The organism is Agromyces indicus, assembly GCF_031432295.1.
Classification (GTDB): domain Bacteria; phylum Actinomycetota; class Actinomycetes; order Actinomycetales; family Microbacteriaceae; genus Agromyces; species Agromyces indicus.
In genome coordinates this window covers 1127744-1183079 of sequence record NZ_JAVKGS010000001.1, presented here as the reverse complement: position 1 = coordinate 1183079, position 55336 = coordinate 1127744, and the positions used below count along the sequence as shown (strand labels likewise).

Below are 55336 nucleotides of genomic sequence, written 5' to 3'. Positions count from 1 at the left end.
CCATCCTCCGCTGACGAAATGAGCGCCGTGCCCGAAGGGTGCGGCGCTCGTTTCGTCGATGGACGCTGCGATTCGAGGAGGAGGGAGGGCGGAGCCCGACCGACGGGGTCCCCCATCCTCCGCTGACGAAATGAGCGCCGTGCCCGAAGGGTGCGGCGCTCGTTTCGCCTTCACGAGGCCGTGCGAAACGGCTCCCGGGACCCGATCGGAGGGCGCTCTCCGAGACCGGTCCCCCTTAATGCCGATAGCGGCGCATGAGGGAACGTCGGATCATTGAGGACGATGACAACGGCACCGGTGAGCACGACGCGTGGGGACGCGGGGGACTCGTCCGCCGGTGCCGCCACGGCCGCGGACCGGGGCCTCGGGGTGCTCATCCTGAGACCCCGGCCCACGCTCGCCCGCAGCATCGGACTGCCCGTCCTCGCCATGGCCGTGCCGCTGTTCGTGACGGTCGTGTGGGTGCTGGGTCCGCTCGGCCCCGCCGCCCTCGCCGCCGCGATCGCCGGCGTGCTCGTGTTCGCCGGGCTGGCCGCGCTCACGTGGCACCGGTACCGGCGCACGCGCATCCAGGTGAGCCGGATCGGACTGGTCGAGTGCGGCTTCTTCGGCCGACTCCAGCGCGTCGCACGCGACGAGGTCGCCGGCGTGCTGCGGCTCGACACCTACCGCGGCGACACGCTCGAGACCGTGCACCAGCTCTTCGTGGTCGATCGCCGGGGACGGTGCCTGGTCCGCATGCGCGGCACGTTCTGGGACGACGACGCCATGGACGCCGTCGCCCCCGCGCTGGGCGTGGAGCAGGCGCTGCGCAACGAACCCGTCACCCTCGCCGAGCTGCGGGCCTCCGACCCGGGCCTCCTGTACTGGTTCGAGGGGCTCGGGCTGCACCGCCCCTGACTCACGGAGCCGGCGGCGTCTCCTCGGTGACCGCGCCCTCGCGCTTCAGCTCCTCGGTCGGGGCGGGCGTCGTCGTCTCGGGCACCGCGTCGGCCGGCGGCGACTCGAGCTGCTTGGCGTTCGGGGCGAGCGCACGATCGAACACGTTCTTCAGCAGCTGCGACATCCGCGAATCGGAACCGAGCCCGAGCACGAACGTGAGCGAGCCGGCGCTGAACACGAACCCGCCGTTCGGCCGCTCCATGAACACCATGTGCGACTTGCGCGAGTGCTGGCCCTCGGCGATGGTCTCCGCCGCGGTCGCGTCGCCGCCCAGCCCGAGGCGGGCGTCGACCTCCCACCCGCTCGCCGGTCCGTTGAGGCCGCTCGTGCCGAACGTGTCGCCGACCTTGAGGCCGGTGCCCGCCCAGAGCGGGTGATCGCGGGTGACCTTGAACGGCGCGTAGCTGCCCCAGAGGTTGCCGTCGTAGGCGACGCCGAAGATCTGCGACTCCGGGAGGCCGATGCGGCGGTACTCGTCGCGCGCGCCGTCGGCCCGGCGGAACGTGACGGTCTTCGCCGCGGAGTCGTACGTGACCCGCTCGTAGATGCCGTTGCCGCCGAGGTACAGCAGCCGACCGCCCGTTCCGAGCCAGGCGATGAGGTTGGACCGCATCGTCTCGGTCCAGTACTCGGGGTGCGTGGTCAGGACGAGCGCCTGGTAGCCGTTCAGCCAATCGGCGGACTCGTGCAGGTCCTGGTCCTCGTACATGTCGTACGAGATGCCGCGCTGCGTCATCCACCGCAGCAGCGTGACGTCGCTGTACCACAGGTGGTCCCGGATCCCCGGCGGGGTGAAGGGGACCTTCGCGTGCGGCGTGAGCATGGACATCGTCCGCCGACTCGACCCGTTTCCGACGGTGTACTGGTTGTGGCCGCCCCAGTGGTTGTAGGACCGATAGGTCAGCGTGGGCAGCAGGACCGCGATCGGTGCCGTCGGCTGCGTCGGGCGCACCGTGAACGGGATGTCGCGCGTGAGCCCCTCTGCGGCCTGCAGTCGCACGGAGTAGAGCCCCGACGGCCAGTCCGCCGGCACGTCGAAGGTGAGCGAGACGGGCCAGTCGCAGCCGGCGGTGCGGTAGTTCGAGGGCAGGATGCGGATGCCGCCGTCCAGCGTCACCGGCTGCCGGACGGTCTCCGGAGAGGCGCCCGCCGGAGCGACCCGGACGACCGAGGCCTGATACGTGGCGAAGCTCGTCGACACGGCCACCGAGGCCGTGCCGCCCTGCCGGACGTCGAGCGTGGTCGCGTAGCCCTGCAGCGCCGCCGTGGCCTCGACCGTGAAGCCGCTGCCGATCTGCTTGCCGCTGCCGGCGTACCAGGCGCCGCCCTGCGTTCCGGCGTTGGTCCACGTCGTGAGCCGGTACGCGAGCAGCTTGTCGTCGAGGTTCGGCACCTCGTCCTTGTCGAGCTGGACGCGGTAGAGCGCACCGGATCCCGCGCAGATCGCGGTCTTCTGCGTCGTCTCGGCCCAGCCGTTGCCGATCGCCTTGCCGCTGCCCGTGGCCCACTTGGTGCCGTCGTAGCGGTACCACTTGAGCGTTCCCGCCATCGCGTAGATCACGCCGCCGGAGTCGCCGACGAGGTCGCTCATCGCCTGCCATCCGTTGCCCACCTTGCCGCGACTCGTCCAGGCGCCGCTGCCGGTCGTGCCGTCGGTGCGGTTGTAGCGGAAGTAGTGCAGGTCGCCGTTGCCCGCGACGCCCCAGATGACGCCGTCGTAGCCGCCGAAGAGCCGGGAGAACGAGCTGAACCCGTAGCCGATGCGCGACCCGCTGTTCGCCGCCCACGACCCGGCGCCGGTGTTCCAGTCGCTGACCACGTACCGGTACCAGATCAGGTCGCCGTTGGGTCGAAGCCCGAAGAGGGTGCCGTTCGAGCCGGCGAGGACCGTCACGAAGCTCGACCAGCCCGTGCCGATCTGGCGCGCGATGCCCGAGTTCGCCCACGACGAGCTGACCGTCGCCCAGCCGGCGTGCCGGTACCAGAGCAGCCGGCCGTCGGCCTGGATCGCGTAGATGACGCCGTTGCCGCCGCCGATCAGGCGGATGAACTTCTGTCGGGGATCGATGCCGTCGATGGCCGCAGCCGATGATGCCCCGATTCCGAGGGTCGTACCGCCGATCATGGGGGCGGCGACGCCGATGGCCGCGCCGGCCTGCAGTACGGTGCGCCGGGAGAGGGCGGGTCCGCCGTCGACCTCGGGTGCGGTCGCGGTCTCGTTCGGGTTCATGAGGCCTCCTCGTCGTTCGGGTACGACGTGAGGGCCACTCTGCCACCGGCGCCTCTGCGGCGAGAGCCCCGGTTCGGGGGACGTTTCCGCCGTCTCGCCGGGCGTTCTCGCTCAGCGCGCGGCGATGCCGAGCAGCGGTGCGTCGGGTCGGCTCGATGGCAGCTCGTGGAAGCCCAGTCGCTCGTAGAACGCCCGGGCGCCCGCGTTGGCCGGGTCCAGCCCGAGGTGCAGCGCGGGGACGCTCCGCTCGGCGAGCGCGGCACGGAACGTGTCGATCAGGCGTCGTCCGAGCCCCAGGCCCTGCAGGTGCGGCAGCAGGTCGATGTGCAGGTGGGCGGGGTACCGCGCGAGTTCGGCGATCCGCATCCGTTCGGGGTCGCCGCCGTCGGCGATGAGCTGCGCCTCGCCGTACTCGGGTCGGTGCGCGGTGGGCGGCCCGGGCGATGGATGCCGCTCCCGGAAGCCCGGCGCCCACGCTCGCGCGTACCAGTCGATGAAGGCGGCGGTGTCGGCGACGCCGAGCACGTACCCGCCGACCCGCCCCGCGTCGTCGACCGCGACGAAGGCGAGGTCGGGGGCGAAGGCGACGTACGGCAGCGCGTAGACCTCGGGCATGAGCGCGTCGTCGGAGTAGACGCCGGTCGCGTCGCCGCCGGCCACCGCCGTCCTGAGGCAGATCTCGGCGACGGCATCCCGGTCGTCGGGGCGGTATGGACGGATGCCGGGCACGAGCGGTCCGCTCACCGCCGCTTGGCCATGCCGAAGATGCCGGTGAGCACCTGCGTGATGACCTTCTGCGTCGACTTCGACCCGAGCACCTGCTCGAGCGTGGAGCGCTGCGGCGAGCGCGATCGCGACGTGCCGGAGGTCTTCTTGAGCAGCCGGTCGTACTCGGCCTGCGCCCTCTTCTGCGCCTTCTCCTCCTCGGCGCGGATCTTGGCCTGCATCTTCTCGTACTCGGCGGCGGCTTCGGCCTGCGCCTCGGCCGCCTCCTCGGCGTCGGCGGCGGCCGCGGCATCCGCCATGCGCTTGGTGAGGAGCTCGTGCGCCGACTCGCGGTCGATCGCGGTGCCGTACCGGGCCATGAGCGGGGATGCCGCGACGGCGCGCTCGACCGCGTCGTGCGGACTCGGCGACATCGAGGCCTGCGGTGCCCGGAGGCGGGTCCAGGCCACCGGGCTCGGCGCGCCCTTCTCGTTCATGACGGTGACGATCGCCTCGCCGGTGCCGAGGATGGTCAGCGTCTCCTCGAGGTCGTACCCGGACTTGGGATACGTCGACACGGTCGCTCGGAGCGCCTTGGCGTCGTCGGGCGTGAAGGCGCGCAGCTGGTGCTGCACGCGCGAGCCGAGCTGGGCGAGCACGTCGGCGGGCACGTCCTTGGGGGTCTGGGTCACGAAGAAGACGCCCACGCCCTTGGAGCGGATGAGCCGGACGGTCTGGACGACCTGGGCGAGGAACTCCTTCGACGCGTCGCGGAACAGCAGGTGCGCCTCGTCGAAGAAGAACACGAGCTTGGGCTTATCGAGGTCGCCGACCTCGGGCAGGGCCTGGAAGAGGTCGGCGAGCAGCCACATGAGGAACGTCGAGTAGAGGGCAGGCTTGTCGGCGACGCCCGGCACCTCGAGCATGCTGATGACGCCGCGTCCGTCGGGTGCCGTGCGGAGGAACTCGGCCGTGTCGATCTCGGGCTCGCCGAAGAACACGTCGGCGCCCTGGTCGGCGAACGCGATGAGCTCGCGCAGGATCACGCCCACCGTCGCCTTCGACAGGCCGCCGAGTCCCTCGAGCTCGGCCTTGCCGTCGTCGCTCACGAGGTAGGCGAGCACGGCGCGCAGGTCGTCGAGGTCGAGGAGCGCGAGTCCGTTCTTGTTGGCGTAGTGGAAGACCAGTCCGAGGCTGGACTCCTGGGTGGCGTTCAGGCCGAGCACCTTGCTCAGCAGGAGCGGTCCGAATCCCGAGATGGTGGCGCGGATCGGCACGCCCGTGCCGACGCCGCCGAGCGAGAAGAACTCGGTCGGGAAGCCGGCGGCGGTCCAGTCCTGCCCGATGCCGGCGGTGCGCTTCAGCAGCTTCTCGTTGCCCTCGCCGGGAGTCGCGACGCCGGAGAGGTCGCCCTTGATGTCGGCGGCGAAGACGGCGACGCCGTTCGCGGAGAGCTGCTCGGCGAGCACCTGCAGGGTGCGGGTCTTGCCGGTTCCGGTCGCACCGGCGACGAGCCCGTGACGGTTCGTCATCGCCAGCGGGATGCGCACCGGCACGTCGGGCCGGGCTTCCCCGTTGACGAGCGCGCCCATCTCGAGTGCGGGACCCTCGAAGGCGTAGCCGGAGCGGATGGCCTCGACGGCGGCGTCGTCGAGCGGGCCGGCCCCGGAGGCGGCCGGGTCTCCGGGTGCGTCCGGCGCCGGCGCCGGTGCCTGCTGCGCTTCGAGGGCGGCCTTCGCGAGCGCGGCCGCCTCCTCCGCCCTGCGTATGGCCTCGGCAGCCTGTCGCTGCAGTTCCTCGGCCGCGCGGGCCGCTTCTTCCGCTGCCTGCTGCGCCTGCTGGACCGCGTCATCCGCCATGTCCGGATCCTAGCCCGACCGGGTGAAACGCGACCGGAACGCGAATGTTACGTGCATTACATCTAGCGCGGATGTAATGCAGGTTGTAACGTGACGGGCACTCAATGACGAGAGGAGTGCGAATGCGCACACCACGGGCCGCGGCGACCATCGCCGTCGCGAGCACCATCCTGATCTCCCTCCTGGGCGCCGGCGCCCCCGCGCACGCGGCGGGAAGCTCCGGCAACCTCATCCTCATCGGCGGCGCGCTGAACGAGAACGCGCAGATCCTCCAGCGGATCGTCGCCGATGCCGACCCCGACGGCAGCGGCCCCGCACGGGCGCGGATCGCGATCGTCACCGCCGCCTCCGCCCCCGCCGCGAACGCCACCGAGGCGGCCGACCCGAACGCCAGCAACGCCGCCGCGAACGGGCTCTACTACGCCGACCTCTTCCAGCGGTTCGGCGCCGACACGTACCGCGTGCCGATCGACGTCGCCACGAACTACAGCGGCGACCCCTACGTGCCGTCGAACGCGTTCAGCACCGCCGTCGCCGACCAGGTCCGCGCCTCCACGGGCGTGTTCCTCTCCGGCGGCGACCAGTCCCGCTACGTCGCCACGCTCATGCAGTGCGCGCCCGCGAGCGGGAACGCCTACACCAGCTGCACCGATACGCCGGTCCTCGGCGCCATCCGGTCGGTGCTGAACGGCGGCGGCGTGATCGCCGGCTCGAGCGCCGGACTCACCATCCAGAACGGCGCCGCCATGGTCACCGGCGGCGAGTCGTACGAGGCATGGCGGTACGGCGCGTACGCCGGCACGGGCGTCGGCTCGAAGGACCTCACCTACTCCCCCTTCGGCGGCTTCGGGTTCTTCACCGAGGGACTGCTCGACAGCCACTTCGGCACGTGGGGCCGCCAGGCGCGCATGATCGCGCTCGCCGACCACGTGGGCCGAGACCTCGTCGTCGGCGTCGACGAGACCACCGCGCTCGTCTACGACCGGGCCACGCGCCAGGGCACGGTGATCGGCGCGAACGGCGTCTCGGTGCTCGACCTCTACGGCGCCGACATCGTGGGCACTCGCGCCGAGGGCGTGCGCTGGCACTACCTCGTCAACGGCGACCGCATCGACTTCGGGACCCTCGCCGTCACCGCCGGCGCGACGAAGCGCACGGGTGCCGGCACGGGCTCTGGGCCGGCCGTGAAGCGCGACATCTGGGACTCGCCGTCCGGTTCCGGGGGCACCTCGTCGATGGTGAACCAGGCCAAGGCGCTCGTGAAGAGCTCGGCGTCGGTCGCGGAGGGCACGACCTGGGAGCGCCGGCCCACCTACCGCACCTACCTCGACCGCGTGAGCGGCACCCGCTGGTGGTCGACCGGCGGGTTCGAGGGACTGGAGGTGTCCTTCCTCCCCGAGTAGGCCGCACCGAACCCCGCAGACCCGCATCCCGATCGAGAGGAACCCATGACCCCCCGCACCACCGCCGCCGCGACCATCGCGGCCACCGTCGCCGTCGCCTGCCTCGTCGGCGCGAGCCCCGCCGCCGCCGCGCCGAAGCACGGCACGGCACCGGCACCGGCACCGGCCGGCAGCCTCGTGCTCATCGGCGGCAACCTCAAGGAGAACGCGACGATCCTCCAGCGCATCGTCGACCTCGCCGACCCCGACGGCGACGGGCCCGCGAAGGCGCGCATCGCGATCGTCACCGCCGCGTCATCCGCCGCGAAGACCGCCGAGGCGGCCGCCGACGACACGCTCAACAACGCGTCGGCGAACGGCCTGTACTACTCGGCGCTGTTCGAGCGGTTCGGCGCCGAGACGTACGCCGTGCCGATCGACACGGCCGTGAACTTCGCGGGCGACGCCTACAAGCCCTCGAACGCGAACGACCCGAAGGTCGCCCGCGAGGTCGCGAAGGCGACCGGGGTGTTCTTCGGCGGTGGCGACCAGATGCGCTACGTCCGCACCCTGTTCGACTGCAAGAACGCCGCGAGCGAGGCGTTCACGTCGTGCACCGACACCAAGGTCATGAGCGCCGTCCGCGGCGTGCTCGACCGGGGCGGCGTGGTCTCCGGCGTGAGCGCGGGCACCACGATCCAGCAGGGCGCCGACATGGTCACCGGCGGCGAGCCGTACCAGGCGTGGCGCGACGGCACCACGCCGGGCTACCTCGACGACGCGTCGGCGCTCGCGCACCTGCCCTACGGCGGGTTCGGGTTCTTCCCCGAGGGCCAGCTCGACAGCCACTTCGGTACGTGGGGCCGCCAGGCGCGCATGATCAAGCTCGCCGACCAGACGGGCCACGACCTCGTCGTCGGCGTCGACGAGACCACCGCGCTCGTCTACGACCGCGCCACGCGACAGGGCGAGGTCATCGGCCGCAACGGCGTGTCGCTGCTCGACACCTCCGAGACGGTCATCGAGGGCGCGGTCGGCACCGGCACGCGGTGGTCGTACCTCGTCGCCGGCGACCGGGTCGATTTCGGCACGGGGGCGATCACGCCGGCCTCCGAGCGGCGCACGGGGGCGGGCACGGATGCCGCGCCGGCGCCGGTCGCGGACGTGTGGGACTCGATCGACAACCCCGACGCGGGCGTGTACTCGCTCGTCGGGCTCGGCGTGGCGCTGGTCGCCTCCGTCGCCGACCGTGCCGAGGGCACCACCTTCGAGACCGACCCGCAGTACCGGACGGTGCTCGAGCGCACCGCCGGCACCTCGTGGTGGGACGGCGGCTTCGAGGGCCTGGCGATCACCATCTCCCCCGCCGACTGAGCGGAGGACGCGCGGACCTCGCGCAACGCGACGGCCGGGCCCCGATCGGGCCCGGCCGTCGTCGTTTCCGCCCGGAGGCGCGCCCGACGTCAGGCGAGGATGGTGAGCGGATGTTCGATCCGCGCCTGGAACGCCGCGAGCCAGCGCGCGGCGACGGCGCCGTCGAGCACGCGATGGTCGGCGGAGAGGGTCACGCTCATGACCGTGCCGACCTCGAGGACGCCGTCGACCACGACGGGGGCCCGCCGGGCGGCGCCGACCGCGAGGATCCCGGCGTGCGGCGGGTTGATGATCGCCGTGAACTCGCGCGTGCCGTACATGCCGAGGTTCGACACCGAGAAGCTGCCGCCCTCGATCTCGTGTTGGCGCAGGCCTCCGCTGCGGGCCCGCTCGGCGAGGTCCGCGATGCGCCGGCCGAGCTCCGAGACGCTGAGTCCCTCGACGCCGCGGACGACCGGTGTCACGAGCCCGTCGTCGAGGGCGACCGCGATCGCGATGTCGGCCGCCCGGTGCTGCAGCACGCCGTCGTCGCTCCATGTGCGGTTCGCCTCGGGCACGTCGGCGAGCGCGCCCGCGACGGCCTTCACGACGAGGTCGTTGACCGAGACCTTCACGGTGCCGGCCGCGTTGAGCTCGCGACGCAGCTCGAGCAGCCGGTCGACGCGGCACTCCGCGGTGAGGTAGAAGTGCGGCACCTGCGTCTTCGACTCCACGAGCCGTCGCGCGATGGTGCGCCGCATCCGGGTGTGCGGGATCAGGTCGGCGTCGGCGCCGGGCGTCGTCGCCGCGGCGGGCGGTGCCGGCGGCGTCGAGGCAGCGGATGCCGCGGGAGCCGCCTCCTGCGCGGGCGCCGCCTGCTGCGCGTACGTCGCCTCGGCTTTCGGAGCCGCTGGCTCGGCCGGCGCCGCGCCCTTCGCCGCGATGAGCGGCTCGACGTCGCGCCGGACGATGCGCCCCTCGGGTCCCGACCCGGTCACGCCGACGAGGTCGATGCCGTGCTCGCGGACCAGGCGCCGCACGAGCGGGCTCATGAACCGACGACCCGCGTCGGGCGCCGACCCGGTCTCGCCGCCGCCGTCGGGCGATGCGACGTCCTCCTGCGAGGCGGTCGACTCGTCGAACGCCGGCTCGGCGTCGGCGACCGGTGCCGCGGACTCGGGGTCGGCGGGTGCGTCGCCGGCGGTCGCGGCCGGTGCGGGCGCGGCATCCGTCGACGTCGTCGCCTCGCCGGGCTCGCCCACGACCGCGATCGGCGCGCCCACGTCGACCAGGTCGCCCTCGGCGACGAGCAGCTCGAGCACCGTCCCCGACACCTCGGCCGCGTACTCGACGACCGCCTTGTCCGTCTCGATCTCGGCGAGCGGCTGCCCGACGGCGACCTCGTCGCCGACGGCCACCGACCACGACTGGATCGCGGCCTCGGTCGTGTTCGCGAGCACCTCGGGCATGCGGACCGTAGTGGCCATCACGCACCTCCCGCGTTCGCGCGGACCGTCTCGAGGGCCGCGACGACCTCCTCGGTGCGGGCGATCGCCGCGCGCTCGAGCACACGCGAGATCGAGGGCGACGTCTCGGAGCCGGTCACCCGCTGCACGGGCTGGTCGAGCCAGTCGAACAGCCGCCGCTGGATCTCGTCGGCGAGCCAGCCGCCGTACGACGTGCCGCGCGCACCCTGCTCGACGATGAGCACGGCGTTCGTCTTCTTCACGCTCGCCTCGATGGTCGCCCAGTCGATCGACGCGCGGTCGAGCCAGCGCAGGTCGATGAGCTCGGCGTCGACGCCGGTCTGCTCGATCGCCTCGAGGCTGTGCCGCACCATCGAGAGGTAGCTGATGACGGTGACCTCGCTGCCCTCGCGACGGATGGCGGCGGTGCCGGGCGGGATCACGTAGTCCAGGTCGCCGGCGATGACCGTGTCCTTCTCGTTGTAGAGGTCGACGTGCTCGATGACGAGCACCGGATCCTGCAGGGCGAGCGCCGCGTTCATGAGCCCGACGTAGTCCTCGGCGGTGGACGGGGCGACGATTCGCCATCCGGGGCTGGTGGCGAAGATGCCCGCCGGGTCCATGAGGTGCTGGGAACCGTAGCCGGAGCCCATCGCGACCTTGGTGCGCAGGACGAGCGGCACCGGGTTGTCGCCGCCGAACATGTGCCGGGCCTTGCCGACCTGGTTGAAGACCTGGTCGGCGGCCACCCACATGAAGTCCGGGTACATGAACTCCACGACCGGGCGGAAGCGCCCGTCGAGCGCGAGCCCGCCGCCGAGACCGGCGAACGCGTTCTCGCTGATGGGGGTGCCGAGCACCCGGTCGGGGTAGGCCGTCGACAGCCCCTTCGTGGCGCCGTTCGTGCCGCCCTTCAGTCGGTGCACGTCCTCGCCGAGCACGATGATGCGCTCGTCCTCGCCCATGCGCCGCTCCATGACCCCGGCGACCGCGTCGACGAACTTCATGCCCTCGCGCTCCCGGTCGTCATCCGTGGGCTCGAGCACGCGCAGCGACTCCAGCTCGCTGCCGTCGCCGCGCACGCCGACGTCGACGAATGCGGGATCGGGCCAGAGCTCGGGGCGGATGCGTCGCCGCCCCTGGTGCTCGGGGTCGGCCTCGAGCAGCTCGCCCGTCGCGGCGTCCATCGCGGCGACCGCCTGCGCTCGGACCGACTCGACCTGCTCGCGGCTGAGCCGCCCGAGTTGCACCAGTTCGGATGCCACGCGCTCGAGCGGGTCGCGTGCGCGCCACTCCTCCTCCTCCTGCTTCGTGCGGTAGCCGAACGCGCTGCCGGGGTACGGGCCGTTCTGGTGGAAGTAGCGGTAGACCTCGGCCTCGACGATGACCGGTCCGCCGCCGGAGCGCATGACCTCGGCGGCCTCCTGCATGGCGAGGTGCACGGCGAGCGGGTCCATGCCGTCGACCCGCCACGACGGGATGCCGAAGCCCTGGCCACGAACGGAGAGCCGCGTGTCGGCGACGGCCTCCTCGATGCGCGTCGAGACGGCGTAGAGGTTGTTCTCGATGAAGAAGCAGACGGGCAGCTTCCACGCCGCGGCGAGGTTCATCGACTCCAGGACCGAGCCGATCTGCGCGGCGCCGTCGCCGAAGTAGTTGATGGTGAGGTCGGTCGTGCCGGCGTGCTTCTGCGCCCACGCGTTGCCGGTGGCCATCGGGGCGCCGCCGCCGACGATCGCGTTGGTGCCGAGCGCGCCGGCCTCGAACCACTGCAGGTGCATCGAGCCGCCCCGACCCCGGCAGTAGCCCTGCGCGAGGCCGAGGATCTCGGCGAGGGTGCGCTGCAGCACCTCCTGCACCTCGGGCGTGACGAGCTCGCCGAGGTCGAGGCGGCCGCCCGACACGTGCGTGATGGCCTTCGCCAGGAACTGGTGGTGGCCGCGGTGCGATCCGTTCACGGCGTCCGTGGACCGGAGCCCGACGATCGAGCCGACCGCGCCGCCCTCCTGGCCGATCGACGAGTGCGCCGGACCGTGCACGAGGCCGTCGGCGGCGAGGTCGAGCACGCGCTCCTCGAACGCGCGGATGAGGTGGAGCTGGCCGAGCATCGTCTCGAGCAGGGCCGGATCGGCGGCCTTCCAGTCGGCTGCGGTGGTCGTGAGCTCGACCCACTCGGGGGTGGGCTCGAGGCGTCGTCGTCTCGGCATGGCGGTGGTCCTCCGTCGGCGGCCCGGCGCGCGTCGGTGCGGCGGGCGATGCGGCCATCGTACGACAGGATTGGATCCAATCAAAGGGCCTAGCGCCGTTCGGTCTCGGAGAATCGCAGGATCCGCGTTACGATTGCATCCAGTCACCCACGACGGGAGGATGCGACATGGCACTGCCGGGCCTCAGGGGAACCGAGCACATCGGCTTCACGGTGCCCGACCTCGACGAGGCGCACCGCTTCTTCGTCGACGTGATCGGGTGCGAGTACGTCTACACGCTCGGCCCGTTCCAGCGCGATGACGACTGGATGGCGGAGCACCTCAACGTGCACCCGCGATCCGTCATGCGCGAGCTGCGGTTCTTCCGCTGCAAGCACGGACCCAACTTCGAGGTCTTCCAGTGGGAACCCGCCGACGGCCGATCGGGCCAGCCTCGCAACAGCGACCTCGGCGGCCACCACCTCGCGTTCTACGTCGACGACCTCGACGCGGCCGTCGCCTACCTGCACGAACAGGGCGTCCGAGTGCTCGGCGAACCCACCGCGAGCCGCAACGCGAGCGAGGGACAGCGCTGGGTCTACTTCCTCACCCCATGGGGCATGCAGCTCGAACTCGTCAGCTTCCCGAACGGCAAGGCCTACGAAGCGGATGCCGCGGTGAAGCTGTGGGACCCCCGGGACCCCTCCGCATGAGCGCGACGGACGTGACGGCGCCGGTGGCCCGCGACGGCAACGCGAGCTCGAGGGTGGCCGCCGGCATCCGCGACGCGATCGCGCACGGCGAATACCCGCCGGGCTCGCGCCTGCGCCAGGAGGAGATCGCCGAGCGGTTCGGAGCCAGCCGGGTGCCGGTGCGCGAGGCGCTGCGCGCCCTCGAAGCCGAGGGACTCGTCACCCTCGTCGCGAACGCGGGCGCGTGGGTCTCGCGACTCACGCTTGCAGAGTGCGAGGAGGTCTACCAGACGCGCGAGCGACTGGAACCGCTGCTGCTCCGCCACTCCGCCCCGCACCTGCTGCCGGAGGACCTCGACCGGCTCGAGGCGCTCGCCACCGCGATGGCCGCGACCGACGACGTCGGCGAGTTCCTGCGCCTCGACCGCGAGTTCCACATGCTGAGCTATTCGCGCGCCGACACCCTCATGCTCGGGGACCTCGTCGAGCGCCTCTGGAACACCACCCAGCCGTACCGTCGCGCCTACACGATGCTCGCCGACGCCGACACTCGCCGCATCATGCACGACGAGCACCACCTCATGGTCGTCGCGCTCCGCGAGGGCGACGTCGAGGGCGCCGAGCGGACGATCGAGGGCCACATCAGGCGCACGCGGCGGCTGCTGTCGCGGCATCCGGAGGTGTTCTCGGCGGAGTGAGCGCACCCAGGCCCGCCGCCGCCGCGCGGGCTCAGACCTCGGCGGCCTCGGGCCCCGACTGCGCGGTGCGCATGGACTTCATCGCGTGCAGGACGTCGACCGCCGACGCGATCGGCCGCGCCTCCGAGGGCTGCTCGTGGCCGAGGTCGGCCAGCGACTGGTACGACATGTCGCGTCGGCCGATCACGAACCAGATGCCGCGGGCCGGCTGGTCGGACTGGTTGACGTAGAGGTGTGGACGGCCGGAGTCGAAGCAGAAGGAATCCCCCGGCTCCAGGTCGTACGTGTCGAAGTCGATGCGGAGCGTGAGGCGCCCCTCGAGGAGGACCCCGTACTCCAGGCCGGCGTGGCGCATCATCTTGCCCTCCATGGAGCTGGAGGCGGATGGCTCGTACGTGACGATGAGCGGGTCGGCGACGGTGCTCTCGCCGACCGCCAGGCGCTCCCAGGTGACGCCGTTCTCCATCTCGATGACGGGGTTGTCCTCGCGACGCTGCACGACCCCGTCGCTCAGGCGCGACCCTGCCGGCCCCCCGTCCGAGGTCGCGTTGGCGGTCCCGAGGGGCGGCACCCCGGCCCTGCTCGTACCCATGAGCCCGTCGAGCGAGATGCCGAGGTAGTTCACGAGCGCATACAGCGTGCTGACGGATGGCTGCGTCTTGCCCGTCTCGACCTGCGAGAGAAGGCTGGCCGACACCCCGACGGCCGACGCGACGTTGCGAAGGCTCAGCTTCCGTGATTCCCGCACGCGACGGAGCTCCGAACCCACATCGAGCTGCATGGCCGACCCTCCGCCTGTGAATCGCGGCGCTGCGTTTCAGCGCCGCTGAACATGTTCTGGTGGGGCCATGATAGCTGCACTTCGCAGGAATCGGATGCGCGCAGGCGATTGCGTGTCCTTATGTTCATCGTTACTGTACAGATGGGATGCGGCCGAGCATCCCGTGACGGGGAGGTCGCCATGGGTTCGGACGCAGGGTTCCTCGGCCTCGGGGCCATGGGGCGCGGGATGGTGGAGCGTCTCGCCGATGAGGGCGTCGGCGTGATCGCGTGGAACCGGAGCCCGGGACCGGCGACCGAGCTGGCCGAGCGCCTCGGCACGACGGCGGCCGACTCGCCCGCCGCGGTCTTCGGCGCGGCATCCGTGGTGCACTCGATGCTCGCCGACGACGAGGCCGTGCTCACCGTCTTCGACGACGAGCTGCTCGCCACCGTGCCCCCCGGTCGTGTCCACGTGAACCACGCCACCATCAGCCCGTCCGCCGCGGCCGAGCTCGCCGAGCGGCATGCGCGGCACGACGTCGGATACGTCCAGGCGCCCGTGCTCGGACGCTCGACGATCGCGTCGACCGGCGCGCTGCTCGTGGTCGTGTCGGGCGAGCCCTCGGCCGCCGAGGCGGCGATGCCGACGCTGGAGCGGCTCGGCCAGCGGGTCTGGAACCTCGGCGCCGACCCGCGCATGGCGAGCATCGTGAAGATCGCGGTGAACTACTCGATCGTGAACGCGCTCCAGTCCATCGCGGAGTCGGTGGTCCTCGTCGAGTCCGCGGGCATCGATGGCGAGCAGTTCACGGAGATCCTCACCCACACGGCGTTCAGCGGCTCCGTGCACCGCGGCTACGGCCCGCTCATCGCGGGCCGCCGCTATCAGCCGGTCGGCTTCTCGATGGCGCTCGGACTGAAGGACCTCTCGCTCGCCGAGGACGCAGCCGACGCGCTCGGCGCCGCGCTGCCGATCGCGCCAGTGCTCAGGGAACTGTTCGAGGCGGCCCTCGCGGACCCCGAGCTGCGCGACCTCGACTGGTCGGCCGTCGCCGAGGTCACCCGTCGCCGCTCAGACCGCAGGGAGTCCGCATGATCCGCCACATCGTGCTGTTCAAGCTCACCGACCGGTCGCCGCACGGCGCGGCGGAGCAGGTCGAGACGCTCCGCAGCGCGCTCGAGCCGCTCGCGGCATCCGTGCCGGGGGTGCTCGGGCTTCGCGTGTCGGCCGACACGACCTCGATCGCCACGCACTGGGACGCCGCGCTCGAGACCGAGCACGCGTCGTGGGAGGACCTCGCCGCCTACCAGGCCCACCCCGAGCACCGGCGCGCCGTCGAGGCGATCGACCCGGTCGTCACCGAGCGGGCGGTCGTCGACTACGAGGTCACCTGAGCGGCGATCCCCGACTCGGACGACGCCGCCGCCGCCTCGACGAGCCGTGCGGCGTTCTCGGGCGAGGGCGACAGCTCGCCGGCCTCCACCCGCTCGGCGAGCCGCAGGATCGCCTCGTTGACCGGCGCCCGCCCGCCGATCTCGGCGCGCTTGGCGACGATGTAGCCGCTGAAGGCGTCGAGTTCGGCCCGCCGTCCCTTGTCCCAGTCCTGCAGGACGGCGACGCGCGTGTCGGGCAGGGAGAAGCGCTCGAGGACGACATCGAGCAGGTCGAGCGCGTACCGGTCGGAATCCGGGATCTGCTCCGCCGTCTTGCCGAGCACGGGCAGCATGCGGATCCCGAGGTCCCGGGCCAGGGCGTAGGCCTCGCGTGAGGCCGCATCCATGACCGGTCGCACGCCCTCGAGCCCCACAGCGGTGAGCAGCGGGACGCCGAGGATGGCCGACGGCAGCATCTCCGGGATGTTGGCGATGAGCTTCATCCACTTCGAGGCGCGGATGTCCTCGCTGACCTCGGTGACGCCGGCGTGCGTCAGGGCGGCGGCGACCTGCTCCAGTCGCTCGGTGCGGCGGCCGTCCATGGTGCCGACCGTGAACCACGTACCGGACGGCGGGACCTGCCGCACGACGACGCCCGGCTCGAACATGTTCGCCGCGATGCCGAGGACCGCGCCGATCGAGCGCTCCGCACCGAGGATCTCGGCGACGGCGTCGATCGTCATGCCGTTCTGCAGCCCGACCATGACCGAGTCGTCGCGCATCACGGGCTTCATCAGCTCGCACACCCAGCGCGTGTCGTACGTCTTCACCGACGTGAAGACGAGGTCGAAGGTCGTGCGCAGTTCGGCCACCTGGCAGAGGTGGTACGCCTCCACCGGGGTCACCTGGGTCTCGTCGGGCAGGTGCACGGTCAGCCCGTCGGCGCGCATCGCCTCGACGTGGGCCGGCCACTGCTCGATGAAGGTCACGTCCAGCCCGGCGCGGATCAGGTCCGCGCCGATCGACGCACCGTTCGCGCCGGTGCCGACGACGGCGATGCGGAGTCGGGTCAGGTCCATCGGGGTCCTCCTCGGTTGCGTGGTTCGGGTCGTCGAGGCGACGCGGTCAGGCGGATGCCGCCGGTCGCCGCAGCTCGGCGATGCGGGCCTCGAGCACAGGCTGCAGGTGCGTTCCGGGCACGCGGCGCCCGGCCTCGATGTCATGGGCGAGCTCGACCACTGCCCGGTTCACGGGACCCGGCTCGCCGAAGCGGGCGAGCGCCTCGACGACCGCCCCGTTGATCTCGTGGACCTCCGCGCGACGCCCCTTCGACCAGTCCTGCAGCACCGTCGAGCGGGAGTGCGGCAGGACGTACCCGGCCAGGAGCTCGTCGAGGACGGTCGCGACGAAGGTCTCCGGCGACGACGCCGACTCGCCCGTCATGCCGAAGATCGGCCGGATCGTCAGGCCCATGAGCTGAGCGGCGCGGATCGCCTCGTCGCCGGCTTCGAGCATCACCTCGCGCATGCCCTCCCGGCGCGCGCAGTCGGCGATCGACAGGTCCAGGATCGCGGACGGCACGAGCTCCGCGGCGTTCAGTACGAGCTTCATCCACTTGGCGGAGGCGATGTCGTCGGTGACCTCGACGACGCCCGCGTGCCCGAGGACTGCGGCCACGGTCTCCAGGTGGTGGGCGCTCGCGGGGTCGGGCGCACCCACGGCGAACCACGAGCGGTCGTGCCCGGAGTGCCGCAGGACGATGCCCGGCTCCTCCATCGCCGCGGTGATCTCGATGACGGCGCCGACGGCGCGGTGCGGCCCCATGATGTCGACGATGTCGCCCGCGGTCATGCCGTTCTGCACGCCGACCACGACGCCGTCGTCGGCGACGTACGGCTTGATCAGCTCGCACGCCCAGCGCGTGTCGTACGCCTTGACGAGCAGCAGCACGACGTCGAAACGAGCGCGCAGCTCGGCGGCCTGGCACAGGTGCAGGACCGGGACCTCGGTGACCTCGACATCCGTCGGCAGCTCGACGCGGACGCCCCGCTCGCGGATCGCCTCGACGTTCGCCGGCCACTGGTCGACGAACGTGACGTCCAGGCCGGCGCGGGCGAGGTCGGCACCGATGCCCGAGCCGTTGGCGCCGGTACCGAGCACCGCGATGCGCATCCCGGCGAGGTGCGCGGCATCCGTCGCATCGCCGGTCATGCGACCACCGCCCACTCGAGCAGGTCGGCCAGGTTGTGCATGCCGGGGGTCCGGCGCCCGGCCTCGATGTCACGGGCGAGGGCGACCACCCGGGCGTTGCACGGCGCGGCGACCCCGGTGCGCTCCGCCTCGCGGACCACGTGGCCGTTCAGCTCCTCGACCTCGGCTCGCCGGCCCTTGCGCCAGTCCTGCAGGACCGTCGTGAGCGTGCTCGGCAGCGTGTACACGTCGAGGACGATCTCGAGCAGCCGGTCGGCGTAGCCGTCCGGGCCGGCGAGGTCCCCGTCCGTCATGCCGAAGATCGGCATGAGGCGCGCCCCGGCGGCCAGCGACGTCCGCACCGCCTCCCGGCCGGTTCGAACCATGAAGTCCCGCATGCCCGGCACGCGCACCGCCTCGTCGAGGGGAAGGTCGAGGATCGCCGACGGCACGAGCTCGGCGGCGTTCACGACGAGCTTCATCCACTTCGACGAGCGGATGTCGGCCGACACCTCCGCCCGACCCGCAGCTCGCAGCACGGCGACGACCTCCTCCGCGCGAGCGTCGACCCCCGGATGGATGCCGCCGACCGCGAACCAGGTCTCCTCGCGCGTGTTCTGCCGCTCGACCACGCCCGGCACGAACAGGTTCGCGGCGATCTCGATGACCGCACCCAGCGTCCGATGCGCGCCGACGATCTCCGCGACGTCGTCGACCGTCATGCCGTTCTGCAGCCCCACCACCAGGCCGTCCTCGGCCAGCAGCGGCCGGATCAGCTCGCACGCCCACCGGGTGTCGTACGCCTTGACGACGAGGAACACCAGGTCGAACGGCTCCCTCAGTTCGGCGACCTCGCAGAGATGGTGCACCCGCACGGGCGTGAGCTCCGCGCCATCCGGCATCTCGACGCGGATGCCGCGTTCGCGCATCGCCGCGACGTGCGCGGGCCACTGCTCGATGAAGGTCACGTCGTGGCCCGCACGGACGAGGTCCGCTCCCACGCCGGCGCCGTTGGCCCCCGCGCCGAGCACGGCGATGCGCGGTGCGCCCGCCACCCGGTCAGACCTTCCGCGCGGCGCGCCGACGACGCTTCGACCGGGCGACCGCATAGAGGATCGCGGCAGCGAGGATCAGGACGCCCTGCAGGATGTACTGCCACATCTGGTCGAGCCGCAGGAACACGGTCGCGTTGAGCACCTGGACGAGCAGCATCGCGCCGAAGAGCGTGCCGACGAAGGTGCCGCGTCCGCCGAGGAGGCTCGTGCCGCCGAGCACCACCGCGGTGATGCTGGAGAGCGTGTACGCGACGCCCTGCGCGGGGTCGCCCACGCCGATCTGCGTCATGAGCATGATCGCGCCGAGGAAGGTGAGGACGGACGTCGCGACGTAGGCGAGCACGACCGTGCGGTTGATCTCGACGCCGACGCGGCGCGCGGACTCCTCGTCCGACCCCGCCGCGCGGAGCCGCCACCCCCACGGCGTGCGCCGGAGCGCGTACTCGAGCGCGACGACGACGAGGACGAGGACGATGAACGCGACCGGGATCGGTCCGATCTTCGTCGTGATCGCGCGCGAGATGTCGGCGTTGATGAAGCCCTCCGACGTGGGGCGGAGGATGAAGCTCATGCCCTGGAGGGCGATGTAGACCGTCAGGGTCGCCGCGATCGCCGTGAACTTCACGTACCTGATCAGGGTGCCGTTCACGAGGCCGACCACGATCGAGGTAGCGAGCATCGCCGCGAAGCCGAGCAGGATCGACGCGGTCGACGACTCGTTGAGGATGAAGAACGAGCCGATGACGACGAGGAATCCCACGAGCGGCCCCACCGAAAGGTCGATGCCGCCGGTCAGCAGCGCGATGGTCTGGCCCATGGCGATGAACCCGAGCGCCGAGACGAGCAGGAGCATGGCGGAGATGTTGAACGCGCCGAGGTATCGGTCGTTCTGGGCGAAGATGAACGCCCCGAGCAGCACCATGACCGCGACGAGCAGCACCGCCGGAGCGTAGTCGCCCTGCACGAAACGGCGGATCTTCGCCCGCCGGACGGCGGTTCGCTCGTCCACGTCCGCGTCCGTGATGTCCTCGACGCCGACGGTCGAGGTGGTCGAGCTCACCGCGGCGTGGATCATCCGCTCTTCGGTGAGGTCGTCGCCGCGCAGCACGTCGACCACGTGCCCGCGCGACATCACGATCACGGTGTCGCACAGTCCCTCGAGCTCCTTGGCGTCCGAGGAGGCGACGATGACCGGGATGCCCGACGCGGACACCTCCCGGAGGATCTGGTAGATCTCGGCACGGGCGCCGACGTCGACGCCCTGGGTCGGCTCGTCGGCGAGCACGAGCTCCGGCTCGGAGAGCAGCGCGCGCCCCACCATGACCTTCTGCTGGTTGCCACCCGAGAGCGACGAGACCGGGGCGTCGAGCGAGGCCGCCTTCACGGAGAGCGAGCCCAGGGTGTCGCCCACCATGCCGAGCTCGCGCTTGCGGTTGAGCAGCCGCCCGGTGCGGAACCGCTCGAGCGCGGAGATCGCTGCGTTCTCCCGGACGGTGAGCCGCATCATCAGGCCCTCGCTCAGGCGGTCGGCCGGCAGGTACGCCGCCTCGCCGAGGAGTCGCTTGGAGGTGGCCTGCGTGCCGTTGATCGACACGGTTCCCTCGAAGTGGGAGAGCCCGGCCAGCGAGCGGAGCAGGTCGCTCTGGCCGTTGCCGACGACGCCCGCGATCCCGATGATCTCCCCGCGGCGGGCCGTCAGCGAGACGTCCTTGAAGCCGGGGCCCGTGAGCCCCTCGATGATGAAGTTGGGGGCCTCCTCGGGCCCGTCGTGCTTGGGCGGGAACGTGGAATCGAGCTGGCGGCCCACGATGAGCGCCAGGAGCTCCCGGTCGCTGATCTCGTCGACGACCGCCGTCGCCCGAAGCCGACCGTCGCGCAGCACCGTGACGCGGTCGGCCAGCTCGCGGACCTCGGCCAGGCGGTGGGTGATGTACACGACCGAGGTGCCGCCCGCGACGAACTCGCGCACGAGACGGAACAGCATGCGCACGGCGTCCTCGCCGAGCGGCGCCGTCGGCTCGTCGAGCACCAGGAGCGCCGGCTTCACCGCGATCGCCTTGGCGATCTCGAGCAGGTGCTTCTGGGCGACGGAGAGCGTCTCGACGCGATCGGACAGGTGGGCGCGGAGGTTCACCCGGGCCAGGAGCGAGCGGGCGAACTCCTCGCGCGACGGCGCCTCGGCGAAGACCGCCGGCGGCAGGGCGACGAGCAGGTTCTCGTACACCGTCATGTCCGGCAGCACGGCGGGGTGCTGGTGGACGAAGGCGATGCCGAGGCGGGTCGCGTCGCGCGGGTCGATGCCGTCGATGGGCTCGCCCCGGAACACCATCGAGCCGGCGTCCGGACGGATGGTGCCCGTCGCGACGTTCATCAGCGTGGACTTGCCGGCGCCGTTCTCACCGAGCAGCGCGTGCACCTCTCCGGGGCGCACCTCGAGCGACACGTCGGTCAGCGCGGCGACGCCGCCGAAGCTCTTCGAGATGCCGGACATGACGAGGGTGGCGACGGTGGCGGGTGCTTCGGCGGCTTGGATGTTCACGTGAGGATCCTCACTCCGGGCTCGGGGGTCTGGTTGGCGGTTCGGGGGGTCTCCCGGTCCGCTGCGGGCGCGCGGACCGGGAGACCGTGGGGCGGGCTGCACTACTCGAGCAGCGCGGCCTGCTCGTCGGCGTCCATCTCGGCCGACAGGTAGATGTCGCCCGGGAGGTCGTCACGGCACTGGACCTCGCTGGGATCGCCGTCGACCGAGTCCTCGAACTGCGGTGCCTCGAAGAGCGTGTCCTCGGGGATCTCGCCGCCCGTGGCCCGGGCCACGGCGTGCTGCACGGCGAGCCGCACGTTGTCGTTGCCGGTCGCGACCGTGGTGAGCTTGAAGTCGGGGTTGTCCGGCGACTTCTCCTGCCAGAAGCAGGCGAGCACGTTGCCGTCCGACGTGGCGAGCGCCGGGATCGACCGGCCGCTCTTCTCGAACTCGGGCAGTGCGCCGACCAGCGACGGACCGAAGTCGGAGACGATCACGTCGATCTGGTCGTACTTCGCGATCGCCGCGGTGAGGACCTGCTGCGTGAGCGCCGGGTCCCAGTTGGTGACCTCGTACGGCTGCTCGCCGATGAACTCGTACTTCGCGTCCGTGAGCACCGACTCGAAGCCCTCGCGCTCGTCGAGGCCCTGGCTGTTGCCGGCCGGACCGCTCAGGAACAGGATCTTCGCCCCGTCAGGGAAGTTCTCCTGGATCCACTCGCCCCACGCGACGCCGTCGGCGACGAAGTCGGCACCGACCCAGACGTCGTAGTCCACGCCGGCCTCACCGCCCGGGTCGACCCGGTACGGCACGGTGACCACGCCGGCCTCGTACGCGCTCCGGAGCGCGGGCAGCATCGCCTCGCCGGCATCCGGGAAGACCACGATGGCGTCGGCGCCCGACGCGACCATGCCCTGGATGTCGGAGATCGCCTTCTGCGTGTCGCCCTGACCGTCGGCGTACAGGTACTCGACGACGCTCGGGCACTTCTCGACCTCGTCCTGTCCGGCCGCGGTCGTGACCAGGCGCCAGCTGTTCCCGCCGAAGCCGTCGAGCAGGCCGACCACGGCCTCCTCGGGGCCGCACCAGGCCGGCGCGCCCTCGACCGAGCCGCCGTCGCCGCCGCCGCCCTCGCCGCCGCCGCCGTCGCCCGAGGAACAGCCCACGAGGGCCAGTGCCGAGACGCCAGCGACGGCGATCGCCGTGGTGATTCTGCGACGAATCATCTTGTCCTCCATCTCCGCGCGACCGCTATGTCGCACGTCTCTCTTGGTGCACCTCACTCCGAAGGAGCGGGGGTCTCATGGTGTGGCTGTCGCGGCATCCGATCTCGCGGCGAGCCGGCGGCGCAGTGCCGCCCAGTCGACGGTGTAGATGGCCACGCCGATGGCCAGGGCCGCGGCCTGGACCAGGGTGCGCACGGCGAAGGGCACGCCGAGGGCGAGCACGAACTGGTCGAGCTGGCTGAGGAACAGGGCCGCGACGACGGTCGCGACCGGGTAGCCGCGCCCGCCGAGCAGGGACGTGCCGCCGAGGACCACGACCGCGACCGACGTCAGCAGGTAGGTGTTGCCCTGGAAGGCGGTCGGCTGGTTGGTGATTCCGGCGAGCATGATGCCCGCGGTCGCGAACAGCAGTTGCGCCCACACGTAGGCCGCGCCTCGGTGCGTCCGGTACCGCAGTCCGGTCGCCCTCGCCGCAGCGGGGCTCGCGCCGACGGCCTCGAAACGGCGTCCGGCCACCGTCCGCTTCACGAGGATCGTGACCAGCAGGAGCACGACGAGGGCGATCAGCAGCGCGTTGGGGATGCCCATCGTCCTGCCGCCCGCGATCGAGCTGAGCAGCCGGGTCGTGGTGCGCGGGATGCCGCCCGAGATGCCGAGCACCGCGCCGAACAGGAGCGCGTTCGTGCCGAGCGTGGCGATGATCGGGTTGAGTCCGAGCCGACCGACCATGAAACCGTTCAGGAGGCCGGCGCCGATCGCCCAGGCGTACACGGCGAGGATCGCGGGAACGAGCATGGCGTCGTTCTGGTTCGGGATGTGGGTCGAGAGCACGACGGCGAGGGACACGGCGCCCGGCACCGAGAGGTCGATCCCGCCCTGCTGGACGACGAGCATCTGCCCCAGGCCGACGATGGCGAGCACGGAGGCGAACGGCAGCATCCCGAGAACGGCCCCCTGCGACACGCTGCTCGGCGCGATCGCGAAGCCGAGGATCACCAGCACGACGGTGGAGACCGCCATCGTCACGAGGCCCTTGGAGACGCTGAACCGGGCGCTCGAGAGACGTCGTGATGTCGAGTCGTCGGTCATGCTCTCCCCTTCGAATGCGATGCCGATGTCCGGCTCAGCCGAACAAAGTGTTGAGCCACACTTTATGGATTTCGTCCCGTGTTCACAAGCGTTGTAGGTAACGATTCCGCGCCACGCCGGGATTCCGCCGGGCTCGAGCGGCGTCGTCCGGCGCACCGAGGCCCGCGCGAATCGGGCGGAGCCGTCGTCCGACGCAAGCCGAAAGTCGCGGAAATCCGCCGAAGTCGCCGAGCTTGCCGACCCGGGCCGAATCCACGAGCCCACTCGCCATCGCCTCGGGCGCTGCCGTGCGCTAATGTTTACCTCAACTGAACAATGCCGTTCGAGAGAGGTTCATTGATGAACACGGAGCAGCAGCGCCGAGCGCTCGTCGTCGGTGCCACCGGCATCGCGGGCCAGACGGTGTCCCGTCAACTGGTCGATGCCGGCTGGGAGGTGCATGGGCTCGCCAGGCGCGCACGACGCCTGCCGGAGGGCGTGACGCCGGTCCAGGCCAACCTGCTGGACGCCGACGCCACGCGAGCGGCGCTCGCCGGCCTCCGTCCGGAGATCGTGATCGTCACCGCCTGGATCCGCAAGGACACCGAGGCCGAGAACATCGAGGTCAACACCCGGACGCTGCGGAACCTGTTCGCGGCGCTCGAGCCCGACGGCGGCGTGCGACACGTCGCGCTGCTCACCGGACTCAAGCACTACCTCGGGCCGTTCGAGGACTACGCCACGGGCGTGAAGGCCGAGACCCCGTTCCACGAGTCGGAGCCGCGTCTGCCGAGCCCCAACTTCTACTACGCGCAGGAGGACGAGCTCTTCGACGCGGCCGGGCGAATGGGCTTCACCTGGAGCGTGCACCGATCCCACACCATCTTCGGCTTCGCCGTCGACAACGCCATGAACATGGTCCTCACGCTCTCGGTCTACGCGACCATCTGCAAGGAGCTCGGCCGGCCGTTCGTCTTCCCGGGATCGGTGGCGCAGTGGAACTTCGTGACCGACGTGACCGACGCCGACCTGCTCGGCGAACAGCTCATCTGGGCGTCCACCGATCCCGAGGGCGAGAACGAGGCGTTCAACATCGCCAACGGCGACCAGTTCCGCTGGCGCTGGCTGTGGCCGCAGATCGCCGACCACTTCGGCGTCGACTGGGAGGGCCCGGGCGAGACGCCGCGCACGCTCGTCGAATCGATGACCGACCTCGCGCCCGACGTCTGGCGCCGGATCGCCGAGCGCGAGGGCCTGGTCGAACCGGATGTCGCGAAGCTCGCCTCGTGGTGGCACAGCGACAGCGACCTCGGCCGGGAGGTCGAGTGCATCACCGACATGACCAAGAGCCGCGAGGCGGGCTTCCTCGGCTTCCGATCGACGCCGAAGAGCTTCTTCGACAAGGTCGAGCGCTATCGCGAGGCCGGCCTGATCCCCTGACCGGGTGGGCGCGCGAAGGGGGCGGGACCCGCGGTCCCGCCCCCGCTTCGTCCGCTCGGGCGTGCGCGGCTAGGCCGTCGCCGTGAACTCGATGTGCGCCTTGATGTTCTCCGCGGGTCGCTGGGCGGCTTCGAGCGCTGCGGTCGCCTCGTCCACGCTGAAGCGGCGCGTCACGAGCGACGAGAGGTCGATGCCCGCCTGCGCCATGAAGCGCAGCGTCTCGGGCCACACGCCGGGCGATCCGATGGACCCGGTGATCGTCAGCTCCTTCGACTGGATCAGGCCGAGCTTCGCCGGGGCCTCCCGCCCCACGTCGATGCCGATGTAGCCGATGCGCCCCTTGAACGCGGCGATCTCGAGTGCCCGCGCCATCACCTCGGGGCGGCCGCTCGCCTCGATCACGACGTCGGCGCCGCGGCCGTCGGTCTCGGTGGCGAGCACGTCGTCGAGCTCGGCGGGGTCGACCGCGCGGTGCGCACCGAGCGCGAGCGCCTGATCGCGTCGCGAGGCGCTCGGCTCGGCGACGATCGTCCTGGCGCCGAGCGCCGCCGCGGCGGCCGTCACGCACAGCCCGATGGGGCCCGCGCCGAGGACCACGAGGGTGTCGCTGGCGTTGACGTTGCCGACGCGCATGAGCGCGTAGTACGCCACGCTGAACGGTTCCACCAGCGCCCCGTTCGTCCACGACACACCGTCGGGCAGCCGGTGCAGCCAGCTCTCCTTGGCGACGAAGAACTCCGCCGCGGCGCCGCTGATCGAGAAGCCGAAGTGGTCGTCGCCGATGACGCACTCCCCGACGACCCGGTCGCCCTTCGCGAGTCCGCTCACCTTCGATCCCGTCGCGACCACCTCGCCCGACCACTCGTGGCCGGGAATGATGGGGTACTCGAACGGGATGATGTACCGGCCCTCCAGCAGCTCGATGTCGGAATGGCAGACGCCCACCGACCGGGCCGCGACGAGCACCTCGTCGTCGGCGATCTCCGGGATCGGCAGCTCCTCGACCGACGGCGTGCCGACGGCGGTGTACTGCAGTGCCTTCATCTTCGGATCTCCTTCGTTCACTCGGCCCGGACCAGGACCTTGACCTGGTCGCCGGTCGGCGAGAGCAGCGTCTCGAAGCCCCGCTCGACGATGTCGGCCATGTCGATCCGGGCGCTCACCACCTTCTCCACGTCCATGCGCCCGCGGCCGATCAGGTCGATGATCCGCGGCCAGTCGGTGACCGGGTAGCACCAGGTGCCCCGCAGGGTGATGTCCCGCTCGGACAGCACCATCGGGTCGATGGCCGCCGGCCGCGTGTGCAGGCCGGTCTGCGAGATGTTCCCGGACGCACGCACGGCCGCGAGCGCCGTCTGCAGCGCGATCTCGTTGCCCGAGCACTCGATCACCGCGTCCACGCCGATGCCGCCGGTGCGGTCCCTGAGCTCGGCCGCGACATCCGTCGACCTCGGGTCGAGCAGCTCGCCCACGTCGAGCGACCGCGCGAGCTCCTGGCGCTTGGGGTTCACCTCGGACATGAACACGGTTGCGCCGAGCGAGGCGGCGTACAGCGATGCGAGGGCGCCGATGGGCCCCAGCCCGGTCACGAGGACCGTGTCGCCGGGCCGGACGCCGGCTCGGTCCACGCCGTAGGCCGCGACCGCGGTCGGCTCCACGAGCGCGCCCTGGATGTCGCTCATCGAGTCGGGCAGCTTCGCGACCTTCGACTCCGGCACCACGCATTGCTCGGCGATCCCGCCCCAGGCGTCGCTCAGGCCGACGCATGCCATCGACGTGCAGAGGTGGTTCAGTCCGCGTCGGCAGAAGTAACAGGCACCGCAGAACAGCAGCGGCATGACCGAGACCCGGTCGCCCACGCGCACCGAGGTCACCTCGGCGCCCACCTCGAGCACCTCGCCGGAGAATTCGTGCCCGAGGATCTGCGGCGCCGTCGACCCGTTCAGCGGATGCGGCGACGTGGGGATGACGATCGGCCCGACCGCGTACTCGTGCAGGTCGGTGCCGCAGATGCCGCACCAGTACGGCTTCAGCCGCACCTCGTGCGGACCGACGGCGTCCGGTTCGGCGACGTCCTCGACGCGGACGTCCTTGGCGTCGTGGAAGACGGCTGCTCTCATGGCGCTCGGCCACCTTTCTCTGTTCGGGTTCGCACGCCGGGCACCGACCCGGCGCGGCGGTCAGGAGGATCGGGTCGGATCGAAGAGGACCTTGCCGCGGATCTCGCCGCGGGCGAGCCGCTCGATCTGGTGCGGGGCATCGGGCAACGGGAACACGGCCTCGACGAGTTCGTCGCCGAGGTCGGTGGAGGCGAGGATCTCGAGTGCGGGCGCGAGGTCCTCGCCGCAGATGTGCGCGACCGTCGTGGCGATCGTCACCTCGTTCATGACGAGTCGGTGCACGTCGAGGTCCTGGTGCGCCGACGGCAGGCCGACGCCGAGGATCGTGCCGCCCTGGCGGACCAGGTCGAGCGCGACCGACAGCTGACCCGGAGCGCCGGTCGCCTCGATGACGACATCCGCCCCGCCCGGCCCGACCACCGACCGCAGCGTCGCGACGAGGTCATCGTCGACCGGCACGGTCCGCGTGGCACCGAGCCGCTTCGCGCGTTCGAGCCGCTCGCCGGCGAAGTCGACGACCGTGATGTCCGCGTCGACGAGCGAGACGAGCCCCGCGAGGATGAAGGTTCCGATCGCCCCCGCACCGAACAGGATCACGCGATCGCCGTCCCGGGCGCCGGCGCGGCGGGCGGCGTGCAGGCCCACGGCGAGCGGCTGCGCGACCCCGGCGTCGTCGAGCGAACAGCCCTCCGGGATCCGCACGAGCGTCGACGTTTCGACCGCCACGTACTCCGCGAGTCCCCCGTCGGCGTTGAGGCCGTGCGTGACGTAGCGGGTGCAGAGGTTGGTGCGTCCCTCGCGGCAGCGGTCGCATTCGCCGCACCAGACGCCGGCGCCGGATGCCACGTGGGCGCCCACGTCGAGCCCGTCCACGGGCCCGCCGGGCAGGTCGACGATCTCGCCGACGAACTCGTGCCCGATGACCAGCGGACCGGTGTGGCCGCTGTTGGGGTGCACCCGGTCGATCGGGAAGATGATCGGGCCGGACTTCCACTCGGTGGCATCCGTACCGCAGATGCCGCTGCGCAGCACCCTGACGAGCGCCTGGCCCTCGGTCGCGATCGGGATCGGCCGCCGCTCGACGCGGACGTCGCCGCGACCGTGGTACACGACGGCGTCCATGCTGCCGATCGGCGTGGTCATCTCGCCGCCCTTCACGCCCCGGGCCGTCCCCACTCGGTGTTGAGGTGCGACTGCGAGTCACGCGTGAGGTCGAGCGGACCACCGACCGCGTAGTACCGCTGGCCGGCGACGAGCAGCTCCTCGGCGGGGAACTTCGTGATGACCTCGCAGCCGTCGGCGGTGACGACGACCTCCTCCTCGATGCGCGCGGCCCCCCAGCCGTCGGCCGACGGCCAGTACGTCTCGAGCGCGAACACCATGCCCTCCTCGATCACCTCCGGGTGGTCGAACGAGACCAGGCGCGAGAAGATCGGCTTCTCCCAGATCGACAGGCCGACGCCGTGCCCGTACTGCAGCGCGAAGGCGGCCTCCTCGTCCGGGAAGCCGAACTCCTCGGCCCTCGGCCAGACCGACACGATGTCGGCGGTCGTCGCCCCCGGCCGCACGAGCGCGATGGCCCGGTCCATGTACTCCCGCGCACGCGTGTACGCGTCCTTCTGGGCGGAGCTCGCGGAGCCGACCGCGAACGTGCGGTAGTAGCAGGTGCGGTAGCCGTTGAAGCTGTGCAGGATGTCGAAGAACGCCGGGTCGCCGGGCCGGATGAGGCGGTCGGAGAACACGTGCGGGTGCGGCGAGCAGCGTTCGCCCGAGATGGCGTTGACGCCCTCGACGTACTCGGACCCGAGGTCGTACAGCGTCTTCGCCACGAGGCCGACCGCCTCGTTCTCGCGCACGCCCGGCCGGAGGAAGCGGTACAGGTCCTCGTAGGCGGCATCCACCATGGAGGCGGCCTGCGTGAGCAGCCGGATCTCGTCGCCGGTCTTGATCCGGCGGGCCTCCATGAACACCTGCTGGCCGTCGACGACCTCGATGCCCTCCTTCTGCAGGGCGAAGAGGATCGGCAGCTCGATGACGTCCACCCCCAGCGGTTGGTCGGCCAGGCCGAACTTCTCGAGCTCGCGCTTGATCTTCCTCGCGACGCCCTCGGCGATCTCGGCGTCCGGCGGGAACGCCCCGCGGAGCGTGGAGATGCCCGCGCGGGCGCCGCTCTCCAGACGTGGCCGCTTGGCGCCCTCGTGCGGCGCGTTCGGATCGGCGTCCATCTCCGCGGTCGTCACGTCGAGCCACGGGTTGTACAGCTTGTGGTGCTTCGCGGCCGACCCGAAGTCCCACGAGATGGGGTCGGTGTTCCGCGTCAGCAGGCTGAACCGGATCAGCTTGTCCATCGCCCACGTGCCGATGTGGGTCGCCGTCATGTACCGGATGTTCGAGAAGTCGAAGGCGAGGAGCGCGCCGAGGTCGGACCGTTCCAGTTCGGCCTTCAGACGCGCCAGCCGGTCGTCGCGCAACCGGTCGAAGTCGACCCGCGCCTCCCAGTCGACCGCGTTGGTTCCCGTCGTGCCCGTGCTCTTCATGTTGATCGCTCTCTCGGTGTAGGGCCGGTCCTCGTCAGACGAGGATCATGCCGCCTTCGATGGGGATGATCTGGCCCGTGATGTAGTCGGAGTCGGCCGACGCGAGGAAGACGCCGGTCGGCACGATGTCGACCGGGTCGGCGGGGCGGCCGAGCAGGATGCTGCTCGACATCGAGTCGAAGCCGTTCTGGCCCTCGCCGATCTCCTCGAGTTCCTTGTCGAGCTTGGTCCAGAGCGGCGTCGCGACGACGCCCGGAGCGAATCCGTTCACGGTGATGCCGTGCTCGGCGAGCGCGCGTGCGCCCGCCTGCGTCAGCGAGATGACGGCGGCCTTCGCGGCGCTGTACGGGGCGAAGCTCGAGAAGCCCTGTCGCCCCGCGATGGAGGCGGTGTTCACGACCTTCCCACCGCCGCCCTGGGCGATGAACTGCTTGGCGGCCTCCTGCGTGCCGATGAGGACGCCGAGCGCATTCACGCGCATGACGAGTTCGAAGTTCGCCTCGGTCACGTCGAGGAACTTCATGGGCGAGTTCATTCCGGCGTTGTTGAAGTAGGCGTCGAGCCGACCGAAGCGCTCGACGGCGCGCTCGATGCCGGCGCGGACCGCCGACCGGTCGGCGACGTCGACGCGCACGGCGAGCGCGCTCCCGCCCGAGTCCTCGATGCGGCCGGCGAGCTGCTCGGCGGCCGCGAGGTCGAGGTCGGCGATGACGACGTTCGCACCTTCGTCGGCGAACCCACCGGCGAGCGCCGCACCGATACCCGATGCCCCGCCGGTGACGACGATCGTGCGACCCTCCAGTCGACCCGTCATGTGGATGCTCCTTCGCTTCCGAGTCCCGGTCCGCCGGGAGCGGCCTCCGTGCCGCCTGTTCACTATAACTGAACTTACTGCCCACCGATCGGTGAATCAAGTGAACGGCTCGTCCACGTTCGGACGCTCGCCTCGACCCCCCCATCGCGCCGAGCTGGCGCAGCTCGGCGCGAAATTCCGGAGGACGCAGGCTGGCGGATGACACCCTCGGCCCTTGCCAAGGGCGCCATCCGTGGTGTTGAGTCTGAATGGAAACCGTTCAGTGCTACCGAGCGCTGGCTGCGAACCGAACGACACGAAGGAGTGGAGATGACGTTCACCATCGACGGCGTGCATCACGTCGGAATCACGGTCCGCGACATGCGGCGATCGTTCGACTGGTACTCGCGGATGTTCGGGTTCCAGCCGGGACCCGTCAACCACGGTGCCGGGCCGGAGCTCGAGCGGGGCGTCCAGGTCGAGGGCGCCGAGCTGTCGTTCGCGATGATCCGCGTGGGCAACGTCAACATCGAGTTCCTCGAGTACCACCGGCCCGAGGGGAAGGACTGGGACCGCGCGAACGGCGACGTGGGTTCGGCTCATATCTGCTTCGTGGTCGACGACATGCAGCGCGCCTACGAGGAGCTCATCGAGCGCGGCGCCGTCTTCAACGGGCCGCCGACCACGATCACCGACGGCGACCTGGCCGGGTCGCAGTGGGCGTACCTCCGCGACCCCGACGGGATCCAGCTCGAGATCTGGCAGTACCCCAAGGAGTGACGAGGCAGAGCTCCCGGGCGCGGGGGAACCGGCGCGCCCGGGAGCCGGCCGGTCAGTCGTCTTCCTTGTACTGGTACGGGTTGGCGATGGGCTCGTCCTCGGGGATCTGCGGGTGCATCCACTCGTCCCACGCCTGCTCGCCGAGGCTGCTGCGCACGTACTCGACGGATGCCGCGACCTTGTCGCGCACGGGCGCGAGCGGCAAATCGATCCGCTTGCCGTCGTACTTCACCACCCTGCCGTTGACGACCACGGTGTGCACGTCGGCGGTGCCCGCCTGGAACACGACGTGGGCGTACGGGTTCAGGATCGGCGTCATCGCGGGCGACTCGTCGTTCTTGATGAGCACGACGTCGGCCTTCTTGCCCACGGTGAGCGATCCCAGCTTGTCGGTCATGCCGAGCGTGGTCGCCCCGCCCATCGTGGCCTGCCAGACCACGTCCTCGGCGCGGAGCCGGTTGACGTTGACCGTCTCGCCCTTCGACTGCATCTCGAGGTGGTCGCGCGAGCGGAACGCGCTGAGCGTCGCGCGCATCGCCGAGAAGAAGTCCGCGCTCCACCACACGCTCGTGTCCATCGAGAGCGACGTCGGGATCCCGTACTTGCGGACCGCCCACGTCGACGGGTAGCCCTGGCCCGCGCTCTGCTCGCTCTCGGTGGCCACCGAGACCGTGCCGCCGGTGGCCGCGATCTTCTGGTAGCTCTCGGGGCCGAGCGATGCCGCGTGCACGTAGGTGACCTTGTCGGTCATCCACCCGCCGTCGTACATGTGGGAGATGCTCTGGTCGGTGGTGGCGCCCCACACGCCCGCATGCGTCGTGACCCGGAGGTCGAGGTCGCGGGCCGCCTGGAACGCGGCCTGCTCGGGGAAGTCCTCGCTGGCCGGGACGTCGAACGCCAGTTGCAGGCCCAGCATGTCGTCGGGCGCGTTGAAGTTGTCGGAGACGAACTTCCGGAACTCGGGACTGTTCGCCCATTCCCACGGCGCCCCGAGGTAGTTGCCGTAGGCGAGCACGAACCGGCCGGGGATCTCGCGGAACGCCTGCAGTGCCGCCTCGCCGTATTCGGGCGTGCGGAGCGCGTGCGACCAGTCGAGGGTCGTCGTCACGCCCTGGTCGATCGACTCGAGCGCGCTGAGGAGGTTCCCCGCGTAGATGTCCTCGGGCCGGAAGACCTCGCCCCACGTCAGGTAGTAGAAGACGAAGTACTGGCTGAGCGCCCAGTCGCCGCCGTACCCGCGGAGCGCGGTCTGCCACATGTGGCGGTGCGTGTCGATCATGCCCGGCATGACGATGCCGCCCGTCGCGTCGATCTCGAGGGTGCCCTCGGGCACCTCGAGCCGAGGTCCGACGCCGGCGATGGTCTCGCCCTCGATGAGCACGTCGGCGTTCTCGAGCACGCCCTGGGAGTCGACGGTGATCACCGTCGCGTTGCGGAAGACGACGGGACGACCGGAGGCGAACTCCTCCGGGCGTGGCCGTGCTGCGGCGTCGGTCATTGGTTCCTCCTCGTTGAGTGTTCCGGCCTGGCCCGGCCGGTCAGGTGATGCGCCAGCCGCGGTCGACGCACAGGTTGATGCCCGAGACCCCGCGGTTCTCGAGCAGGAACATCGTGGCGCCCACGATGTCGGCCATGGTGGCGAGGGCGCCGCCCGGCGTGCGCGACTCGTACCCGGCGAGCACGCCCTCGGGTTTGCCCGCCCAGAAGGGGCTGTCGCCCACGATCCCCGGGTGCAGTCCGTTCACCCGCATCGGCGCGAGCTCGAGCGCCAGGCTGTGCACCAGGCCCTCGACGCCGCCGTTGATCGTCGACACGGTGGTCGAGCCCGGGTACGGCGCGTCCTTGGCCCGCCCGCCGAACAGGACGATGCCCGTGTCGTTCGATTCCTCGAGGCGTCCGAGCAGCGCGTGCACCGTCTCGGTGTAGCCGACGAGCTTGAGGGTGACGAGCCGCTTGGCGCGAGCGATGTCGTAGTCGCGGACGGTGTTGGCGTCCCGCTCGATCGCGGCGAGCACCAGGCCGTGCACGGCACCGATGCCGGCCAGGCTCGCCGCGATGGTCTCGGGCTCGGAGATGTCGACGGCGACGCCGGTGGCTCCCTCACCCACGGATGCGGCGACCTCGCGGGTGCGCTCGGGGTCCCGCCCGGTCAGGACCACCCGGTCCCCCCGACGCACCACCTCCTTCGCGATCTCGAGGCCGATGCCGGAGGTGCCCCCGACGACCACCACGGTGCGTTCGCTCACGACTCCTCCTCCAGGCGCTCGGCGAGGTAGTCCCAGTCCCGAACGAACCGGTAGGCATGCCGTGCCGGCATCTGGGGCGACTGCGTCTCGAGCCAGCGCACCGGCGCACCGGTCGCTTGGAACGAGTGGATGCACCCGGCCCCTGCCCAGGCGATGTCGCCCGGGCCGAGCCTGACCGCCTGGCCGTCGAATGTCGCGTCCACCTCACCCTCGAGGATCAGGTAGGCCTCTTCCAGCGGATGGTCGTGCGGTCCCGCTCGCCCGTCCGGTTCGTACTGCACCATGAACATGGTCGACAGGGTGGAGCCGAGGTCGGAGTCGACCATCATCTTGAGCGAGATGCCGCTGTACACCAGCAGGGCCGTGCGCATGCTCGCCGACTGGGCGAGGAGCTCCTGGGACTGCCTGCCCGGGTCCATCTGCTCGGTCGTGATCCCGCCGAACGAACGCGTTCGCGGGTCGCGCGGGTCGACCCGGATCGGCTCCCGGGCCGGCAGGGCCGGGACCCGGTAGGTGTCCGAACCGTAGCGCTTCCGGGGCGGCGGCGCGAAGATGTCGGCCCATACGGCTTCCGCATCGCCGGAGGCGTGCCACTCGTGCGGCACGCCGACGGGGATGACGCCGTAGTCGCCCGCGACCAGCCGGACGGTGGCCTCCGGCGTCGCGAGGATCACCTCGCCCTCGAGCACGTGGAACGACTCCTCGAACGAGTGGACGTGCGCGGGCACCGACCCGCCCGGGGCGAGGCGGGAGATGCCGAAGTCGGTGTGCGCCGACCCGTCGTCGTACCCGACCGCGCACCAGCGCGTGAGGCCCTCCGACCCGGGCGCGAGTCCCTCGGGGACCTCGTACTCAGCGGAATCGGATCGACGGACGAGATGGCGAACGCTCATGTGTGCCTCCGGCTGCTGAACATCTACGTTCAGTTACGGTGAACATTCCATCCGGATGCATAGAGCTTGTCAAGGGCCCTTGGGCACTTCACAGCCGCGTGTCCCGCCGACGTGCACGGACGGCGCAGATCCGCCGGTTCACTGGCGACGGATGGCGACCAGCCTCACTGCACGATCGGCAGCCCCGTGGCATCCGCCGCCTGCTGCACGGACCCGGCGTCGGTGACGTCGAGCCCGGCCTCCTCCATCAGCTGCATCGCCTGGGCCGACCGGTTGCCGGACTTGCAGTACACGACGTACTCGTCGTCGGCATCGAGCGCGGGGATCTCGGCAGCGAGCTCGCCGGAGGCGAGGTCGAGGTTCACGGCACCGTCGAGGTGGCCGGCGGCGTACTCCCCGGCGGTGCGCACGTCGATGACGACGGTGTCGGAGGTGAGCTCGATCGGGTCGGCGGAGGCGCACCCGGTCAGGGCCAGCGCCGTGGCGCCGACGAGGGCGACGAGGGTGGAGCGGAGTCGTGACATGCGGACGATAATACCCCAGGGGTATCGTCTGCTAGAATCGAGGCATGGCTTCCGTGAACATCACCCACGACACCATCGAGTCCACGATCAAGGACAACGACATCGTGCTCCTCGACTTCTGGGCCGAATGGTGCGGCCCCTGCCGCATGTTCGGCCCCATCTTCGAGCGCGCCTCGGAGCAGCACGCCGACGTCGTCTTCGGCAAGGTCGACACCGAGGCCGAGCAGGCCCTCGCCGCCGGATTCCGGATCACCTCCATCCCGACGCTCGTCGTCTTCCGCGAGGGCATCATCGTCTTCGCGCAGCCGGGCGCCCTGAACGGGGCGCAGCTCGAGCAGGTGATCGAGGCGACCAAGTCCCTCGACATGGAGGACGTGCGCCGGCAGATCGCCGAGCAGCAGGCCGCCCAGGCCCAGCAGGCGTGAGCCTGCTCGGTCGTTCGGCGGGTGCGCGTTCCTGCGCCGTGGGCCGTGGCGAACGCGGCATCCGCGCCGTCATCGCCGTGTTCCTCGCGGCCTTCGCGCTGAACACCCTCGACAACCCCTGGTGCGCGATCCCGGCGGGCGTGTGCTCGGGCTTCCTCATGATCGGCGCCGTCACCGGATGGTGCCCCACCGACCTCTTCACCCGTGCACCCGCGGCGACCGAGCCGAACCTGCTCGGCTACCCCGAGGCGCGCCAGCCGCAGCTCCTCCCCTGATCCGCGGCGTACGCTGGGCGCATGACGGATTCCGCCACGATCGGACCGGTGACGGCGCCGAACGTGCACGTCATGTCGTTCAACATCCGACGACGCATCCCGTCCGCCCGCCGCGGCAGCCCCGACCGCTGGTCCGCGCGCCGACCGCTCGTGAAGCGCCTGCTCGCAGCGGAGCAACCGACCATCGTGGGCGTGCAGGAGGCCCTCGCCGACCAGGTGCACGTCATCGCCGAGGGCCTCGGCCCCGCGTACCGATGGGTGGGCATGGGCCGCGACCCCTCCGGGCGCGGCGAGCGCTGCCCGATCTTCTACGACGCCGACCGCCTCCACCTGACGGCGTGGCGCCAGCGCGCGCTCTCCGCGACGCCCGACCTGCTCGGTTCGCGCACGCGGTCGTGGGGCAACGTCACGCGGCGCATCCTGGTCTCCGCCGCGTTCGCCGACCGGGCGACGGGCGCGCGCATCATCGCGTTCAACACGCACCTCGACCACCTCTCGTGGCGCTCCCGCCTGCACTCGGCGCGCCTCATCCTCGAGCTCGCCGCGGCCTCGCACGCCGCCGACCCGGACGCGGCGATCGTCGTGACGGGCGACTTCAACGCCAACGAGCGCTCCGCGGTGTACCGCGCGCTCACCGCCGACGGGATGCTCCGCGACACGTGGGAAGCGGCCGCCGAGCAGCTCACCCCGCAGTGGGGCACCTATCACGGCTATCGTCGACTCCGGCGGGGCGGCCCGCGCATCGACTACGTCTTCGCCGGGCCCGGCGTCGAGGTCGAGAGCGTGGCCGTCAACGCCGCACGCTTCGACGGACGCGCGGCATCCGACCACGAACCGGTGCAGGCCGTCATCCGACCGCCCGCGCCCGACGACCAGCACGAGGAGGCCTGATGCGGGAGCTCTGGGAGGGCATTCGCCGTCGCGCGCACGGACCCGGCGAGGTGACCGCCGACCTGATCCGGCTCGCGGGCGCGATCTGCATCCCGATCGCCGCGATCGGGTGGGGGCCGCTCGGCGGGGTCAGCCTGGCGTTCGCGACGGGCGGCATGGTCATCCCGCGGGCGCTTCGCGTGCGACCCGCCCTCGACATCGCGTTCGGCATCGTCACCCTCATCGCGGTGTGGAGCAGCGTCACCGACCTCTACGTGACGGTGAAGTGGTGGGACCTCCCGGTGCACGCCGTGCTCAACGGGCTCGTCGCCGCGATCGGCTACCTCGTGCTCGTGCACTTCCGCATCGTGGCGGATGCCGCGACGCTGCCGCGTCCGAGGCTCTCGACGACGGTCGTCACCACCGCGCTCGGCTTCACGTTCGGCGTGTTCTGGGAGATGTTCGAGTGGTTCGGCAAGAACTTCATCGACGACGCGATCTACGTCGGCTACACCGACTCGATCGGCGACCTGCTGTGGGGCGGCATCGGCTCGCTCGTCGCGGGGCTCGCGATGCCGTGGCTCGCGGCCCGTCCGGGCGAGCGGGCGACGGATGCCGCCGCGGAGCCCGGAGCCGGGGCCGGCTCGCGCACCGGGCGCGACCTCAATCGCGGCTGACCGTCACCGGCGGCCGCGCCGCCCAGTCGCGCACGAGCTCCTCCCGCACCGTGACGCCCGTGCCCGCGGCATCCGGCACCCGGAGCTGGCCGCGGTGCTCGCCGTCGCCGAGCACGAACGGCTCGGTCAGGTCCTCGGCGAAGTATCGCCCCGAGGCCGAGGTGTCGCCCGGCAGCGTGAAGCCCGGCAGCGCGGCGAGCGCGACGTTCGCCGCGCGTCCGACGCCGGTCTCGAGCATGCCGCCGCACCACACGGGCACCTCGCGCGCCCGGCACGCCTCGTGCACGCGCAGCGCCTCGAGGTAGCCGCCCATGCGGCCGGGCTTGATGTTCACGATCTGCGTCGCCCCCCGTTCGATCGCGTCGACCGCGGTCGTGACATCGAGGACCGACTCGTCGAGGCACACCGGCGTCTCGCTCGCCTCGGCCAGCCGCACGTGCGTGGCGAGGTCCTCCTCGGCGAAGGGCTGCTCGATGAGCAGCAGGTCGAACGGGTCGAGGCTCGCGAGCAGCGGGATGTCGTCGGCGGTGTACGCCGTGTTCGCGTCGACCTGCAGCATCGCGTCGCGGCCGATGAGCTCGCGCACCGCCGCGACCGGCACGAGGTCCCAGCCCGGCTTGATCTTCAGCTTGATGCGCCGGTAGCCCTCCTCGAGGTAGCCGGTCACCTCGTCGAGCAGTTCCTCGATCGTCGGGGCGATGCCCACCGAGACGCCGCACTCGACCCACTCGCGCGCGGCGCCGAAGCACTCCCCCATCGATCGCCCCTGCGCGCGCAGCTCGGCATCGAGCACGGCCGCCTCGAGCGCGCCCTTGGCCATGCGGTGACCTGCGACGAACGCGAGGGCGGGGGCGACGGATGCCGCGAGCGGCACGCTCGCGATCGACGCCGCCGCGCGCCCCGCCGTGGCATCCGCTGCCGGATCGTCGACGTGCTGCTCGCGGTCGTCGACCCAGATGCCCGCCGAGTGGGCCGGATCCTCGATGAGCACGCCGGACACGCGCCCGTCGTCCACGACGCGGGGTCGCGGCGCGCGAAGCAGCGCCGGCGCCAGGTACCGCTCGATGACGGATGCCGCCCCGTCGACGTACTCGCCCGAGTAGAACGGGTCGCGGCCGGCCACGCACTCGCCCCAGCCGTCGCCGCGGTCGGTTCGCACGCGCACGAGGAGCACCTCGCGGGCCGTCTCGCGGCCGAACGAGGTCTCGAACGGGCGCACGAGCGGCACCTCGAGCCGGTGCAGCTCGATCGCCTCGATGGTGGGCGCGGACTCGTTCATCGTGGCTCCCCGGGCGTCGTCGGCGCCTCCAGTCTGGCGCAGGCGGCGCTCAGGGGCGCACCAGCTCGTAGAAGCGCCAGAAGCCGAAGCCCTCTTCGAGCACGCGGACGTCGGCGAAGCCGGCCTCCTGCGCGTACCGGCGGAGCGTCGACGGCCGCATGACGGTGCCGGTACCGGCGCTCGGCTGGTGCGCGAGCCCGTCGGGCAGGCAGATGAAGAGGCTGTATCCGTACATGAGGCGATCGAGGTCGTCGGCGTGAGGGGAGAACTGCTCGGCGACCGCCTCGTCCATGATCACGACCACGCCGTCGTCGCCGGCCCCGATCCTCATCGCCGCGAGCACGGCCTGCGGATCGGGCATGTCATGGACGCACTCGAAGGCGACGACGGCGTCGAACGGTCCGTGGTCGGCGAGTTCCGCGGCATCCGCGAGGTGGAATCGCACCCGGTCGGCGACGCCCGCCGCGTCGGCGTGGGCCCGCGCGGCCCCGACCGACGCCGCGTCGACGTCGAACCCGTCGACCGTCGCTTCGGGATGGGCCGTCGCGAGCGCGATCGACGACCAGCCCTCGCCCATCCCGACATCGGCGATGCGCGCGCCGGGACGGCTCAGCCGCTCCTGCACGTGGGCGTGCCGGGCGAACACCTCGGGGACGGCCTCGAGCCACGGCCGGTTCATGTCGCCCTGCGCCTCGCGGGCGTGGACCCCGAGCTGCTCCCAGCTCACGCCGCCGCCCGTCAGATACGCCTGGAGGAGCGACTCCACCTGCACCCCCGCCGCAGCGAGCATGCGGGGAAGCGGTGCCGTGTAGGCCAGGCTCGAACGGTCGACGAGCACCTCGGCCTGCGCGGCGGGCAGCGCGTAGCGCCGCTCGTCCGCCGGTACGTCGGCGGGGCCCGCGACCTCGAGGATGCCGACTGCCGCCTGCTGCTCGAGCCACTCCCTCGCGTATCGCGGCGACGTGCCCGTGCGCTCCGCGAGCTCGGGCGGCGTGAGCGGCTCGGACCCGGCGAGCGCGTCGTACCAACCCAGCTGGGTGCCGAGATGGACCGACATGGTCTCCATCCAGCCGAGTGCCGAGCCGACGAGCCGCTCGGCGAAGTCGTCCGCGCTCGCGCCGCGGCCCGAGTCGGCCCGGCCGGCGGATACGCCCGAGGATGCGGAGGCAGCGGATGCGGGTGCGGCGGATGCGGATGCGGCGGAATCGGACATGACGGCCTCCTCTGGGCGGCACCTCGGATCGCTCCGCATGCTACGCCCCCCGGGCGTCGTCGGCACTCCCAGTCCGGCGCAGGCCGGCACGGACCACCGGGTCGGAACCAGGTTCTCGCCGTGGAACCGGGTTGGGATGCGGTTCCGGGGCCGGAACCTGGTTCCGATCGGAGGCGGTCACGCGGCCCGGTCGGGACCGTCGGCGGTGAAGACGTAGTCGCCGGCGCCGTCGAGCTCGGGACGCAGACGTCCGTCGGCGAGCGCGGCGAACGCCTCGCGCGACGCGTCGCGCAGCGCCGCGGCCGCCCGCGGATCGGCCGCGCGCACCGCCTCGAAGTCGGCGACGAGCGGCAGGCCGCCCGCGGCGCGCCAGTGCGGCTGCGGCATCCGCTCGAGCGCGCGCTCGACCCGCGTCGACGTGAGCCGCCAGCGCACCTCGAACCGGTCGCTGCGGTCGCCGCCGGAGATCGCGTCGCGCAGTTCGCCGTAGAAGTCGGGGTGGTAGGCGATCACCTCGGCGCCGAGGCGCACCAGGTTCATGCGGGCGTTGCGGCGGATGAGCGGATCGTAGGTCCACCGCACCTCGTCGATGCCGTGCTCGAGGCAGAGGGCGCGTTGACGCAGCTTCAGCGCGACGCCGACCCCGCGCCCCCGCGCCCGCGGGTCGACGGCGTTCATGTGCGAGTGCACGTGCAGGCCGCCCGCCCAGCCGAGGAACCCGAGGGCCGCCCCGATCGGCGGGTCCCCGGGTGCAGCGAGCTCGGCCGCGGCATCCGCTCGCCCGGGTTCGGGCACCGCCACGACGACCGTGTTGCCGGCGTGCGCGATCGCCGTGAGCGATGCGAGGTCGACCGTGCGACCCTCGCCCCAGGTCGCGTCGAACCGGGCGAGGGCGCCGGCCAGTTCGTCGGGCTGCGCCTCGCGGGTGCGGATGCCGCCGCGCCGGTCGGCCTCGTCGGCGAGCGCGTGCGCACGGGCGAGGGTCGCGGCATCCGTCATGGCATCGGACCCTACTCGAACGCGCGCGGCGTGGCGGGCGGCTCAGCGAGCGAGACGGTCCTCCATGCCCCAGGGCTGGCCGTACCCGCCGTCGGCCTCGGCGCGCGCCATGAGCTCGAGGAACGGCTGCGCGTCGAACGCCTCGGGTCCGAGCACGCCGACGCCCTGCCAGGCGCCGGTCGCGAGCAGCTCGAGCGCGATCACGGGGTTCAGCGCGGTCTGCCAGACGACGCACTGCGCCTCGTACTCGCGCATCGTCCACTCGTTGTCGCTCACGTGGTACAGGTACACCTCGCGGGGCGCGCCGTCGGTGCCCGTGCCGGTGACCCACAGCCCGGCGCACGTCTTGCCGGTCATGCGCGGGCCGATCGACGCCGGATCGGGCAGTGCGGCGGCGACCACGTCGCGCGGCGCGACCTCGACCGGGCCGTTCGCGCTCCGGACGCGGATCGGCGTCGTCGAGTCGAGGCCCAGCAGGTGCAGGGTCTTCAGCACGCCGATGAACTCGTCGCCGAGCCCGTACTTGAACGTCACGCGCTTGGCGTCGACCCAGCGCGGCATGAGGAGCACCTCCTCGTGCTCGACGTTCACGCACTCCACCGGCCCGATGCCCTCGGGGAACTCGAACACCTCGGGCTCGCTGAACGGCGGGGTCGTGTACCACCCGCGGTCCTGCTCCCAGACGACGGGCGGGTTCAGGCACTCCTCGATGGTGGTCCAGATCGAGAAGGACGGCGCGAATATCTCGTTGCCCTCCTCGTCGCGAACGACCAGGTTGGCGCCGTCGCGCGTGCCGAGCTCGTCGATCTCGCTGAAGAGGTGGTCGGCGGCGTACCGGGCGAACACGTCGGAGAGCCCGGGCTCGACGCCCATGCCGACGAGCGCGAGCCGGCCGGCCGTCTCCCAGTCGTCGGCCTGCGCGAACTGGTCGTCGCCGAGCTTCACGCCGGTCTCGGCGTACGGGTCGGTGGGGTGCGGCTCCGACAGGCTCATGGCCATGTCGAGGTAGTCGGCGCCCGCGGCGAGCGCACCGCGGAAGATCGACGGCACGAACTTCGGCTCGACGGCGTTCATCACGTGGGTCGCGCGGTGCTCGCGGGCGACGGATGCCACGACCTCGGGGTCGCTCGCGTCGACCTGCGCCGTGGTGAACCGGGCCGCCACGGCGTCGCCGTGCTTCGCGGCGATCCAGTCGACGGTGCGGCGGGCACGGGACTCGTCGTAGTCGCTCACGACGATGAGCTCGAAGAAGTCGCGGCGGGCGGCGATCTTGGCGATGGCGTCGCCCACGCCCCCCGCGCCGATGAGGAGGATTCGCATGACGGGTACGGTAGCCGGATCCGCCGCAATTGTCCAGATGGACAACGGGCCGTGGAGCGGCGAGCGGGCGCACCTCGCGGCGTAGACTCGCGGCAAGGGGGTGCGGATGCAGCACATCGTCGTGACCGTCAACGGAGTCGAGCTCGCGGACGGGGAGGTGGCCGCCCACACGACGACGCTCGACTGGCTCCGCGCGAGGGGACTCACCGGCGCCAAGGAGGGCTGCGCCGAGGGCGAGTGCGGGGCCTGCTCGGTCCTCGTCGCGGCCCCCGACGACGACGGCGGCACCGCGTGGACGGCGGTGAATGCGTGCCTGCTTCCCGTCGCGGCGCTCGACGGGCAGGAGGTCGTGACGGCCGAGGGCCTCGGTACGCCACACGCGCCGCATCCGGTCCAGGCGGCGCTCGCGGCCGACGGCGCCTCCCAGTGCGGATACTGCACCCCCGGGTTCGCGTGCAGCATGGCCGCGGAGTTCTACCGCCCGGGGCGCGGCGACCACGCCCACCACGCCCCGAACGGCTTCGACCTGCACGCCCTCTCCGGGAACCTGTGCCGCTGCACGGGGTACCGCCCGATCCGCGACGCCGCCTCCGCACTCGGGCAGCCGGACGCCGACGATCCGCTCGCCGCTCGCCGCGCGAGCCCGCCGCCCGCTCCGCGCCCCACGCGCGTCGACCACGACGGCGAGCGGTTCGTCCGCCCGGCCGACCTCGCCGAGACGCTCGGACTGCTCCGCGACGAGCCCGACGCGACCGTCGTCGCGGGCTCCACCGACTGGGGCGTCGAGGTCAACCTGCGCGGCCGGCGCACGCCGCTCACCGTCGCGATCGAGCACCTGCCGGAGCTGCGCGAGGTGCACGTCGACGAGTCCGCGATCGAGGTCGGTGCCGCGCTCAGCCTCGCCGAGGTGCAGCGGCGACTGAACGGCCGGGTGCCGCTGCTCGACGCCCTGTTCCCGCAGTTCGCGTCGCCGCTCATCCGCAACCGGGCGACGCTCGGCGGCAACCTCGGCACCGCCTCCCCCATCGGCGACGCGGCGCCCGCGCTGCTCGCGCTCGAGGCGCGGCTGCGGCTCGCGTCGGTCGACGGCGAGCGCGAGGTGGACCTCGCCGAGTACTTCACCGGCTACCGGCAGACGGTCCGCCGGCCCGATGAGCTCATCCGTTCCGTCCGCATCCCGCTGCCGCTCGCGAACCTCGCCGCGTTCCACAAGGTCGCCAAGCGCCGCTACGACGACATCTCGAGCGTCGCGGTCGGCTTCGCGATCGACGTGGGCGATGACGGCACGGTGGTCGCCGCGCGCATCGGGCTGGGGGGCGTCGCGGCGACGCCCATTCGCGCCCGGGCGACCGAGGCGGCCCTGACCGGACGGCCGTGGGAGCTCGACACCGTCCGCGACGCGGCATCCGTCATGGGCGGCGAGGGCACGCCGATGTCCGACCACCGTGCGAGCGCCGAGTACCGCGCGCTCATGCTGAACCGGGCGCTGCTCAAGCTGTACCGCAGCACGGCACGTGAGGAGGTGCCGGCATGAGCGAGCTCGCCGCACGCCCCGCCGGCGCCGTCGTCGGTCGGCGGATGCCGCACGAGAGCGCCGTCCAGCACGCGACCGGCGTCGCGACCTACACCGACGACCTCGCCGCCCGCCGCGCCGGGGTGCTCACCGCTTGGCCGGTGCAGTCGGAGCACGCGCACGCCCGGGTGCGGCTCGACGTGGCGCCCGCGCTCGAGGTGCCCGGCGTCGTGCACGTGCTGACGGCCGACGACGTGCCGGGCGTGAACGACGCGGGGACCAAGCACGACGAGCCGCTCTTCCCCGACGAGGCCCGGTACCACGGGCATGCGCTCGCGTGGGTGCTCGGCGAGTCGGCCGAGGCCGCCCGGCGCGGCGCCGCCGCGGTCCGCATCGAGTACGAACCGCTGCCGTCGATCGTCACGATCGCCGAGGCGATCGAGGCCGGGTCGTTCCAGGGCTTCGCGCCGACCGTGCAGCGCGGCGACGCGGCATCCGCCCTCGCGACCGCGCCGCACGTCTTCGAGGGCGAGAGCGTCGTCGGCGGGCAGGAGCACTTCTACCTCGAGACCCACGCGTCCCTCGCGCACGTCGACTCCGAGGGGCAGGTGTTCCTCGACTCGAGCTCGCAGCACCCGTCGGAGACGCAGGAGATCGTCGCGCACGTGCTCGGGGTGCCCTCGCACCGGGTCACCGTGCAGGTGCTGCGCCTCGGCGGCGGATTCGGCGGCAAGGAGATGCAGCCGCACGGGCTCGCGGCGATCGCCGCGCTGGGTGCCGTGCGCACCGGCCGCCCCGTCCGGCTGCGGCTGACGCGCACGCAGGACCTCACGATGACCGGCAAGCGCCACCCATACCACGCGACCTGGCGCGCGGGCTTCGACGACGACGGCCGTCTCCTCGCGCTCGAGGCGACCCTCACGGCCGACGGCGGCTGGTGCCTCGACCTCTCCGAGCCCGTGCTCGGCCGGGCGCTCTGCCACGTCGACAACGCCTACTGGATCCCGGACGTCGCGGTGCACGGCCGCATCGCGAAGACGAACAAGACCTCGCAGACCGCGTTCCGCGGGTTCGGCGGACCCCAGGGCATGTTCGTGATCGAGGACATCCTCGGCCGGGTCGCGCCGCAGCTGGGCCTCGACGCCGCGACGATCCGCGAGCGCAACCTGTACCGGCCGGGCCAGACGACGCCGTACGGCCAGGAGGTGCGCCACGCGGAGCGGCTGCACGAGATCTGGCAGCGGCTCCGCACCGAGAGCGCCTTCGACGACCGACGCGCCGAGATCGCCCGGTTCAACGCCGGCAGCCCCGACGTGAAGCGCGGCCTCGCGATGACCCCCGTGAAGTTCGGTATCTCGTTCACGTTCACCGCCTACAACCAGGCCGGCGCGCTCGTGCACGTCTACAAGGACGGCTCGGTGCTCGTGAACCACGGCGGCACCGAGCTCGGGCAGGGCCTGCACACGAAGATGCTGCAGGTGGCCGCCACCGCGCTCGGGGTGCCGTTCACGGCCGTCCGCCTCGCGCCGACACGGACCGACAAGGTGCCGAACACCTCGGCGACGGCCGCCTCGTCCGGCGCCGACCTCAACGGCGGTGCGGTCAAGCACGCGTGCGACCAGATCCGCGACCGCCTCGCGGAGGTCGCGGCGGCGCATCTCGGCGGTGACCCCGGCGACATCCGTTTCGCCGACGGGGTCGTCGCGTCATCCGCCACCGAGCGGGCGATGGCGTTCGCCGAGCTCGTCGAGACGGCGTACCACGAGCGCGTGCAGCTCTTCGCGGCGGGCTTCTACCGCACCGAGGGCCTCGGCTGGGACCCGGCGACCATGCAGGGCACGCCGTTCAAGTACTTCGCGTACGGCGCCGCCGCGGCCGAGGTCGAGGTCGACGGGTTCACGGGTGCCACGCGCCTGCGCCGCGTCGACATCGTGCACGACGTGGGCGACTCGCTCTCGCCGCTCGTCGACCTCGGCCAGGTCGAGGGCGCCTTCATGCAGGGGGCCGGATGGCTCATGCTCGAGGAGCTCCGCTGGGACGAGACCGACGGCCCCGGCCGCGGGCGTCTGCTCACGCAGTCGGCGAGCACGTACAAGCTGCCGAGCTTCTCGGAACTGCCGGACGAGCTCAACGTGCACTTCCTGGAGCGGGCGCGCGAGGACGGCGCGGTGTACGGCTCGAAGGCCGTCGGCGAACCGCCGTTCATGCTCGCGTTCAGCGTCCGCGAGGCGATCCGCGACGCGGTGGCCGCGTTCGGCCCGACCGGCCGCAGCGTCGAACTCGCCTCGCCCGCGACGCCCGAGGCGACCTTCTGGGCGATCGAGGCGGCGCGTGCGGCGGGCGCCCCGAGCACCCCGGCCGACGAACCGACGTCCGAGACGACGGATGCCGCGGCATCCGTCACCGCGGGGACCTGACCGGAGCGACCATGGACTGGCTCGACGCACTGCAGCGGCTGCGGGAGACCCGCTCGCCCGCGGTGCTCGTCACCCTCGCGACCGTGCGCGGACACGCGCCCCGCAACGGCGGCGCGAAGATGGTGGTCGCCTCCAGCGACGCGTTCGGCAGCGTGGGCGGCGGCAACCTCGAGGAGACCGCCGTCCGGCGCGCTCGCGAGATGCTCGACGCCGGCGCGGTGGAGCCCGAGCTGCTGACGCTCACGCTGAGCGACCGGGCCGTCGTCGACTACGGCGTGCAGTGCTGCGGGGGCGAGGTGACCCTGCTGCTCGAACCGGTGCCGGTGGTGCCGGTCGTCGCGATCTTCGGCCTCGGCCACGTGGGGCTGGAGCTCGCCCGGGTGCTCGCGCGGCATCCGCTGCGACTCGACCTGGTCGACTCGCGCGCCGAGATGCTCTCGCCCGACCGGATCGGCGTGCCGGGCCGGACCGGGCCCTTCGCCGACACGATCGCCGACCTGCGGCGGCACCACCTGCCGGTGCCCGAGTCGGCGCTCGCCGACCTGCCCGGCGGCGCGCACGTGCTCGTGATGACGCACGACCACGCGGAGGACCTCGCGATCTGCGACATGGCGCTGCGCACGCCCGGGCTCGGCTCGATCGGGCTCATCGGCTCGCGATCCAAATGGGCGCGGTTCCGGACGCGGCTGCGCGAGGCGGGACACGACGACGCCGCGCTCGAGCGCATCACGACGCCCATCGGCATCGACGGCATCCGCTCGAAGGAACCCGCGGCGATCGCGGTGAGCGTCGCCGCCCGGGTGCTGCAGCTCGTCGAGGGGGCGGCGGTCAGGACGCCGGCGTCGACGCCGTCGCGCGAGGACGCGCGGGCGGAGTGACGTGCGCCTCGGCGCGCAGCCGGTTTCGTTCGGCGATCCTCGCCGCCCGGTCGAGCCGTTCGCGCTCGAGGCGACGGGCGAACAGGGTCCAGACCAGCAGCGCCACGCCCGCGCCGATGAGCGCACCGCCGACCGTGTCGGTGAACCAGTGCACCCCGAGGTAGGTGCGGCTGACCGCCATGAGGATCGTGTAGAGCGCGCCGACGATCCACACCCAGAGCTTCGGCACGATGATGCCGATCGCGACCGCGATCGTCGCCGCGTTCGCCACATGCCCCGACGGGAATGAGCCGAAGTCGGATGCCACGAGCATGTCCTCCGGACGTGCCCGGCCGAAGAGGTTCTTCAGGAGCTGCACCACGCCCGCGCTCGCGACCGACGCGACGATGAAGAACAGCGCACCCCACGGCCGCCGGGCGATGAGGAGGATCACCGCGGTGACGATCGGCACGACGAACACGCCCACGATGCCGCCGCCGAGCGCATCCATGCCGAACGCGAAGATGTTCGCGATCCCGCCGCGCAGGGCGAAGATGTCCTCCGCCCACTCCTCGTCGATCTCGAACAGCGAATCGGCGCGGAGGGCGAGGATCAGGCCGAGCAGCGCCGCGATGACCACCGAGGCGATGCCGACCGCGAGGGGGGCGAAGCGGCCCACGTACTCGGTGCGCGCCTCGCGAGCGCGGGGGTTCAGTTCGTCGGCGCGCGCCGCCGCCCGCCCCTCGGTGACCGCCGCGCCCTGGGCGCGCCAGCCGGGCCGGCGGTGGGGGTTCGGGCCGTCACCCGGGTCGGGCGAATCGGTCGGGTGCTCCGCGGTGCGGTCCGGTGCGCTCATCCTCCAACGCTAGTCGGCGACCCGGGGACGACCTGAGAACGGATGCCGCGTGCCACGTCGCCGCATGATCAGAGCTCGCGCACGTAGAACAGCATGCGGTAATCGGTGCCCGGCTCGATGTTCACGAACCCGTGCCGTTCGTAGAACCGGCGGGTGTCGACATCGACCTCGTCGACGTTGATGTGCATCTCGATCGCACTGCGTCCGCGCACGTCGGCGAGCGCGCGGGTGAGCAGCTCAGTGCCGATGCCGCGGTCGCGCAGCGCGGGCCGCACGTACAGCTCCTCGAGCTGGGCGAGCGGTCCGTCGCCGTACGGCGTGGGGCGCAGCGTCAGGTAGGCGAACCCGACCGGCTCCGGATCCTCGGCGAGGAGGACGATCACGTCGTCGCGCTCGAGGAGCGTCGCGAAGCGTGCCGCGAACTCCTCGGCCGACGGCGTCGGCGATTCGAACTCGGTGTTGAAGTCGAACAGCAGGCCGCCGACGACCGCCGCGTCCGCCGCCGTCGCCGCACGGACCTCGCATCGTGCCGGTGGACCCACTGCGCCGCTCCGTTCCCCTCGGCTGCGAGCGTAGCGCGCTCCCGCGTCAGTCGGACAGGGCGGGGACCGTCGACGGCCGCACGAGCAGCCACACCGACGCGACCGCGATCACCGCGGCGCCGGCCATCACGACGGCCATCGGCACCGCGGTGCCCACGCCCATCAGGCCCGCGAGCGGCGAGAGCGCGCCGGCGAGGCCGAAGTTCAGCGCACCGAGCAGCGACGCGGCCGTGCCGGCCTCGGCGCCGTGGTTGGCGAGGGCGAGCACCTGCACGGCGGGGAAGGTGAACCCGCACGCGGCGATGTAGATCCACAGCGGGACGGCCGTGCCCCAGAAGCCGGCGCCGGAGCTGTCGAGCACGATGATCGCGGCCGCCATCGCCAGGTGGATGACCGTCGTGCCGGCGATGATGTACTGCGGCGGGATGGGCCCGCGGATGAGCCGCGACGACACCTGCACGCCGACGACGACGCCGATCGAGTTCACGGCGAAGAGGATGCCGTACTCCTGCGGCGAGAAGTCGTACACCTGCTGGAACAGGAACGACGAGGTCGAGAGGTACGCGAACAGGCCGGTGAACGTCATGCCGCCGACGAGCGCCGCACCCAGGTAGACCCGGTCGCGGAACAGCGCGCGGTACCGCTCGCGCATCGACGAGTGCCCGGCGACGTGCCGACGCGACTCGGGCAGCGTCTCGACGATGAGGAACATCACGGCGAGCACGACGACGAGGCCGTAGGCGCCGAGCACCCAGAACAGGCCGCGCCAGTCCATGACCTGCATGAGCTGCGAGCCGACGACGGGTGCGACGACGGGTGCGAGGCCGACGACGAGCGCGAGCCGCGACAGCATGCGCACGAGCGGCTTGCCGCCGAAGAGGTCGCGCACCATGGCCATCGCGACCACGCCGCCCGCGGCGGCGCCGAAGCCCTGCAGCAGCCGGAACGCGGTGAGCCACGCGATGTCGGGCGCGAGGGCGGCGGCGACGGATGCCGCGATGTGCACGATCGTCGAAAGGATGAGCGGCAGGCGGCGACCGACCTTGTCGCTCCACGGGCCGACGACGAGCTGACCGAGGCCGAAGCCGATCATCGTGCCGGTGAGGGTCACCTGGATGGCGGCGGCGTTCACGCCGAGCTCGGCCTCGAGCGCGGGGAAGGCGGGCAGGTACAGGTCGATGGTGAACGGCCCGAGCGCGGTGAGCGCGCCGAGCACGATCACGTAGACGAGCCGCTGGCGGCGGCTCAGGAGGTCGCCCGGGTGGCGGCCGGGGCTCGCGGCGTGGTCGTCGGGTCGGACGATGGGGATGGAGGCGGTGGACATAGGCGGTTCCCGTGCGTGCTGGATGGCGGTCGTGCGGTGCGGTCGAGTGGGCTGCGCGGCGCGCGCCGTCGGGCGCCAGCGAACGGAAACGGCGCCCGCGGGCGCCGTCCTCGGGAATCGCGGCCGGCTCGAAGCCCGGCTCGAATCGATTCGACTCGGAACAGTCTAACCGCGCCCCCGGGGTTTCGCGCAAGCGGGAACTTTTCCGCCCGCGGCGTGACGCGTCCTATTCGACCGCCGCCGGGTGGGCGGCGGCGAGCGGGTCGGCGAGGAGGGACGCGAACGCGGCCTCCGCCGCGCCGATCATGAGCCGGTCCTCGCCGAGGGCCGCGACGACGAGGTCGACGTCCTCGGCGGCGGCCGGCATCGCTTGGGCGGCGACCGCGGCACGGAGCGCCTCCGGGTCCTGGTCGGCGAGCGTCGCGAGGAACCCGCCGAGGATGACCAGCGACGGGTTCAGCACGTTGACCGCGTTCGCGAGCGCCGTGGCGAGGATGCGACGCTGCCGGTCGAGCTCGTCGGCGATGGCCGCCCCGCGCTCGCCGTCGGCCGCGAGCGCGTCGCGGATCGCCGCGGCGAGCGTGGGCTCGTCGGCGCTGCGCAGTCCGACGGCCTCGAGCAGGCGCGTCCGGCTGACCTCGTCCTCGAGCACGCCGCCCTCGGCGCGACGGTCGACGGATGCCGCGATGCCGGGCCGGTTCTGCCCGAACTCCCCCGCGTACCCGCTCGTGCCGCCCACGGGTCGGCCGTGCACGATGAGTCCCCCGCCGATGCCGCTCGCGCCGCCGTTGAGGTACACGAGGTCGTCGACGCCGCGCCCGGCGCCGAACAGGTGCTCGGCGATCGCGCCGAGGCTCGCGTCGTTGCCGACCGCGGCCGGCAGTCCCGTGGCCTGCTCGACGAAGGCGCGGACGGGGGCGTCCCGCCATTCGAGGTGCGGCGCGAACCGGACGAGCCCATCGGCGGCGCGCACGAGGCCGGGCACGGCCAGGCCCACGCCGGCGAACCGCGCGTCGGGCAGCTCGTGGCTGCGCCATCCGTCGATCGTGTCGGCCGTGAGCCGCGCCACCTCGTCGGGCGACACGAGCCCGTCGACGTCGATGCGGCGGCGGGCGGCGATGCGGCCGCCGAGGCCCACGGCCGCGAGCGTGACCGCGTCGACCTCGGGATTCACCGCGACGGCGACGAGCGCCGGGTGCGGGGCGATGACGGGAGACGGGCGACCCACCCGGTTCGTGGGGTCGGGGGCCCGTTCCTCGACGAGGCCGAAGTCGACGAGCTCGCCGGCGAGCGCGGCGATCGTCGACCGGTTGAGTCCGGTCAGGGCGGTGAGCCTCGCGCGGGAGAGCGGCCCCTCGAGGTGCACGAGACCGAGCACGCGCGCGAGATTGCGGCGATGCACGCCGTCGAAACTTCCGTTCCGGTCTGACACGGCATCCACTCTAGGGACGCGGCCGTCGCTGCGGCAGACGGCGCGCGATATTTGTTGCGCTTGACCCCAAATGGTCGCCAGCGTATATTCGAGACGTCCAGATCACTTTCGACGTTGTGGTCGAAACTTTCGAGAGGTTCAATGATGAACAGACGCAGCACCATGAGGCTCGTCACGCTCACCGCCGCGACGGGTCTCGCACTCGCCTCGCTCACCGCCTGCAGCAGCGGTGACGGCGGCGGCGGCGAGGGCGGTGACGGCGAGGTCACCATCACCTGGTGGCACAACGGCACCACCGGCCCGCTCCCCGAGGTGTGGGAGGAGGTCGCGCAGGAGTTCGAGGCCGACCACCCGGGCGTCAACGTCGAGCAGACGGGCTACCAGAACGAGGAGCTGCAGCGCACGCTCATCCCGAACGCGCTGGCCGCCGGCGACCCGCCGGACCTCTTCCAGGTCTGGCCGGGCGGCGAGCTGCGCGACCAGGTCGAGAACGGCTACCTGATGCCGCTCGACGACGAGATCCCGGACACCATCGAGAGCGTCGGCGCCGCCGTGAACCCCTGGCAGGTCGACGGCGAGACCTACGCCATCCCGTTCACCTTCGGCATCGAGGGCTTCTGGTACAACACCGACCTGTTCGAGCAGGCGGGCATCGACGCGCCGCCGGAGACGTTCGACGAGCTCCTCGACGTCGTCGAGCAGCTGAAGGACGCCGGCATCACCCCCATCGCGGTGGGCGCCGGCGACAAGTGGCCGGCCGCGCACTGGTGGTACCAGTTCGCGCTCAAGTCCTGCTCGCCCGAGGCGCTCGAGGCCGCCGAGGCCGAGAGCGACTTCAGCGACGACTGCTGGGTCGAGGCCGGTGAGCAGCTCGAGGAGTTCCTCGCCATCGAGCCGTTCCAGGAGGGCTTCCTCGGCACCCCCGCCCAGCAGGGCGCGGGCAGCTCCGCGGGTCTCATCGCCAACGGCCAGGCCGCGATGGAGCTCATGGGCCACTGGAACGCCGGCGTCATCGGCGGCCTCACCGCCGACCAGCAGGTGCCCGAGTTCCTCGGCTGGTTCCCGTTCCCGGGCATCGACGGCGCCGCGGGCGACCCGACCGCCGCGCTCGGCGGCGGCGACGGCTACGGCTGCTCGTCGGAGGCCCCGCCGGAGTGCGCCGAGCTGCTCGAGTACATCATGAGCGAAGAGGTCCAGGCGAAGTTCGCCGCGAGCGGCTCCGGCATCCCGACCGTGCCGGCCGCGACCGAGTCGCTCGAGGACGAGAACCTCAAGGCCGTCGCCGAGGGCCTCGCGGAGGCCTCCTTCGTCCAGCTCTGGTTCGACACCGCCTTCGGCACGACCGTCGGCAACGCCATGAACGAGGGCATCACGAACCTCTTCGGCGGCTCCGGCTCGCCCGAGGACATCGTGACCAAGATGCAGGACGCCGCGGCGACGCAGTAGCACCATGACCACCGTCCTGAACCCGGCCGGGCCCGCGACTTCCGCGGGCCCGGCCCCCGCCCCGGGCCGTTCGCACCGGCGCGCGGGATCCGTGCGCCAGCGCATCGAGATCGCCGTGCTGATGACCCCGGCACTCGTCCTCTTCCTCGGCTTCGTGATCCTGCCGGTCGTCCTGGCCGCGGTCTACAGCCTCTACAACCTGCCTCCGGCGTTCCGCTGGGAGCACCTGGCCGACCCCGAGCGCTTCGTCGGCCTCGCCAACTACGAGCGCGCCTTCGGCACTCCCGAATTCGTGCGCGCCATCGGCAACAACTTCTTCATCCTGATCGCGTCGCTGCTCGTGCAGGGCCCGCTCGCGATCGGCATCGCACTGCTGCTGAACCGCCCCATGCGCGGCCGGTCGGTGCTGCGACTCCTGATCTTCGTCCCGTACGTGCTCGCCGAGGTCATCGCGGGCCTGTCGTGGAAGCTGCTGCTGCAACCGCAGGGCGGCGTGAACGCCGCGCTCGAGGCGATCGGCCTCGGCGAGTGGCGGCAGAACTGGCTCGCCGACCCCGACATCGCGCTGTGGACGCTCTTCTTCATCCTGACCTGGAAGTACCTCGGCTTCGCGATCATCCTGATGCTCGCCGGCCTGCAGGGCGTGCCCGAGGAACTCGCCGAGGCCGCCGCGATCGACGGCGCCAGCTGGTGGCAGATCCAGCGGCACATCACCATCCCGCTGCTCGGCCCGACCATCCGCATCTGGGCGTTCCTGTCGATGATCGGCGCGCTGCAGCTGTTCGACATGGTGTGGGTCACGGTCGCACCGACCGTGCGCAGCATGTCCACCGAGACCATGGCGACGTACATGGTGCAGCAGGGTCAGTTCGCCGGCCAGCCGGGCTACGGCAGCGCCATCGCGGTCATCCTGTTCTTCATCTCGCTGATCGTGGCGCTCGTGTACCAGCGCTTCGCCCTCCGCCGCGACCTCGCCGGCGCCATCACCCGAGGAGTGCGCTGACATGACCGCCACCACCGCCATCACCACGGGCCGGCCGCCCGGCGACCTGCCCGAGCGCCGCCCAGCCGGGCGACGGTTCGACCTCGGACAGCCCTTCGTGTACCTCGTCGCCCTCGTGGTGGCCGCGGTCGCGATCGGCCCCGTCGTCTACGTCTTCCTCGGCGGGTTCCGCACGACCGCCGACCTGAACGCCGACCCCGCGGGCCTGCCCGACCCGTGGACCCTGCAGAACTGGGCGACCGTCCTCGGTGCGCCGCGCTTCTGGGGCAACGTGTTCGCGAGCATCGTGCTCGCCGGAGGCACGACGCTCGGCGTCGTGATCGCGGGCATCATGGCCGCGTTCGTGATCGCCCGGTACGACTTCCGCGGCCGTCAGGGCCTCTACACGCTGTTCACGGCAGGGCTCATGTTCCCGCTGACCGTCGCCGCGCTGCCGCTCACGCTGCTGCTGCGGACGCTCGGCCTGCACGGCACGTACCTGGGCGTGATCATCCCGTCGATCGCCTTCGCGCTGCCGACCACGATCATCATCCTCGTGCCGTTCCTGCGGGCGATCCCCGACGAGCTCGAGGAGGCCGCGCAGATCGACGGCGCGTCGCGCCTGGGCTTCTTCTGGCGCATCCTGCTGCCGCTGTCGATGCCGGGCCTCGTGACCGTCGGCGTGCTCGCGTTCGTGGGCAGCTGGAACGGCTACCTCCTCCCGCTGCTCGTGATCAGCACCGGCACGCTGCCCCAGGACCTGTGGCCGCTGCCGCTCGGGGTGACCCAGTTCTCGACGCAGTACTCGCAGGACACGGCCGCCGTGCTCGCCTACACGTCGCTGGCCATGATCCCGGCGCTCGTGTTCTTCCTCGCCGCCGAGCGACGCATCGTCGGCGGCCTCCAAGGGGCGGTGAAGGGATGACGCAGCACGACGTGACCGCGTCCACCGCGACGACCGCGACGACTGCGACGACGGATGCCGCGTGGCGCGACGCCGCCCGCCCGGTGGACGAGCGGGTGCGGGCCCTCATCGCCGAGATGACCCTCGACGAGAAGCTCGCCCAGCTCTACGGCGTGTGGGTGGGCGCCTCCGACGACGGCCACGCCGACGTCGCCCCGCACCAGCACGACCTGAACGACGACGTCGACCTCGACGCGCTGCTGCCGTCGGGGCTCGGCCAGATCACCCGGCCGTTCGGCACCGCCCCGGTCGACGCCGCGGTCGGCGCGCTCTCGCTCGTGCGCATGCAGGAGCGGATCGTGGCGGCCAACCGCTTCGGCATCCCCGCGATCGCGCACGACGAGTGCCTCGCCGGGTTCGCCGCGTGGGGCGCGACCGCCTACCCGGTGCCGCTGTCGTGGGGCGCGACGTTCGACCCGGCCCTCGTCGAGCGGATGGCGGGGCGCATCGGCGCCGACATGCGCTCGGTGGGCGTCCACCAGGGCCTCGCACCGGTGCTCGACGTCGTGCGCGACGCGCGCTGGGGCCGCGTCGAGGAGACCATCGGTGAGGACCCGTACCTCGTCGCGACGGTGGGCACCGCGTACGTGCGCGGGCTGGAGTCATCCGGCATCGTCTCGACCCTGAAGCACTTCGTCGGGTACTCGGCGTCCAAGGCCGGGCGCAACCTCGCACCCGTGTCGGTCGGCGCGCGCGAGCTCGCCGACGTGCTGCTGCCGCCGTTCGAGATGGCCGTGCGCGAGGGCGGCGCCCGCAGCGTCATGAACTCGTACTCCGACCTCGACGGCGTGCCGTCGGCCGGCGACCGCTGGCTGCTCACCGAGCTGCTGCGCGAGACGTGGGGCTTCGACGGCACCGTCGTCGCGGACTACTTCGCGGTCGCGTTCCTGAAGCTCCTGCACG

General features: G+C 71.8%; 49 protein-coding genes (1 of these 49 only partly in view). 20 read left to right on the top strand and 29 right to left on the bottom strand.

Features of this window, described 5'->3' with window-relative positions; translation table 11 throughout:
- Positions 1-297: 297 nt before the first annotated feature.
- Entirely contained in the window at positions 298-900 is a 603-nt protein-coding gene (locus RH861_RS05665) for a hypothetical protein (RefSeq protein WP_310520158.1), read from the top strand.
- Position 901: 1 nt separating this feature from the next.
- On the opposite strand, the gene RH861_RS05660 is transcribed toward RH861_RS05665, so the two are convergent.
- The 3 genes from RH861_RS05660 to RH861_RS05650 all read right to left on the bottom strand — a co-directional run bounded on the left by RH861_RS05660 (position 902) and on the right by RH861_RS05650 (position 5736).
- A complete protein-coding gene (locus tag RH861_RS05660; protein WP_310520157.1) occupies positions 902-3172 on the bottom strand; it encodes a N,N-dimethylformamidase beta subunit family domain-containing protein in 2271 nt (756 codons plus the stop codon).
- A gap of 111 nt (positions 3173-3283) precedes the next feature.
- Positions 3284-3916 carry a GNAT family N-acetyltransferase gene (locus RH861_RS05655; RefSeq protein ID WP_310520156.1) on the bottom strand — a complete coding sequence of 211 codons (633 nt, stop codon included), beginning with the start codon at positions 3914-3916 and terminating at the stop codon, positions 3284-3286.
- Complete coding sequence (locus tag RH861_RS05650; RefSeq protein WP_310520155.1) at positions 3913-5736, bottom strand: helicase HerA-like domain-containing protein; 1824 nt, start codon at positions 5734-5736, stop codon at positions 3913-3915. Before RH861_RS05650 ends, RH861_RS05655 begins: the two co-directional genes overlap by 4 nt.
- A gap of 122 nt (positions 5737-5858) precedes the next feature.
- On the opposite strand from RH861_RS05650, the gene RH861_RS05645 reads away from it, so the two are divergent.
- Positions 5859-7139, top strand: a complete 1281-nt coding sequence (locus tag RH861_RS05645) for a cyanophycinase (protein WP_310520154.1) — start codon at positions 5859-5861, stop codon at positions 7137-7139.
- A 45-nt stretch (positions 7140-7184) separates the two neighbouring features.
- Positions 7185-8492 (top strand): cyanophycinase, encoded by a 1308-nt coding sequence (locus RH861_RS05640; RefSeq protein WP_310520153.1) that lies wholly within the window; start codon positions 7185-7187, stop codon positions 8490-8492.
- An 89-nt stretch (positions 8493-8581) separates the two neighbouring features.
- Here the strand turns inward: RH861_RS05640 and RH861_RS05635 are convergent, their stop codons facing one another.
- Positions 8582-9958: a dihydrolipoamide acetyltransferase family protein gene (locus RH861_RS05635; protein ID WP_310520152.1), complete on the bottom strand. Its 1377-nt coding sequence runs from the start codon at positions 9956-9958 to the stop codon at positions 8582-8584.
- Positions 9958-12144, bottom strand: coding sequence for an alpha-ketoacid dehydrogenase subunit alpha/beta (locus RH861_RS05630; RefSeq protein ID WP_310520151.1), 2187 nt, complete (start codon positions 12142-12144; stop codon positions 9958-9960). The genes RH861_RS05635 and RH861_RS05630 overlap by 1 nt, the downstream gene beginning before the upstream one ends.
- A 167-nt stretch (positions 12145-12311) precedes the next feature.
- On the opposite strand from RH861_RS05630, the gene RH861_RS05625 reads away from it, so the two are divergent.
- Complete coding sequence (locus RH861_RS05625; RefSeq protein ID WP_310520150.1) at positions 12312-12836, top strand: VOC family protein; 525 nt, start codon at positions 12312-12314, stop codon at positions 12834-12836.
- Positions 12833-13513 carry a GntR family transcriptional regulator gene (locus RH861_RS05620; protein ID WP_067948984.1) on the top strand — a complete coding sequence of 227 codons (681 nt, stop codon included), beginning with the start codon at positions 12833-12835 and terminating at the stop codon, positions 13511-13513. The genes RH861_RS05625 and RH861_RS05620 overlap by 4 nt, the downstream gene beginning before the upstream one ends.
- Before the next feature lie 31 nt (positions 13514-13544).
- On the opposite strand, the gene RH861_RS05615 is transcribed toward RH861_RS05620, so the two are convergent.
- Complete coding sequence (locus tag RH861_RS05615; protein ID WP_067948885.1) at positions 13545-14294, bottom strand: cupin domain-containing protein; 750 nt, start codon at positions 14292-14294, stop codon at positions 13545-13547.
- A gap of 51 nt (positions 14295-14345) precedes the next feature.
- Between RH861_RS05615 and RH861_RS05610 the strand changes: the two genes are divergently transcribed.
- Both RH861_RS05610 and RH861_RS05605 read left to right on the top strand, forming a co-directional pair.
- The gene (locus RH861_RS05610) at positions 14346-15371 is read left to right on the top strand and encodes an NAD(P)-dependent oxidoreductase (RefSeq protein WP_310520149.1); all 1026 of its coding nucleotides are present in this window, start codon (positions 14346-14348) and stop codon (positions 15369-15371) included.
- Positions 15368-15670 carry a Dabb family protein gene (locus RH861_RS05605; RefSeq protein WP_310520148.1) on the top strand — a complete coding sequence of 101 codons (303 nt, stop codon included), beginning with the start codon at positions 15368-15370 and terminating at the stop codon, positions 15668-15670. The genes RH861_RS05610 and RH861_RS05605 overlap by 4 nt, the downstream gene beginning before the upstream one ends.
- Here RH861_RS05605 and RH861_RS05600 read toward each other — a convergent pair.
- The 6 genes from RH861_RS05600 to RH861_RS05575 form a co-directional block, all read right to left on the bottom strand.
- Positions 15655-16728 carry a ketopantoate reductase family protein gene (locus RH861_RS05600; RefSeq protein ID WP_310520147.1) on the bottom strand — a complete coding sequence of 358 codons (1074 nt, stop codon included), beginning with the start codon at positions 16726-16728 and terminating at the stop codon, positions 15655-15657. The genes RH861_RS05605 and RH861_RS05600 overlap by 16 nt on opposite strands.
- 46 nt (positions 16729-16774) lie before the next feature.
- Entirely contained in the window at positions 16775-17860 is a 1086-nt protein-coding gene (locus RH861_RS05595) for a ketopantoate reductase family protein (RefSeq protein ID WP_310520146.1), read from the bottom strand.
- A complete protein-coding gene (locus tag RH861_RS05590) occupies positions 17857-18894 on the bottom strand; it encodes a ketopantoate reductase family protein (RefSeq protein ID WP_310520145.1) in 1038 nt (345 codons plus the stop codon). The genes RH861_RS05595 and RH861_RS05590 overlap by 4 nt, the downstream gene beginning before the upstream one ends.
- A 4-nt stretch (positions 18895-18898) precedes the next feature.
- Positions 18899-21433, bottom strand: coding sequence for an ATP-binding cassette domain-containing protein (locus tag RH861_RS05585; RefSeq protein WP_310520144.1), 2535 nt, complete (start codon positions 21431-21433; stop codon positions 18899-18901).
- Positions 21434-21534: 101 nt separating this feature from the next.
- Positions 21535-22641: a substrate-binding domain-containing protein gene (locus RH861_RS05580; RefSeq protein ID WP_310520143.1), complete on the bottom strand. Its 1107-nt coding sequence runs from the start codon at positions 22639-22641 to the stop codon at positions 21535-21537.
- 75 nt (positions 22642-22716) lie between these two features.
- Entirely contained in the window at positions 22717-23730 is a 1014-nt protein-coding gene (locus RH861_RS05575; RefSeq protein ID WP_310520142.1) for an ABC transporter permease, read from the bottom strand.
- Positions 23731-24069: 339 nt separating this feature from the next.
- Here RH861_RS05575 and RH861_RS05570 point away from each other — a divergent pair, with 339 nt between their 5' ends.
- Entirely contained in the window at positions 24070-25149 is a 1080-nt protein-coding gene (locus tag RH861_RS05570) for an SDR family oxidoreductase (RefSeq protein ID WP_310520141.1), read from the top strand.
- Between the two features lie 69 nt (positions 25150-25218).
- Here the strand turns inward: RH861_RS05570 and RH861_RS05565 are convergent, their stop codons facing one another.
- From RH861_RS05565 to RH861_RS05545, 5 genes are read right to left on the bottom strand one after another with little or no spacing between them, the layout of a single operon-like run.
- The gene (locus RH861_RS05565; RefSeq protein WP_310520140.1) at positions 25219-26193 is read right to left on the bottom strand and encodes a zinc-dependent alcohol dehydrogenase; all 975 of its coding nucleotides are present in this window, start codon (positions 26191-26193) and stop codon (positions 25219-25221) included.
- Between the two features lie 17 nt (positions 26194-26210).
- Positions 26211-27269, bottom strand: coding sequence for a 2,3-butanediol dehydrogenase (locus RH861_RS05560; protein WP_310520139.1), 1059 nt, complete (start codon positions 27267-27269; stop codon positions 26211-26213).
- A 60-nt stretch (positions 27270-27329) separates the two neighbouring features.
- Positions 27330-28412: a zinc-dependent alcohol dehydrogenase gene (locus RH861_RS05555; RefSeq protein WP_310520138.1), complete on the bottom strand. Its 1083-nt coding sequence runs from the start codon at positions 28410-28412 to the stop codon at positions 27330-27332.
- Between the two features lie 11 nt (positions 28413-28423).
- Positions 28424-29806 carry a M24 family metallopeptidase gene (locus tag RH861_RS05550; RefSeq protein WP_310520137.1) on the bottom strand — a complete coding sequence of 461 codons (1383 nt, stop codon included), beginning with the start codon at positions 29804-29806 and terminating at the stop codon, positions 28424-28426.
- Between the two features lie 34 nt (positions 29807-29840).
- Positions 29841-30620 carry an SDR family NAD(P)-dependent oxidoreductase gene (locus tag RH861_RS05545; RefSeq protein WP_310520136.1) on the bottom strand — a complete coding sequence of 260 codons (780 nt, stop codon included), beginning with the start codon at positions 30618-30620 and terminating at the stop codon, positions 29841-29843.
- 309 nt (positions 30621-30929) lie between these two features.
- Between RH861_RS05545 and RH861_RS05540 the strand changes: the two genes are divergently transcribed.
- The gene (locus RH861_RS05540) at positions 30930-31379 is read left to right on the top strand and encodes a VOC family protein (protein WP_310520135.1); all 450 of its coding nucleotides are present in this window, start codon (positions 30930-30932) and stop codon (positions 31377-31379) included.
- 52 nt (positions 31380-31431) lie between these two features.
- On the opposite strand, the gene RH861_RS05535 is transcribed toward RH861_RS05540, so the two are convergent.
- The 4 genes from RH861_RS05535 to RH861_RS05520 all read right to left on the bottom strand — a co-directional run bounded on the left by RH861_RS05535 (position 31432) and on the right by RH861_RS05520 (position 35042).
- The gene (locus RH861_RS05535; RefSeq protein WP_310520134.1) at positions 31432-32877 is read right to left on the bottom strand and encodes an amidohydrolase family protein; all 1446 of its coding nucleotides are present in this window, start codon (positions 32875-32877) and stop codon (positions 31432-31434) included.
- A 40-nt stretch (positions 32878-32917) separates the two neighbouring features.
- Positions 32918-33625, bottom strand: a complete 708-nt coding sequence (locus RH861_RS05530) for an SDR family NAD(P)-dependent oxidoreductase (RefSeq protein ID WP_310520133.1) — start codon at positions 33623-33625, stop codon at positions 32918-32920.
- Positions 33622-34518, bottom strand: coding sequence for a cupin domain-containing protein (locus RH861_RS05525; protein WP_310520132.1), 897 nt, complete (start codon positions 34516-34518; stop codon positions 33622-33624). Before RH861_RS05525 ends, RH861_RS05530 begins: the two co-directional genes overlap by 4 nt.
- A gap of 164 nt (positions 34519-34682) precedes the next feature.
- The gene (locus tag RH861_RS05520) at positions 34683-35042 is read right to left on the bottom strand and encodes a rhodanese-like domain-containing protein (RefSeq protein ID WP_310520131.1); all 360 of its coding nucleotides are present in this window, start codon (positions 35040-35042) and stop codon (positions 34683-34685) included.
- A gap of 44 nt (positions 35043-35086) precedes the next feature.
- Between RH861_RS05520 and trxA the strand changes: the two genes are divergently transcribed.
- Genes trxA through RH861_RS05500 form a run of 4 tightly spaced genes read left to right on the top strand, consistent with a single transcriptional unit; the run spans position 35087 to position 37289 of the window.
- A complete protein-coding gene (gene trxA, locus RH861_RS05515; RefSeq protein WP_310520130.1) occupies positions 35087-35467 on the top strand; it encodes a thioredoxin in 381 nt (126 codons plus the stop codon).
- Between the two features lie 38 nt (positions 35468-35505).
- Positions 35506-35742, top strand: a complete 237-nt coding sequence (locus RH861_RS05510) for a YgaP family membrane protein (protein ID WP_310520129.1) — start codon at positions 35506-35508, stop codon at positions 35740-35742.
- 21 nt (positions 35743-35763) lie between these two features.
- Positions 35764-36633, top strand: coding sequence for an endonuclease/exonuclease/phosphatase family protein (locus RH861_RS05505; protein WP_310520128.1), 870 nt, complete (start codon positions 35764-35766; stop codon positions 36631-36633).
- Entirely contained in the window at positions 36633-37289 is a 657-nt protein-coding gene (locus RH861_RS05500) for a DUF2238 domain-containing protein (RefSeq protein ID WP_310520127.1), read from the top strand. Before RH861_RS05505 ends, RH861_RS05500 begins: the two co-directional genes overlap by 1 nt.
- On the opposite strand, the gene menC is transcribed toward RH861_RS05500, so the two are convergent.
- The 4 genes from menC to RH861_RS05480 form a co-directional block, all read right to left on the bottom strand.
- Positions 37276-38568: an o-succinylbenzoate synthase gene (menC, locus tag RH861_RS05495; protein WP_310520126.1), complete on the bottom strand. Its 1293-nt coding sequence runs from the start codon at positions 38566-38568 to the stop codon at positions 37276-37278. The genes RH861_RS05500 and menC overlap by 14 nt on opposite strands.
- A gap of 49 nt (positions 38569-38617) precedes the next feature.
- Complete coding sequence (locus RH861_RS05490) at positions 38618-39781, bottom strand: class I SAM-dependent methyltransferase (protein WP_310520125.1); 1164 nt, start codon at positions 39779-39781, stop codon at positions 38618-38620.
- A gap of 177 nt (positions 39782-39958) precedes the next feature.
- Positions 39959-40780, bottom strand: coding sequence for a hypothetical protein (locus tag RH861_RS05485; RefSeq protein ID WP_310520124.1), 822 nt, complete (start codon positions 40778-40780; stop codon positions 39959-39961).
- A 42-nt stretch (positions 40781-40822) separates the two neighbouring features.
- A complete protein-coding gene (locus RH861_RS05480; RefSeq protein WP_310520123.1) occupies positions 40823-42100 on the bottom strand; it encodes a saccharopine dehydrogenase family protein in 1278 nt (425 codons plus the stop codon).
- 106 nt (positions 42101-42206) lie between these two features.
- Here RH861_RS05480 and RH861_RS05475 point away from each other — a divergent pair, with 106 nt between their 5' ends.
- Genes RH861_RS05475 through xdhC form a run of 3 tightly spaced genes read left to right on the top strand, consistent with a single transcriptional unit; the run spans position 42207 to position 46908 of the window.
- Positions 42207-43634: a xanthine dehydrogenase small subunit gene (locus tag RH861_RS05475; protein ID WP_310520122.1), complete on the top strand. Its 1428-nt coding sequence runs from the start codon at positions 42207-42209 to the stop codon at positions 43632-43634.
- Positions 43631-46030: a xanthine dehydrogenase molybdopterin binding subunit gene (gene xdhB, locus RH861_RS05470; protein WP_310520121.1), complete on the top strand. Its 2400-nt coding sequence runs from the start codon at positions 43631-43633 to the stop codon at positions 46028-46030. The genes RH861_RS05475 and xdhB overlap by 4 nt, the downstream gene beginning before the upstream one ends.
- An 11-nt stretch (positions 46031-46041) precedes the next feature.
- Positions 46042-46908: a xanthine dehydrogenase accessory protein XdhC gene (gene xdhC, locus RH861_RS05465; protein ID WP_310520120.1), complete on the top strand. Its 867-nt coding sequence runs from the start codon at positions 46042-46044 to the stop codon at positions 46906-46908.
- Here xdhC and RH861_RS05460 read toward each other — a convergent pair.
- From RH861_RS05460 to RH861_RS05445, 4 genes are all read right to left on the bottom strand, one after another.
- Complete coding sequence (locus RH861_RS05460; RefSeq protein WP_310520119.1) at positions 46859-47743, bottom strand: phosphatase PAP2 family protein; 885 nt, start codon at positions 47741-47743, stop codon at positions 46859-46861. The genes xdhC and RH861_RS05460 overlap by 50 nt on opposite strands.
- Before the next feature lie 68 nt (positions 47744-47811).
- Complete coding sequence (locus RH861_RS05455) at positions 47812-48285, bottom strand: GNAT family N-acetyltransferase (RefSeq protein ID WP_310520118.1); 474 nt, start codon at positions 48283-48285, stop codon at positions 47812-47814.
- A gap of 46 nt (positions 48286-48331) precedes the next feature.
- Entirely contained in the window at positions 48332-49609 is a 1278-nt protein-coding gene (locus RH861_RS05450; protein WP_310520117.1) for a multidrug effflux MFS transporter, read from the bottom strand.
- 226 nt (positions 49610-49835) lie between these two features.
- Positions 49836-51041, bottom strand: a complete 1206-nt coding sequence (locus RH861_RS05445; protein ID WP_310520116.1) for an ROK family transcriptional regulator — start codon at positions 51039-51041, stop codon at positions 49836-49838.
- Between the two features lie 144 nt (positions 51042-51185).
- Here RH861_RS05445 and RH861_RS05440 point away from each other — a divergent pair, with 144 nt between their 5' ends.
- The 4 genes in view from RH861_RS05440 to RH861_RS05425 are tightly spaced (at most 4 nt apart) and all read left to right on the top strand, a layout consistent with a single transcriptional unit that may run on beyond the window.
- Positions 51186-52487, top strand: coding sequence for an ABC transporter substrate-binding protein (locus tag RH861_RS05440; protein WP_310520115.1), 1302 nt, complete (start codon positions 51186-51188; stop codon positions 52485-52487).
- Between the two features lie 4 nt (positions 52488-52491).
- Positions 52492-53490 (top strand): carbohydrate ABC transporter permease, encoded by a 999-nt coding sequence (locus tag RH861_RS05435; protein ID WP_310520114.1) that lies wholly within the window; start codon positions 52492-52494, stop codon positions 53488-53490.
- A 1-nt stretch (position 53491) separates the two neighbouring features.
- The gene (locus RH861_RS05430) at positions 53492-54394 is read left to right on the top strand and encodes a carbohydrate ABC transporter permease (protein ID WP_067948946.1); all 903 of its coding nucleotides are present in this window, start codon (positions 53492-53494) and stop codon (positions 54392-54394) included.
- Positions 54391-55336, top strand: the start of a protein-coding gene (locus RH861_RS05425) for a beta-xylosidase/alpha-l-arabinosidase (RefSeq protein WP_310520113.1). The gene runs 1502 nt beyond the window's last position; 946 of the gene's 2448 nt are visible here — the first part of the coding sequence; its start codon is at positions 54391-54393; the stop codon falls past the right edge of the window. Before RH861_RS05430 ends, RH861_RS05425 begins: the two co-directional genes overlap by 4 nt.

Coding starts and splice junctions, on each gene's coding strand:
- RH861_RS05605 (WP_310520148.1), top strand. CDS start 15,368: ATGATCCGCCACATCGTGCTGTTCAAGCTCACCGACCGGTCGCCGCAC.
- RH861_RS05505 (WP_310520128.1), top strand. CDS start 35,764: ATGACGGATTCCGCCACGATCGGACCGGTGACGGCGCCGAACGTGCAC.
- RH861_RS05460 (WP_310520119.1), bottom strand. CDS start 47,743: ATGAGCGCACCGGACCGCACCGCGGAGCACCCGACCGATTCGCCCGAC.
- RH861_RS05570 (WP_310520141.1), top strand. CDS start 24,070: ATGAACACGGAGCAGCAGCGCCGAGCGCTCGTCGTCGGTGCCACCGGC.
- RH861_RS05520 (WP_310520131.1), bottom strand. CDS start 35,042: ATGTCACGACTCCGCTCCACCCTCGTCGCCCTCGTCGGCGCCACGGCG.
- RH861_RS05640 (WP_310520153.1), top strand. CDS start 7,185: ATGACCCCCCGCACCACCGCCGCCGCGACCATCGCGGCCACCGTCGCC.
- RH861_RS05620 (WP_067948984.1), top strand. CDS start 12,833: ATGAGCGCGACGGACGTGACGGCGCCGGTGGCCCGCGACGGCAACGCG.
- menC (WP_310520126.1), bottom strand. CDS start 38,568: ATGAACGAGTCCGCGCCCACCATCGAGGCGATCGAGCTGCACCGGCTC.
- RH861_RS05450 (WP_310520117.1), bottom strand. CDS start 49,609: ATGTCCACCGCCTCCATCCCCATCGTCCGACCCGACGACCACGCCGCG.
- xdhB (WP_310520121.1), top strand. CDS start 43,631: ATGAGCGAGCTCGCCGCACGCCCCGCCGGCGCCGTCGTCGGTCGGCGG.
- RH861_RS05440 (WP_310520115.1), top strand. CDS start 51,186: ATGAACAGACGCAGCACCATGAGGCTCGTCACGCTCACCGCCGCGACG.
- RH861_RS05500 (WP_310520127.1), top strand. CDS start 36,633: ATGCGGGAGCTCTGGGAGGGCATTCGCCGTCGCGCGCACGGACCCGGC.
- RH861_RS05485 (WP_310520124.1), bottom strand. CDS start 40,780: ATGACGGATGCCGCGACCCTCGCCCGTGCGCACGCGCTCGCCGACGAG.
- RH861_RS05625 (WP_310520150.1), top strand. CDS start 12,312: ATGGCACTGCCGGGCCTCAGGGGAACCGAGCACATCGGCTTCACGGTG.
- RH861_RS05565 (WP_310520140.1), bottom strand. CDS start 26,193: ATGAAGGCACTGCAGTACACCGCCGTCGGCACGCCGTCGGTCGAGGAG.
- RH861_RS05430 (WP_067948946.1), top strand. CDS start 53,492: ATGACCGCCACCACCGCCATCACCACGGGCCGGCCGCCCGGCGACCTG.
- RH861_RS05525 (WP_310520132.1), bottom strand. CDS start 34,518: ATGAGCGTTCGCCATCTCGTCCGTCGATCCGATTCCGCTGAGTACGAG.
- RH861_RS05580 (WP_310520143.1), bottom strand. CDS start 22,641: ATGATTCGTCGCAGAATCACCACGGCGATCGCCGTCGCTGGCGTCTCG.
- RH861_RS05555 (WP_310520138.1), bottom strand. CDS start 28,412: ATGACCACGCCGATCGGCAGCATGGACGCCGTCGTGTACCACGGTCGC.
- RH861_RS05630 (WP_310520151.1), bottom strand. CDS start 12,144: ATGCCGAGACGACGACGCCTCGAGCCCACCCCCGAGTGGGTCGAGCTC.
- RH861_RS05650 (WP_310520155.1), bottom strand. CDS start 5,736: ATGGCGGATGACGCGGTCCAGCAGGCGCAGCAGGCAGCGGAAGAAGCG.
- RH861_RS05560 (WP_310520139.1), bottom strand. CDS start 27,269: ATGAGAGCAGCCGTCTTCCACGACGCCAAGGACGTCCGCGTCGAGGAC.
- RH861_RS05600 (WP_310520147.1), bottom strand. CDS start 16,728: ATGGACCTGACCCGACTCCGCATCGCCGTCGTCGGCACCGGCGCGAAC.
- RH861_RS05550 (WP_310520137.1), bottom strand. CDS start 29,806: ATGAAGAGCACGGGCACGACGGGAACCAACGCGGTCGACTGGGAGGCG.
- RH861_RS05660 (WP_310520157.1), bottom strand. CDS start 3,172: ATGAACCCGAACGAGACCGCGACCGCACCCGAGGTCGACGGCGGACCC.
- RH861_RS05610 (WP_310520149.1), top strand. CDS start 14,346: ATGTTCTGGTGGGGCCATGATAGCTGCACTTCGCAGGAATCGGATGCG.
- xdhC (WP_310520120.1), top strand. CDS start 46,042: ATGGACTGGCTCGACGCACTGCAGCGGCTGCGGGAGACCCGCTCGCCC.
- RH861_RS05490 (WP_310520125.1), bottom strand. CDS start 39,781: ATGTCCGATTCCGCCGCATCCGCATCCGCCGCACCCGCATCCGCTGCC.
- RH861_RS05475 (WP_310520122.1), top strand. CDS start 42,207: ATGCAGCACATCGTCGTGACCGTCAACGGAGTCGAGCTCGCGGACGGG.
- RH861_RS05595 (WP_310520146.1), bottom strand. CDS start 17,860: ATGACCGGCGATGCGACGGATGCCGCGCACCTCGCCGGGATGCGCATC.
- RH861_RS05575 (WP_310520142.1), bottom strand. CDS start 23,730: ATGACCGACGACTCGACATCACGACGTCTCTCGAGCGCCCGGTTCAGC.
- RH861_RS05545 (WP_310520136.1), bottom strand. CDS start 30,620: ATGACGGGTCGACTGGAGGGTCGCACGATCGTCGTCACCGGCGGGGCA.
- RH861_RS05615 (WP_067948885.1), bottom strand. CDS start 14,294: ATGCAGCTCGATGTGGGTTCGGAGCTCCGTCGCGTGCGGGAATCACGG.
- RH861_RS05540 (WP_310520135.1), top strand. CDS start 30,930: ATGACGTTCACCATCGACGGCGTGCATCACGTCGGAATCACGGTCCGC.
- trxA (WP_310520130.1), top strand. CDS start 35,087: ATGGCTTCCGTGAACATCACCCACGACACCATCGAGTCCACGATCAAG.
- RH861_RS05435 (WP_310520114.1), top strand. CDS start 52,492: ATGACCACCGTCCTGAACCCGGCCGGGCCCGCGACTTCCGCGGGCCCG.
- RH861_RS05480 (WP_310520123.1), bottom strand. CDS start 42,100: ATGCGAATCCTCCTCATCGGCGCGGGGGGCGTGGGCGACGCCATCGCC.
- RH861_RS05635 (WP_310520152.1), bottom strand. CDS start 9,958: ATGGCCACTACGGTCCGCATGCCCGAGGTGCTCGCGAACACGACCGAG.
- RH861_RS05535 (WP_310520134.1), bottom strand. CDS start 32,877: ATGACCGACGCCGCAGCACGGCCACGCCCGGAGGAGTTCGCCTCCGGT.
- RH861_RS05645 (WP_310520154.1), top strand. CDS start 5,859: ATGCGCACACCACGGGCCGCGGCGACCATCGCCGTCGCGAGCACCATC.